This window comes from Bifidobacterium angulatum DSM 20098 = JCM 7096 (assembly GCF_001025155.1).
In the GTDB taxonomy this organism is placed as follows: Bacteria; Actinomycetota; Actinomycetes; order Actinomycetales; family Bifidobacteriaceae; genus Bifidobacterium; species Bifidobacterium angulatum.
The window spans coordinates 692,058-749,728 of record NZ_AP012322.1 but is presented as its reverse complement, the minus strand read 5'-3'; the positions used below and the strand labels follow the sequence as shown (position 1 = coordinate 749,728).

Genomic DNA, 57,671 nt, shown 5'->3' with positions numbered 1-57,671 from the left:
TGTTGCTGGGGATCAGGTTCTTCTGAGGTTCGGAATTGTACGCAGTGATGATATTGCTGTCAGAGCTGGAGCTGCTGGAACCGCAGCCACTCAGCATCATCGCGGCGGCACACACCACAGCTGCGACAGTCAATGCCTTGTTCTTCATATATTTCTCCTATTTGATGGGCCGCTTTAACGGCACCCGTGAATATCAAAGGGGCGGATGCGGCATCACACGGACGCCTGGCATCAAGCCCCTTTGACATGTGCTCACCATTGTGGCCCACGTCGCAGACAGCCGTGCGCAAGCCCGCCATTCCCGTGCGAAGTCCACATACTTCGCACGGCAGCATCCGCAGGTTTGCGCCATAAGCGTAAAACCTGCGACTCTTACATGGCTTATGCGCGTTATGCGCGAGGAAACGCCTGACGATACCGCGCGGCAAGCTGTTCAATGGACACATGCGTATACCGCTGTGTCGTCTTCAGCGAGGAATGCCCCAGCATCTCCTGCACTTCACGCAGATCCGCTCCCCCATCCAGCAGATGCGTAGCAGCCGAGTGTCGTAAAGCGTGCGGGCCGACATCCGGCACACCGGCCCTCCGCGCCGCGTCATGCACCACGCGCCGTGCCATGCGCTGATCCAGTCTCCGTCCGCGCATGCCGAGAAACAGCGCCCGCATGGCGTCATCAGCGTCACCATCCGTACGCTGCATGCCCGAACACGATTCCAGCACGCTTGGCCGCCCATGCTTCAACCATGCTTCCACGGCATGCGCCGCCGGCAGGCCGAACGGCACCACCCGCTGCTTATTACCCTTGCCCGTCACCTTGACGGTACGGTTGGAGAAATCGACATCGGCTATATCAAGTCCCACCAGCTCGGCGACGCGAATGCCCGTGGCATAAAGCAACTCGAGTATCGCCGCATCACGCAACGCCTTCGGGTCGTCGGGACTTTGCGCCGCGGTCTCGTCCTCCCGGTCCATAAGCCGCTCGGCCTGATCCTCGGACAGCACCGTGGGCAGGGTGTCGGCGATCTTCGGCGTCTTCAGCGCGCTAGCCGGATTCGTGCGGATAATGCCATGCTCGTAGCCCCAGGAGAAGAAGCATCGCACCGCTACCACGCCTCGCGCCATGCTGCTGCGCGCGTGGGACGGGGAACGTTGGCCCATCCAACCGCGCAAATCGTCGATGGTGATTTCGTCGAGGGCTTCGATGCCCTGCGATTCCAGATACGTCAAGCAGTCGAGCACATCGGTACGGTAGGACTTCAACGTGTTCCCGCTCAACCCCCGGTTCGCCCCCAAATAGGTTTCGAATTCCCGGATATGCTTTTCGAACGTGCAATCGGCCATATCACGCCACACTACCCGAATACTTCCCCTTGTATAGACTTGACTTGACATAGGTAAGGCATTCGTCACCATGGGATGACCGAGAAAAGCGAGGGATCATGGCCAGACACGGCAGGCAACATATCGAACAGCATGAATCAGATGGCAACGCCGTAGTGGCGAGCGCGATCGATCTGGTCAAGACCTACGGTGCCGACGACGCCCAGGTCCGGGCGCTCGACCATCTCAGCGTCGATTTCGCCCGTGGTGAAATGACCGCGATCATGGGTCCGTCCGGTTCCGGCAAATCCACGCTGATGCATTGCATGGCCGGCCTCGACCAGCCGACTTCGGGCAAGGTCATGGTCGAAGGTCTTGAGGTCTCCTCGATGAACCAGCGTCAACTCACCCGGTTCCGCCGCGAGCAGATCGGGTTCATCTTCCAGTCGTTCAATCTGGTGCCGACGTTGTCGGCCGAGGAGAACATCCTGCTGCCGTTGCAGATCGCGAAGAAACCCATCGACCGCGCATGGTTCGACAAGGTGGTGAGTGTGGTCGGACTGCAGCAAAGACTTTCCCACCGTCCGAGCCAGCTTTCCGGCGGTCAACAGCAGCGTGTGGCCTGTGCCCGCGCGATCATGGCCCGGCCGAGCGTGATCTTCGCGGACGAGCCGACCGGCAATCTCGATTCGCGCACCAGCCGTGAGGTGTTGGGCTTTCTCAAGCATTCCGTACACGAATACGGGCAGACCATTGTGATGGTGACGCATGATCCGCGCGCCGCCTCGTATGCGGATCGCGTGCTGGTGCTTGCGGATGGCCGTATCACGCAGGATCTCAGGCATCCCACCTATCAGGAGATCCTGAAGGTGTTCGCCTCGGACGACGACATGAATACCGATGCCATGGATTACGGCGCCGAGGATTCCAAGAGCGCGGACGGCAGGGAGAATGCGCGGATCGCAGGAACGCAGGTCGAGACGCATGACGCCGATGCCCACGAGTCCAATATCGAACCGACCAGTAACGTCGATGTGCCGGCCCTGGTCTCCCCCAAGCTGTCCATTCCCAAGGCGGAGCCCTTCGACGCCCGCATCGGCGGAAACGGGGCCGCCGCATGATCCGCGTAGGTTTGCGCGACGCACGCGCCCATTTCTCACGATTCCTTCTGTCGATCATCGCCATCGCCCTTGGCGTCTCGTTCGTGGTCGGATCGTTCTGTTTCCGTGAAATGCTGAACAATCAGGTCGACGAGATGATGGCGACCAATGCCGACCATGATGTGTACGTGCGCGGCAGCGAGGAACAACATGATGACGAAACCATGTCGACGGATTCGGATTCCGACACCTCCACCGCAACGTACAACATGATCGACACCTCCCTGACGACCACCATCAGCAAGGTGAATGGCGTAAAGGATGCCACCGCCGACACGTCCGTCAGCGGCGTACTCACGCTGGTGGGCAAGGACGGCAATGCGGTTTCCAGCGGCATGTCCGGCATCACCGTCGCCATCAACGGCAAGGCATGGCGTTCGGCGCATCTCGAACACGGCGACTGGCCGAAGAACCGGCATGAGATCGCCCTCCACACGTTCGCGCTCGAACAGTCGGGGCTTGGCATCGGCGATACCACGACGCTCGTCTACCCCTCCGGCCCGGAGGACGTAAAGATCGTGGGATCGTTTTCCACCGATTCCTCGCAGGCCGGCGCCCTGCTCATCGCAGTGCCCGGCAATGTGGTCAAAGACCTCTACGAGCAGAACAGCGGCCAGAGCGGGCAGACGCAGAACATCGGCGTCTACGGCTCCGCCAACGGCGGCTCGCCGCTTACCGCCGCCCAGCAGCAGGAACTCGCCGATCGCATCAACAAGGCGCTCCCCCGCTCATCCAAGGCCCATGCGATCACCGGCGACCAGATGCGTGACGAAAGCTCCAAAAGCAGCAAGGAGATGCTGGGATTCATCCAGCCGTTGATTCTGATCTTCGCAGTGATCGCACTGTTCGTCGGATCGTTCATCATCGCCAACACCTTCTCGATGATCGTACGTGAATCCATGCGCGGATACGCGCTGCTCCGATCGATCGGCGCTTCCAGCGGGCAGGTGTTCCTTACGGTGATCATCCAGGCGCTGATTCTGGGTCTGGTCGGGTCGGTCGCCGGCATCGCGCTCGGCTGGGGCATGGTCAAAGGCATCGCGGCCCTGCTGGCGCAACTGGGCACACCGATGACGGGATCGGTTACACCGACCCCCAACGATATGCTTGTCGGACTTGTGGTCGGCATCGTGGTCGCGGTGATCGGCGCTGTGCTGCCGGCTCGCAGAGCCGCGTTGGCACCGCCGATCCAGGCGATGAACGAAACCGTCAACCCGGAGCCTTCCGTCGCCCCGCGTGCCATCGCCGGCGGCATCATCACGCTGATCGGCGCGCTCTCATGGATACTGTGCTGGCGTATCGGCGCGGCAGACGGCAAGGAGCCGACATCCGTTGCTGCGGTGAATGCGCTGGCCGATGCGCTCGGCACCGGCTGGATGCTCGGCATCGGCGCGGCATGCGTGGTCATCGGCGTGATCATGGTCGGCCCCGCGTTGGTGGAAACGGCGAGCGTGGTGCTCGGCTGGATTCCGTCGCTGCTGTTCCCTGTTGCCGGCCGTCTGGCGATGCGCAACCTGTCGCGCCAGAAGCGCCGCACGTCCAATACCGCCGCCGCGCTATTCGTGGGCGTGGCCATCGTCAGTTGCCTTGGCGTGGTCGCCTCGTCCGTGAACGCATCCGTGGCCGGCATTATCGACAGCGGTTTGAAAACCGACTACATCGTCTCGTCGACCAACGGGCAGATCCCCGATAAGGCCGTCAACGACATCAAAGGCATCAAGGATGTGAAATCCGTGTCGGTGAGCCGCATGATGATGAATGCCAAGTTCGATGGCGAAACGGCTTTGGCGTTCGCCGAACAGCCCACCGTGTTCTCCGACGTGATGGATCCCGTGGCCGCGCAGGGCAATGCCGACAAGGCGTTGCGCCGCGGCGAACTGGTCGTAGGCGAAAAGCTCGCTAAGGATCGGGATTGGAAGATCGGCGACAAGGTCACCGTCACCTGCAAACGCGTGGTGGTTGATCAGGAGGCCACGGCGAAGGCCCAGGCCGATTATCAGGCGCAGGTGCAGGCCAAGGTGCAATCGTTGCAGACCGAAGCGCAGACCCTGCTTGCCGCCGGCGACCAGGCCGGTGCCAAGGCCAAGGCCGATGAGGCCCAACAGGCGGTGGCCGACGCGCAGAATGTCGACCCGGCCACACTGGTCAAGACCAAGGATGAGCCGACCAAGGCCGTCAGGCGTATCGGCGCGATCATCTCCAATTCCGTGTATCGCACGGCGGTGTTCATGAACGACGAACAGGCGGAGAATCTGACGAACAAGGAGGCGCTGTTCACCATCATGGTGTTCGTCACCGCACGGCACGGCTCCGATGTAGCCGGACTGCGCGGCAAGATCCTCAAGCAGACGAAGCCCTACTATGTGCTGACGGTGCAGGATCACGACGAATACAAGTCCACGGTGAGCTCGCTGGTCGATCAGATGCTGATCGTGCTATACGCGCTGCTGGCATTGTCGATCATCATCGCGATCTTCGGCATCGTGAACACGTTGGCCCTAAGCGTTTCGGAACGCACACGTGAGATCGGCCTGTTGCGCGCCATCGGCACATCCAAGGCGAAGATCCGTGGCATGCTGGCCATAGAGGCGGCGCTGATCTCCGTCCTCGGCACCGTTATCGGCCTGGTGGTGGGAACCGCTGCCGGCGTGGTGATCCAACAGACCTATAAGGCAAGTGGTATGGAGCAGCTGGCGATTCCTTGGGGACAACTCGGCGTGTTCCTGCTACTGTCGATAGGTATAGGCGTTCTCGCCTCGCTGCCTCCTTCGCGCCGTGCGTTGAAGGCACCCGTGCTGGACGCCGTCGCTTCGGAGTAAGGAGGCTCCCTATGGCTTTACCTCGCGAAATCCCTACCGGCGCACGCATCGTGGTGCGTGTGATCGAGGGGGTGGATCCTACGGATGGTCGAACCAAATTCCGCGATTACGTGGGGCATGTGGAATCATGGAACGGTTATACGCTCGATCTGATGCGTGATGCCGCTGCCAATGGTTCGCGCCCGGCGCAACGCGTCCGAATCGAGGCGGACACCATCGCCCGTCTGAAACCGGTTCCCGAACGGCCGCATGCGGTGCGGGAGAAGAAGTAGCATCCAACCAATACTTGATGGGGCCGGCTCCTTGACTATCAGGGAGCCGGCCCCATCAGGTTTGTGTTCGCAACGGAACACGTTCCGCGACTCTGCCGTCACATCGCGTGGATACGGAACCGTACCCGATGCGCATCAATGAAACCGGTGATGGCCTCGCCACGGCATGCGGATTCCAGCAATGCCCGCTGCCAGTCCTGTTCGGGAATGGCCAGTTCGCCTTCGGGGAATTCGCGGGCGCTCTTGTAGTCGCGGAACGGCTGGCCTTCGGCGAAGAACTCGCCCATCGCGCTCTCGTCGCCGTCACGCAACGCATCAGCCACCGCAGTCAGACGCGACGCCATGCTGCGCAACAGCTGCTCGACATTGACCCGGTCCTCCTCCACCATGGCGCGGGTACGATTGGGGTCGGTGAGCGCCACACGCGTCATATCACGCCACGACCCAGCCGCGAGCGCCGCGGCGATATTGCGATCGTGATTATCGACCAGCTCGTTGATCAGCGAAGTGGCCACCACATGCGGCATATGGCTGATCAGTCCGGCCGCACGATCATGCGTGTCGCTGTCCAGCACGATCAAACGGTTGCCGCAGTCGTTGACGATAAGCTCGGCGATGGTGAGAAAACGCCGGTATGCCGTGGTCGGCCTGACGGTGATCGCCCATAATGCGCCGTCGTACAGATGCGGATCGGCGGCCGCCCATCCAGACAGTTCGTTGCCGGCCATGGGGTGCGCGCCCACATAGCACTCCCCCAGTCCGGCCTGTTCGACCTGGCTGAGTACCATGCCTTTGACACTGCCGACATCGGTGAGCGTGATCCCCGGATGCTCGTCCAGCAGAGGCTTAAGCTCGCCTAGAATCCGCGGCATGGCTTTCAGCGGGTTGCACAGCACCAGCGCCTGCGGCTCGAACACGACAAGCTCCGCCAGGGTATTCACACAATGGATGCCTTCGGCTTGTGCCGCAGCATACGGGTGTGGCCGGTGATTCCAGGCCGTCACCTCCACGCCGTTGGCGTTGAGTCTGCGCGCCAGCGATCCGCCGATCAATCCCAGTCCGATGATGCCGACCTTCTCTACCACAGCAATTCCCTTCTCGCGTTCTGTGCCGTCTGCCAATCCGATGTCGAAGCCGAGGAGTCCAACCGAACACCGCCTTCGGGCAGCATCCACGAGTCGACCGGAGGATTCGGCCGCTCCCTGCGCGGGTAGACGGCGATGGTTTTCGCCCAGTCGCCATGCTCGGCCACTTCCACCAGCATACGGCGGAATCGCGGTTCCCAAGGCGCGGCATCCAAGGTGATGATGAAGCTGTATGTGCCGTCATGGCCTTTGATGGGCCGGGAGATGAGACTGGTCATGTTCAATCCGCAATCACGTAGCACATCAAGCAGATTGGCCACCACACCAGGTCCCGTGGCAAGCGGTATGAAGGTGATCACGGTTTCGAATTCGCGTTCGCGAGTGCGGGCCACATAGTCCAGCACGTCACCACGCGGTGCGATGACGAGAAAATCGGTATGCGCCCCATCGAAATCCTCCACATGCTCCTCGAGGATTTCCAACCCGTACAGATCGCCGCAGATATGCGGACCGAGAGCCACATTGCCCGGCTTGAGGTCACGGCACGCGGCCGCATTCGACGAAGCCTGTGCGGGGTGCAGACGATGCCGTTCGATGAACCGTTTGCACTGCGCGAGCCCGTGCGGATGGGCACTGACGGAAGCGCCGTCGATGCCGATTTGCGATGTTCCCGGCGTGACGAAGGCGTCGAATGAAACATTGATGCCGACTCGGGCAAGACCGGCGGCATCATGGGCGTCGATCAGGGCGTCGAGATTGGGCATCACATACCCTTCAACGTTGTTCTCCCATGCGATCACGCCCCAGGATTCGCCGGATTGCACCGATGCCATGATGCTCGTCACGTCCGGCGCGGCCACGAGCTCCGGCTCGTCGATGCCATACTGCGTTTTCAGGCAATGCCCGGCTTCGATGGCCGCCTGATGGGTAAAGGTGCCTTCCGGCCCAAGATAGGTCAGCTTCATATGCGTCATACGCACCACCGTAGCGTGTGCCCGCCCGGCATGCCGGCATTGTTCCGTTTTGGTTCCGGCGACGTCCTGGCCGGGTCGTCTTCCACATGCGCTTCGACGGCACCCATGCTATGCCCGCGACGTATGCCGCGAGGCCACCGTGTATTCCTTGCGCGCCGGCATCGTGAACCATGATCGTGGCAGGAACAGCATGACGACCTGCACAACGACCAACCCGTACAGCCATATGTAGCCTACGTTTTGACTGAAGAACGGCACTTCTCCGGAAAAACCGACCGGCGTAAGAGCGCTGCCGTTTACGCCGCAGATGGCGATACCCCACGCCATGGTGGAGGATGCGATCAGATGCGCGCCGATGCCGACGGCACCCATGCGCGAGCGTGCGCACCAGGTGGAGATGACGAGAATGAGGAAGGCGATCACCAGACCGTAGGGAATGTTCATGGATGCGCCCATGCGATGCGCAAGCGTGCCGATGCCTGCGCTTGCCGCACCGGCCAGCAGGGTGATGAGCATCTGCACGAATGGGCGTTGACGATGCGACCATGGTTTGAGGGACTCGTTGTTCTTGCGACTCATACTCATAATGTGTGACTCTACCGTGCCTTTCTGGGAACGTAAAAGCCCCCTTCCCCTATGGAAGAAGGAGGCTTATGCCCGTAGCGGAACGATTGTGGCCCCGGCGCTGTTCTGGCGAGCCGTTAAACGGGAGACCCATTGGGCCTCCCGTAGGCGAAACGAGCGGGTTTCAGGCCCGCGAAGCGTCAGAACAACGCCATGGACTCACTTATTATTCTGAGCGTTGTTCTGGCGACGCTGCTTGGCGCGCCACTTGTACCAATCCTCACGGTTGAGGATGATCTTGCGCACGCGGATGGATTCCGGGGTGACTTCCACGCACTCGTCCTCGTTGGCGAAGTCCAGGGACTCCTCGAGGCTCATCTTGATCGGCGGGGTCAGGGTTTCCAGCACGTCGGCGGTGGCGGAACGCATGTTGGTCATATGCTTGGCCAGTGTGATGTTCACGTCCAGCTCGTCGGGCTTGTTGTTCACGCCCACGACCTGGCCTTCGTACACCGGGGACTGCGGATCGACGAAGAAGTTGCCGCGTGCCTGCAAACGCTGCATGGCGTACGGGGTGGCGACGCCCTGACGGTCGGACACCATGGAGCCGTTCTGGCGGATGGAGATGGGGCCGGCCCACGGTGCATAGCCTGCGGAGATGGACGAGGAGATGCCGGTGCCGCGGGTTGCGGACAGCAGTGCGGTGCGGAAGCCGATCAGGCCGCGGGACGGCACGGTGAACTGCAGGCGGACCCAGCCGGAGCCATGGTTGGTCATGTTGTCCATGCGGCCCTTGCGATCGGCCATAAGCTGGGTGACGGCGCCCATGTACTCTTCCGGCACGTCGATGGTGGTGTTTTCCATAGGCTCGTTGATCGTGCCGTCGATGGTCTTGGTAACCACCTGCGGGCGGCCTACGGTCAGCTCGTAGCCTTCACGGCGCATCTGCTCGGCGAGCACGGCCAGGGCGAGTTCGCCACGGCCCTGGACCTCCCAGGCGTCCGGACGGTCGGTCGGCAGCACCTTGATGGACACGTTGCCGATGAGCTCGCGGTCCAGACGATCCTTGATCATGCGGGCGGTGAGCTTGTGGTCCTTGCCTTCGGTGCCGGCCAGCGGGGAGTCGTTGATGCCGAAGGTCATGGAGATGGCCGGATCGTCGACGTGGATAAGCGGCAGCGGCTTCGGGTTGCTGGGGTCGACGATGGTTTCGCCGATCATGATGTCGTTCACGCCGGCAACGGCGACGATGTCGCCGGGGCCTGCGGATTCGACCGGGATGCGCTCCAGGCCCTGCGTGCGCAGCAGCTCGGAGACGCGGAAGTTCTCGATGGAGCCGTCCACGCGGCTCAGGCCGTAGGTCTTGCCCTTCTCCAGGGTGCCGTTGTAGATGCGGACCAGGCCGAGTCGGCCGAGGAAGTCGGAGGAGTCGATGTTGGCGACATGGGCCTGCAGCGGCTCGCCCTCTTCGTATTCCGGAGCCGGAATGGTGGAGATGATGGTCTCGAACAGCGGCTCGAGGTTGTCGTTGTCCGGCAGGCCGCCGTCCTCGGGCTGGTTGGTGGAGGCGTAACCGGCCTTGGCCGCGCAGTAGATGACCGGCATTTCGAGCAGCTGATCGAGGTCGAGCTCGATGCCTTCGTGCTGCACGTCGTCGGCCAGGCCGAGCAGCAGGTCGGAGGTTTCGCCGACGACTTCGGAGATGCGGGCGTCGGGGCGATCGACCTTGTTCACGCACAGGATGACCGGCAGCTTGGCTTCCAGGGCCTTGCGCAGCACGAAGCGGGTCTGCGGCAGCGGGCCTTCGGAGGCGTCGACCAGCAGCACCACGCCGTCGACCATGGAGATGCCGCGCTCGACTTCACCGCCGAAATCGGCGTGGCCGGGGGTGTCGATGATGTTGAGGGTGATGCCGTCCGGGCAGCCGTACTTGGCGGCCATCGGGCCGGTGTATTCCACTGCGGTGTTCTTGGCGAGAATGGTGATGCCCTTCTCGCGTTCCAGATCGTTGGAATCCATCACACGATCCGGCACTTCCTCACGCTCGTTGAACACGTGGGACTGCTGAAGCATGGCATTGACCAGCGTGGTCTTGCCGTGATCGACGTGTGCCACAATAGCTACATTTCGAATATCGCCGCGAACCGCCATCGAAACCTCTCTTAGTAATTGCTGTTCTGTTGCGTAATGCGTAATGTTCGGTACGTGATTGGTTATCTATCTGCACTTACACATAAACCGAGCCAATACTAGCGAGGTAATGCGACAGCGTCCGTGCGGACTACTTGGTTCCGGGCTTTGTGCGCCGTTCGCGCCCCGCATGTTCGAGGGAGGTTCCGATTGACCGATCGTGTTGAGGATGGCCGTCATGGCGTACGGCTCCGGATGGCGGCGAGCGTCGATTTCGATGGCGATGACGACTTGCTGCTGCTCGGCTTCCATGGGTTCGGCAATGACGAGCATGAGATGATCCGCATCATCGACGCGTTGTATGCGGGTACGGGACGTGAAGCGAACTACATATCGTTCCGCGGCACGTATGACAGGCCGTTCATCGGTAACAGCTACTGGTATCCGGATGGTTGCGGGGTGGCGGAACGTCGGCGCGAATGCACTCGCGTGGGCGAGGCGGTGGTGAAGCTGCTGCGCTCCCCTGTCTACGACCGCTTCCGCAAGGTACTGATCGGTTTCTCCCAAGGCGGGTACCTGTCGTATCGCATGGTGTTGGAGCACCCTGATGTGTTCGATGCCGCGGTGCTTATGAGTCCTTCGTTCAAGGGCGAAGAGGATGCGAAGACCATAGAGGGCTCCACCTGGTTCGCATTGTGTTATGGGGATGGGGATCATACGATTCCCGCAAGCGACCAGCGTAATGCGCGTGAGGTGCTCGCGCGTACCGGCAGACTGTTCCACCACGTATGCCCGGGGTTGGGCCACGGTATCAATGACGAGGAAATCGCGGCGTTGCATTCGTGGCTATTCGGCGCCGATCGGGCATAGAACAGCGTCGTAATGCCGCGACAGCATACCTGAATGCAAGTTGACCGCCGAATGACCCCCATCGTTCGGCGGGCAACTTACGGACATCGACGATCGCCGGCAACTCACCGAGCGTCCGTGGACCCGGCAGAAGGCGTGGCGAACGTGTGGGTGAGCGAATGGCAGGATTCCTCAATGGCTGCCGCCACACGGTTGATCTGATCGGGTTGAAGCGGCTCGCGGAAGGTCATGCGCAACGCCGATTTCGCTACGGACTCGTCGAATCCCATGGCCAGCAGCGTGCCGGGCGCCTCGTGGCGGCCAAGCGCGCATGCCGAACCCGACGAACAGGCGATGCCGTGCGCGTCCAGATCCACCAGTAGCGCCTCGCCGGCCAAACCGGGAAACAGGAACGACGCATGCCCCGGAAGCCTGCGCTCCGCATCCCCGGTCAGCATGGCCTTCGGCTCGACGCGCAGCACGGCGTCGATCAGCCTGTCACGCGACGAGACCAGCGCCCGATACTGGCTTGCCATCCGCTCGTTCGACTCACGCAAAGCGATGGCGAGCGCCACCGCCCCGGCCACGTTCTGCGTGCCCGATCGCAGTCCGCGTTCCTGCCCGCCACCGGAAAGCAGCGGCTCGATCGGTACACGTCCACGCAACAGCAGTGCGCCGAGCCCTTTGGGAGTGCCGAATTTATGCCCGGATATGCTCAGCGCGTCCACGTTCCAGTCACGCATGCGGATGGGAATCTGCCCGGCCGCCTGCACGGCGTCGACATGGACGGGCACGCCGTGCCGGTGTGCGATGCGCACGATCTCGTCGGCGGGTTCGATGGTGCCGACCTCGTTGTTGGCGAGCATGACGGAAACCAGCAATGTGCGGTTGGTCAGGTCGATGGAGGATCCGCTGTCGGTATGACGGTCGGCCTCGTCGCCCGGTGCAAGTTCCAGATCGCCTTGCGCCAGCTCGCGTTCCAGCGCGGCCGTATCGATATGCGCCTGACCGTCCACCGGAATGCGCACGACCTCCACGCCGAACCATTGTTCCAGCCATTGCGCCGATTGCGCGACGGCCGGATGTTCGATTGCGGAGATGATGACGCGCGGGCGCACCGATTCCCCGTACTTCTCGCGCAATGCCCGCATGCGGGCCATGGCGATGCCTTTGACGGCAAGATTGTCGGATTCCGTGCCTCCTGAGGTGAAGATCACATCATCCGGACGCGCACCCAGGTTGGCCGCCAGCGAGGCTCGTGCCGCGTCAAGCGCCCGCGCAGCGGTTTTGCCGGGCTGGTGCACGCTCAGCGGGTTCGCGTACGCGTCGGTCAAAAACGGCATCATCGCTTCGATGACGCTGCGCCGCACCGGTTCGGTGGAGGCGGCGTCCAAGTACAGCTCGCCCTGTGTTTTCCCCGTGCTCATCACGCCCAGTCCAATCCCAAGTCGATGCTGCGCACGCTGTGCGTCAAGGCGCCTACGGAGATCACGTCCACGCCCGTGGCCGCGACCGAGGGAACCCGTTCCAATGTCATGGTGCCGCTGGCCTCCACGATCGCACGCCCGCCGATCAGATCCACTCCCCTGCGGGTGTCGTCCAGGGAGAAATTGTCGAGCATGATGGTGTCCGCACCGCCTGCGAGCGCCTGCGGAATCTGGTCGAGCCGATCGACCTCCACCTCGATATGCGTCGTGTGCCCCACCTGCTCGCGGATGTGCCGGATCGCACCGGACAGGTCGATGCCCTGCTCGGCGAGCGCGGCCACGTGATTGTCCTTGACCATCACCGCGTCGGAAAGCCCGTAACGGTGGTTGTGCCCGCCGCCGCAGACGACCGCGTATTTTTCGAATGCACGCAGTCCGGGAGTGGTTTTGCGCGTATCGACGATACGGGTACGTGCGTAGGCGTACGGAGCACGGTAGCCGGGCAGCTGTTCCGCCTGCGCCACGGCGCCCACAAACGCAGAGGTCATGGTGGCGATGCCGCTCATGCGCTGGGTGAAGTTCAGGGCGACGCGTTCCGCGGTAAGCAGGTCACGTACCGGCCCGCGCACGGTGGCAAGCGCCTGGCCAGACTCGAAACGTTCCCCGTCCGCGATATGCGGCGTGACTTCGATGGTTGGATTCTGCGCGGCGAATGCCGCGGCGAACACGTCGACGCCGCTCATCACGCCCTGTTCACGGGCGGTGAGCCGAGCCTCGCCCTGCGCCTGCGCGGGAATCGTGGTTTCGCAGGTGATGTCGCCGTTGGGCGCATCCTCGGCGAGCGCGGCTTCCACGGCGTTGCGGATGACCTGACGGGTCAGCATGGCGTTCCTTTCATACGGTAGGCGATGGAATGGGCGATGGTCGGATTGTGCTCGGCATAGTCGCTGCGCGTATGCGCACCGCGCGACTCGCACCGGTTCAGCGCGGCAATGGCCTCGACGTACCCGACGGTAAGCAGATTACGGTTCTCCATCCGGGTGACCAGATCCGCATATGCGGTCGGCTCGGCATTCACAGCCGTATCATTCGCTACAGCACCATTCGCCATGGCAAGCGCATCGGACAGGTTGCCGACCGCGGCGTTCAACCCGTCATGTTCGCGGATCACGCCCACATGCTCCCACATCTCGCGCTCGATGCGCTCGCGGCCCCATACGCTCGCGGCATCGGCCGCACCCGCCGCGCCCGGCATATCGAGTTCCATGGGGTTCTGGGCGACCGGCAGGCCGATGATCTCGCTGTCGGTAAAGGATTCCGGCTGCCATACGGTGCCGTTCTCGTCGCGTACTGCGGCCAGACCGGCACGTCTGCCATAGACGAGCCCTTCGAGCAATGAGTTGGAGGCGAGCCTGTTCGCCCCCTGCACGCCGGTGCGGGCGCATTCGCCGGCCGCATACAGACCGGGGATGCTGGTGCGTCCGAACAGGTCGGTACGGATGCCGCCCATCCAGTAGTGCGCGGCCGGGGCCACGGGGATCGGCTCCTTACTCCAGTCGAAGCCGAGGGAGCGCGTGTAGGCGTCGATGGTCGGGAAGCGGCGGCGTAGGAATGCCGCCAGATCCGGGGTTTCCTTGGCCATGGGCGAGACGTCGAGCATGACCGGCCTGCCGCCCTGCGCCTGCATGATGCGGAAGTTGGCTCGGGCCACCACGTCACGCGGCGCGAGTTCGGCCTTGGGATCGATGTCGGTCATGAAGCGGTGGCCGTGTTCGTCGAGCAATATCGCGCCTTCGCCGCGCACGGCTTCGGAGACGAGGAAGTGTTCGCCGATGGCCATGGCGGTGGGGTGGAACTGATAGAACTCCAAATCGGCCACCTGGGCTCCGACACGTAATGCGGCGGCCAGTCCGTCGCCGGTGGCCACGGCCGGATTGGTGGTGTATGGGTAGAGTCTTCCGGCGCCACCTGTGGCGAGGATGACACGCGTGGCATCGATTGCATGCGTTTCGGCGTTGCCGTCAACATCACGCTCCACCAGCCGCACGCCGGCGATATGGCCGTCACGCACGATCAGATCGCTGAGAAACGCATGTTCGAGCACGTGGATGCGCGGGTTGTCACGCACCATGGCGCTCACATCCACTTCGAGCACCTTACCGGTGGCGTCTCCCCCGGCGTGCACCACTCGGGAACGGCAGTGCGCGGCTTCGAGCCCACGCAGCACCGATCCGTCGTCGCCACGGTCCACATGCCACCCGGCGGCGATGAGTTCGTGCACGCGGCGTGCGCCCTCGTCAGTGAGCACATCCACGGCTGTCCGGTCGCACAGACCATGACCGGCCGCCATGGTGTCGGCGGTGTGCAACTGCGGGTCGTCGTCGCTGAAGATGGCGCATGCCACACCGCCCTGGGCGTGGTAGGTGTTGGATTCCACGAGTTCGTCCTTGCATACGAGCAGCACGTCGTCGGCCGCTTCGCGGTCCAATCCGGTAACCTGCGCACGCCCGTAGGAGGCGAGCCCCTCCGCCCCCACGCGCCGATCCCCCGCTGCGGCGAGCGCCGCGGACAGTCCAGCGATGCCGGCTCCGATCACGACGATCACGGGTGCACCTCCAGCATGCGCTGCAGGGCGATCTTGGCGTCGCGCGCGGTGTTCTCGTCCACGGTGATGCGGTTGACGATATTGCCCTGTTCGATGTTCTCCAGCGCCCAGGCGAGGTAGGCCGGGTGGATGCGGTACATGGTGGAGCAAGGGCAGACCACCGGGTCGAGGCAGAACACGGTTTTGTCGGGGTATTGCGCGGCAAGACGGTTCACCAGGTTGATTTCGGTGCCTACGGCGATGGCGGAGCCGGCGGGCGCGTTGACGATTTCCTTGACGATGTAGGCGGTGGAGCCGGTACCGTCGGCGGCGTCGACCACGTCCATCGCGCATTCGGGGTGCACGATGACCTTCACGCCGGGGTATGCCTTGCGGGCGCGGTCGATCTGTTCGACGGTGAAACGCTGGTGCACGGAGCAGAAGCCCTTCCACAGAATCATCTTGGCACCCGCGTATACGGACGGGTCCGCCGCGCCGCCTGCCGGCTTGAACGGATCCCACAGCGGCATCTCCTCCAACGGGATGCCCATGGCGCGCGCGGTGTTGCGGCCCAGATGCTGGTCGGGGAAGAACAGGACGCGCTTGCCGCGGGCGAAGGCCCATTCGAGTACGGCGTGCGCGTTGGAGGAAGTGCACACGATGCCGCCGTTGCGCCCGCAGAACGCCTTCAGCGCGGCGGAGGAATTCATGTAGGTGACGGGCACAATCTGCTGGCGGCCGTCCGAGTCGGGCTTGGTGCCGCAGATCTCGCCGAGCTGGCTCCAGCAGTCCTCGACCTGGTCGATGTTGGCCATATCGGCCATGGAGCAGCCTGCGGACAGGTTCGGCAGGGTCACGCTCTGTTCAGGCGTGGAGAGGATGTCGGCGGTTTCGGCCATGAAGTGCACGCCGCAGAAGACGATGTGGTCGGCGTCGGGGCGTTCGGTGGCGTTCTTGGCGAGTTGGAAGGAGTCGCCTACGAAGTCGGCGTGGCCGATGATCTCATCGCGCTGGTAGAAGTGGCCTAGAATCAGCAGTTTCTTGCCCAGGCGGGCTTTGGCCGCCGTGATGCGCTCCTGCAGTTCCTCGTCGGAGGCGTTGCGGTATTCCTCGGGCAGCACCTGCTGGCGTGGCGCGTTGTTCGGCAGCTGGTCGAACATGGATGCGCCCGGCCCGTAGCTTGGTTTGGTGGTGTCGAAATGCCACGGATCCTGGGTGAGTCCCGCGTCGCAGGTGCTTTGTGCGCCGAGCTTGGCGATGATCTCGTCGACGGACGGTGCGGTGAGTGGTGCAGTCATGCTGCGTTCCTTTCATTGTGGTTGTTCACGATGTTGACGGCATGGGTGTTCAGGTGCCCGGATGCCGAAGTGCGGTATTGCGCTATGCGCATGATGCGCGTATGGCGGACGGTCACGACGTTGTCAGCGCCGACAGCGCGTCATCGTGTTGTTGTGATGATTGTCCCGGCATTTCCGTGGGCGGAAGGAGGAAAGCGTTGTTCGCCGTATCGCCGCGCCGATAGCGGTATACGGCGGCCGGACGGCTGCGTCCCACATGGCGTTTGCGCCCGGTGTCTTCCAAGTGCCCCGAGGCGAGCATCTTCCTGCGGAAGTTCGCCAGGTCGAGCGGCTGACCGCCTACGGCCTCGTATACGTCGTGCAGTTGGGCCAGGGTGAATTCCTCGCCTACGAGTTTGGTGGCGATGTCCGGGTACTCGAGTTTGCTGCGCGAGCGCCACAGGGCGTAGTCGATGATGCGACGATGGTCGAAGGCCAGCTCGGGCAGTTCGTCCGCGGGGAACCATTTGACGTTGTCCACTTCGGCGAAGTCCTTGGTCTCGGCCTCGCCCACAAGCGCCCAGTACACGATGGAGACCATGGGCAGCCCTCCGCTGGAACGGGCCGGATCGCCGAAGGTGTACAGCTGCTCCAGGTATTTCGGGTGCAGTTCGGTGGTGGATTCCAGAGCCTTGAACGCCGATTCCTCCAAGGAGTGCCCCACGCGCAGATCGCCGCCGGGCAGCGCCCACGCGCCCATGAAGGGCTGTTTGACGCGGCGCACCAGCGGCAGCCATAGGCGGCTGCGCCCACTGACTGCGCTGTCTTCATGCGGCCCAAGCGCCAGGATGACCACGGAGACGCCTATCTGCGGCTGCGCCAGCCGCCTCTCCGAAACGTTGCCGATACCCATCATCGTTCCTTTCGCAGCGGGGTCGTTCCCCGCCGCGAACACAGCGTACCACCATTTATAGTCACACTGACCATAAATAGTGTCGTTATGGCTGAACAGACTGCACCGACCGGCCCCAGCCACATCAGGCCAAAATGAAGGCCGGCCATCGGACACTCCGACAACCGGCCTTCGCCTTCGCGTTCATGGAACCGCTCGTGCGGTCAGGCGACGATCCCTTCCGCCACCAGCTCGCGCGCCACCTCTCGGTACTCCTTGCTGGTCTTGTGCCCAGGCGAGTAGAACGTGATCGGTGCCGCGGCCACGGTGGAATCCGGCAGTTTGATGGAACGGGAGATCACCGTGTGGAAGACCTTCTCCTGGAATGCCTCGTAGATGCGCTGCATGACCTCCTCGCAGTGCAGGGTCTTGGTGAACATGGTCACCAGCACGCCGTATACCTCAAGGCTCGGGTTGATGCGGCTCTGCACTTTTTTGATGGATTGCATGAGCAGCGCCACACCGCGCAGGGCGAAGAACTCGGCAGCGACGGGGATGATGACGCCATCCGCCGCAGTCAATGCGTTCACGGTGAGCAAACCGAGCGATGGCTGGCAGTCGATGATGATGACGTCGTATTCGTCCTTCAACGGGCGCAGCACGCTGGCGAGCACCTGTTCGCGCCCGACCTCGGTGACCAGCTGCACTTCCGCAGCGGACAGGTCGATATTGGCGGGAATGACGTCGAGATTCTCGAAGTTCGTATGCTGCACGACATCGTGCGGGTCGACGTCAGGATCGAACAGCGCGGTGTAGATCGTGTTCTCCACAGTGTTGGCATTGATACCCAAGCCAACGGTTGCAGCGCCCTGAGGGTCGAAATCGACGATCAGGCAACGGCGTCCGTATTGGCTCAACGCACCGGCGATATTGATGGAACTGGTGGTTTTGCCGACGCCGCCCTTCTGATTGCACATGGCAATAACCCGTGCCGGGCCGTGGTGTTCCAGCGGCTCAGGAGCGGGAAAAGTTTCATAATCGCGTCCAAGCAAATCCGTAGGCATACTCCCCACTCTATCAAACCTCCACCAAACGTCGGGGAAATCACGCGCCCCTTGACACAACATCACGCCGCATATGGTATTTCCGTGTGATTCACGCGCACTCGCCGGCGGTTCGCCGTAACCGCGGCATCGTTGTCATGCCGGTTTGCCGACGATCAGCGGGCACGCGGATGCGCGGTAAGATACGTTTCGATCAGATTCTCCGGGCTCACATGCGTATAGATCTGCGTGGTGGTGACGCTTGCATGCCCCAGCAGCTCCTGCACGGTGCGCACGTCGGCACCACCCTGGATAAGATGCGTGGCAAAGGAGTGCCGCAGGGTGTGCGGATGCAGGGGCTTGCCGATATGGGCTCGCTTGCCTGCCTGGTTCACCACCTCCCACACCGATTGCCTTGACATACGCTGGCCACGCTTGTTGAGGAACACCGCGCTACGCTCGGGGGCCTTGCTCTTCGCGCATCCCTCCAACAGCGAACGCCCCTCGTCCAGGTAGCGCGTCATAGCAGCACAGGCGTACTCCCCCACTGGAACCAACCGTTGCTTCGACCCCTTGCCCAGCAGCCGCGCCACGCGTTCGTTCAGATCGATATCGTTCAGATCCGTACCCACCGCCTCCGACACGCGGCACCCGGTGGCATACATGAACTCCAGCAGCGCCTTGTCGCGCATCAGCACCGCATGGGGAACATCCATCACGCAACCGGGTGCGGGAACGGGAGCACAGTCCAGCAACCGCGCCACTTCGTCCACGGTGAGCACGTCGGGCAGTGTGCTTGCCCCCTTCGGTGCCTTGACCGCGGCCGATACGTCGTCGGCCACGGCATGCTGGGCAAGGGCGAAACGGTGGAACTCATGGATGGAGGCGAGATTGCGGGCCTTGGAACGCGCGCTCGCGCCATGGGAGTCCAGATGCGCGATGTATTCCTCCACGTGGTTGCGGGATATGCTGGCGGGTTCCGTAATCCCCGCTTCCCTCAGCCAAACGCAGTACCGGTCAAGATCGGACGTGTATGCCGTAACCGTCGCCTTCGACAGGCCGCGTTCCACATCGATGTGGGCGATGAACTGCGTTTCCAGGCGTGTAAGGGCATCGGTCTGACTCATGCCGACCATTGTATGCCGGTCCATGCCGGCAAAGGCGGATCGGCGCAGACGCCGAGCATACGCCATGCGTGCACAACGCCTATGAAAACAAGAAACCCCGCCGATGTGGCGGGGTTTGCAAAACCTGTACGGCTTATACGGCTCAGGCGTTGACCGGAGCGTTCACGTCGGCCGGCAGAGCCTTCTTGGCTTCGGCGACGATGGCCTTGAAGGTCTCCGGGTCGCTCACGGCGAGCTCGGCAAGGGCGCGACGATCCAGTTCGATGCCGGCAAGGTGCAGGCCCTGGATGAAGCGGTTGTAGGTGATGCCCTCAGCGCGGACGGCGGCGTTGATGCGCTGGATCCACAGCTTGCGGAAATCACCCTTGCGAGCCTTGCGGTCGCGGAAGTTGTAGTTAAAGGAGTGGAGCAGCTGTTCCTTGGCCTTGCGATACAGGCGGGAACGCTGGCCACGGTAGCCGGAAGCCCTTTCGAGAACGACGCGACGCTTCTTGTGAGCATTTACTGCGCGCTTCACACGTGCCATATGTTTTCCTTCGCTTTCTTAAAGATTCGTAAAAGGGTTATTTCACTTGCTCAGCATGCGGTTGAGCTTCTTGGACTGCGGGCCCGCGAGAACCTGATCGGCCTTCAGTGCACGACGCTTGCGAGCGGACTTGTGCTCAAGGTTGTGGCGCATGGCGCTGCCGGCCTGCATCAGCTTGCCCGTGCCGGTACGGCGGACGCGCTTGGAAGCGGCGGAATTACTTTTCATCTTCGGCATTGCTGCCCTCCTTGTTGATGTGCTTCTTGCTGGAAGTCTTAGAAATCGAGGCCTGCGCTTCGGCTGCGGCCTGGGCCTGAGCCTCCTGCTTGGCAGCGAGACGTGCCGCCTGACGAGCCTGACGTTCGGCGCGGGATTCTGCGCCGCGACGACGCTGCTCGGACTGGGTGTGCACCTTCTTGCCCTTAGGCGCCAGCACCATGATGATGTTGCGGCCTTCCTGCTTCGGCTGGGACTCGATGGTACCGTACTCCTCCACCTCTGCGGCGAGACGCTGCAGCAGCTCGACGCCGCCGATCGGACGGGACTGTTCACGGCCACGCAGCATGATGGTGACCTTGACCTTGTCACCGCCGTTGAGGAAGCGGGTGACATGCCCCTTCTTCACATCGAAGTCATGGTCATCGATCTTCAGACGGAAACGGATTTCCTTGACTTCTGCGGTGTTCTGATTGCGGCGTGCCTCACGAGCCTTGATCTTCTCGTTGTACTTGTACTTGCCGTAATCGATGAGCTTGGCAACCGGAGGCTTTGCATTGGGCGCCACCTCGACGAGATCGAGGTTCGCTTCCTTCGCAAGGTTCAGTGCGACCGAGGTCGCGATAACGCCCACCTGTTCGCCCTTAGGACCGATCAGGCGCACCTGCGAGACGCGAATCTCGTCATTAATGCGTGGTTCGTCGCTGATGATGACTCCAATCCTCTGTATTTCCTTCACGAGGCTCACTTGGAATACTTCAGCGTTCGGTTTCACGGCATGCCATCGACGTTCTAACGCTAGAACGCATTGGCACTCTCATTCCCCAATCTCGCGCATTGCACGGGAGGAATCGCCTTGAACCCGAAACCCTGAAAGGTTCCCAGGTGGGGTTGCCCCGCTTTCTTGATTTCTCAAGCCAAGGGTTCAGTGTACCACTGGGCTTGACAAACAGGCGCCCGCGTGTCTTGTACGATCGGGCGCCTGCTACGCCTTACTTTTTGCTACTTCTCGTCGCTTCTGCCTGCATCAGATTTGTCCCAGCAGCTCATGCCGCCGGCGCCGCCGCTATCGCGGAACGCGATGCAGTGCTTCTCGCCATCCGGGGTGTCCACGATCACATACCGGTAGCTGGAACTGTCGCTGCCGCCATAGCCGTTGCTGCCGGTATGCCATTTGCCGTCCTTGAGATCCAATGCATTACCTGTGTTCGCATTGTCGCGCTTACCGCCTTTGATCTCGATGCTGCATCCGCCCAACGGCAGACAGACCATCACCGCCAAGGCAGCAGCCACGACACACTTGAACCCACGTGTTCCAGTCATCATGCCCATGTGCCTATCGCACCCTATGCGATCGCGATAACATCCGGCTTGGAACCATCGTGTACGAAGTACACGTCGTACCAGGTCAGGAACGAGTACACGGTCCAGATCTTGCGGCGGTCGTCGGTTTTGCCGGCGTAATTGTCGTCGATCATCCGGAGCAAAGCATCCTGATCGAAGAACTTGCTCACATAATCACGCTCGAACACGGAACGCACGTACTTGTAGAACTTCTCCTCGCGCAGCCACTTCTTGATCGGCACGGGGAATCCCAGCTTCTCGCGGTCGTACCATTCCTTCGGCAGGTGGCGGCCGGCGGCCTGGCGGAACGCGTACTTGGTGTTCTCATCGGTGATCAGGTATTTGGTCGGCACCTGCTCGGCCACCGCCATCAGCTCCTTGTCGAGCAGCGGCACGCGCAGCTCCAGGGAATGGGCCATGGTCATCTTGTCGGCCTTGAGCAGAATGTCGCCCGGCATCCACTGGTGCATGTCGAGATACTGTTTCTTCTTCAGTTCGCTCAGGCCCTTGCCTTCCACACGCGCATAGGTCTTGTCGACGATGCTCTGCACGCTAGGCGCATTACGGTATTCGGGGTTGAGCAATTTGTCGGACTCGGATTCCTCGAACACGCGCGCCTGGCCGATGAAGCTCTCCTCCGCAGGCGCCAGATTCGCATACATATGCCATGCGCCATGGAAGGTCTTGCCCTTGCACCACTGCGCGATGGCATGGCGGGCACCTGCGGGCAGATGACCGAGCCAACGCGTCAGCACCTTGATCGGCTTGAACTTGGTGTGCACGCCGTAATCGATATATCCGGCGAACAGTTCGTCGGCGCCCTCGCCGCTGAGCACGACTTTGACGTCCTTCGCCGCCAATGCCGACAGGAAATACAGCGGCACGCAGCTCGGGTTGGAATCCGGCTCATCCAAATGCCACTGGATGCGCGGAAATGCAGCGAACGCCTCCTCGTCGGTCAACGCCTCGGCGGTGTTGTTCAGGTCGATGAGTTTGGCAAGTTCTCCGGCCTGCTGGGATTCGTTGTACGTCCCCTTGCCGAAGCCGATGGAATACGTGTGCTCGGGGCGTGCGACCGCGGCCACATAGCTCGAATCCACGCCGCTGGACAGGAACGAGCCGACCTCCACGTCGGCGATCTGGTGGGCCTTGACCGAATCGCATACCGTGCGGTCGATGGTGTCCACCAGCGGATCGAGCTTGGTGGAGGATTCGCGGAAATGCTCGTCGTAGTATTCGTGAATGCTCATCTTGCCGTCGCGGTAGGTGAAATAATGGCCTTCCGGCAGCTTGAACACACCCTTGAAGAAGGTCTCGCCGATGGCCGGGTATTGGAAGGTCATGTACGGCTTGAGCGCCTTCTCGTTGAGCTCCTTGACGAAGTCAGGGTGCTGCAGCAGGCTCTTGATCTCCGAAGCATACATGAACGTGCCGTTCATCTTGGCATAGTAGAAGGGCTTGATGCCGAAATGATCGCGGGCGCCGAACAGTTCGCGCTTGTTCCTGTCCCAGATCACGAAGGTGAACATGCCTCGAATCTTCTGCAGCAGTTCCACGCCCCACTCCTCATAGCCATGCAGCAGCACCTCGGTGTCGCTTTTGGTGGTGAAGGTGTGGCCGGCCTCGATAAGCTGTTCGCGAAGCGGCTGATAGTTGTAGATCTCACCGTTGAAGGTGATGACCAGAGAACCGTCCTCGTTATAGATCGGCTGCTTGCCGCCACCCAGATCGATGATGCTCAGTCGGCGGTGCCCCAGCGCCGCATGCTCGTCGATGTAATGCCCCTCGCTGTCCGGTCCACGATGCGCGATGATATCGGTCATGCGCTTAAGCACCGGGCACTTGGTATCGATGGGCATATCGTTGACGAATCCAGCGATTCCACACATAAAGGCTGTCTGTCCCTTTCTTCTTGGAAAAACCATGCACCACAGTAGCAAGATGTTTGTATCGAATATGTGGCGAATCGACCGACGTTGCGGAAAGCGTTTTCCGCCAGGACCAGCCGGGCCGGGCGCACGATTAGACTATGGGGGCATGACTGACAAAACGACATCATGTGTGATCTTCGGAGCCGGCGAATACTACGACGAAACGCCGAGGATTCCCCACGGCGCCTTTGTCGTGGCAGCAGACGGGGGGCTTGATCACACGCGCCAGCTGGGGATCGACGCGAACGTGATCGTAGGCGATTTCGATTCGCTGCAAGGCAGACCGCCGCAGCTAGGCGACCATACCATCGCGCTGCCGCCCGAGAAGGACGACCCGGATATGCTCTCCGCATTGAAAATCGGGTGGCTTCACGGGGCCAGAACATTCCATATCTATGGTGCGCTCGGCGGAAGGATCGACCACACAATCTCGAACATCCAGCTTATGGCGCTGCTTGCACGCCATGGCGGCACCGGTTTCCTGCATGGCGACGGCACGACCATCACCGCCATCTGCGACGGCGAGCTTTCCTTCCCCGCCAACGAGGTAAAACCCGGGCGCATGGTATCCGTGTTCTCGCATTCCGACATCTCGACCGGGGTAAGCGAGCCAGGACTCAAATACCAGCTGGTCGACGCCACCATGAGCAATATCCATGTCAATGGTGTCAGCAACGAGTTCCTTGATGGCCAGCCCGCCAAAATCATCGTCAGGCACGGCACACTCATCGTCACGTTCCCCGCCGAGGCACCGCTGCCCACCGTGACGCGACTGCATGAATTCACCGGCGACCTGGGGGCGCTCAACACCGAGGTGTCGGCCGTGCTGCACACCGGCCACGAGAACGCACAACGCCTTTGACGGCATATCCGCCCCTTCCGCCGAGGGCTGCGCATGCCGCCAAGCACAAGGGCTGGGCACGCTCACATGGGCGGTGTCCGATATAAGTACAAATGATTTCGTTTTCATTGCCCTTAGTACAGGTAAGGCACTACAGTGGGAAACGTTGGTAAAACCATGGCTCGGCATGCATAACACCATGCTTGGCCTTCCCAAAGGGAGAATTACATGACAGTTAAGATTGGTATCAACGGCTTCGGTCGTATCGGTCGTCTCGCCTTCCGCCGCATCTTCGAGCTGCAGGCTCGCGGTGGCCAGGCCGGCGACATCGAAGTTGCCGCCATCAACGATCTGACCACCCCGGCAACTCTCGCCTACCTGCTGAAGTACGACAGCACCCACGGCACCTTCCGTCATGACGACGGTACGCCGGTCGACGTCAAGGCCACCGAGGATTCCATCATCGTCGACGGCAAGGAATACAAGGTCTACGCCGAGAAGGACGCCAACAACATCCCGTGGGTCAAGAACGACGGTGTCGAGTACGTGCTCGAGTGCACCGGCTTCTACACCTCCGCCGAGAAGTCCCAGGCTCACATCAACGCCGGCGCCAAGAAGGTCCTGATCTCCGCCCCGGCCAAGGACGACGTCACCCCGACCGTCGTGTTCGGCGTGAACCATGACATCCTGAAGGCTTCCGACGTGATCGTCTCCGCCGGTTCCTGCACCACCAACTCCATGGCCGCCATGGTCAAGCTGCTGGACGAGCAGTTCGGCATCAAGGCTGGCTTCATGACCACCATCCACGCCTACACCGGCACCCAGATGCTGCTGGACGGCCCGCGTGGCACCAAGACCGGCCGCAACCTGCGCGCCGCCGCCATCAACACCATCGCTCACTCCACCGGCGCCGCCAAGGCCATCGGCAAGGTCGTTCCGTCCGTGAACGGCAAGCTGCAGGGCCATGCCCAGCGCATCCAGGTTCCGGACGGCTCCGTCACCGAGCTGACCACCGTCCTGAACAAGGAGACCACCGCCGACGAGATCAACGAGGCCTTCAAGGCTGCCTTCGCTGATTGCGAGTACTACGGCTACAACGACGAGGGCATCGTGTCCTCCGACATCCTGGGCGACACCCACGGTGGCGTGTTCGATCCGACCCAGACCGACGTCAACACCGTTGACGGCGTGACCATGGCTCGCACCGTCTCCTTCTACGACAACGAGTACGGCTTCACCTCCAACATGATCCGTACCCTGCTGTACTTCGCTGAGATCTCCGAGTGAATAGGCGCGGAGTGATCCGCACTAGTTCATAACGAACTCATCGACAGACCCTCGCCGTATGGCGGGGGTCTTTTTTATGGTCACTCCCCACGGTTGTCCGATTCCCGAGAATCGGTCAACCAGCCTTCCCATCATCACCGCCCGATGTCCGATTCGCCCGAATCGGACAAGCAAAGGATTCCCCTCACGTTACGGATGCCCAATTCCATCGAAACTGTCGTGGCAGGTTCTATGATGGGCGCCATGAGCAAGAAAAAACACGAGAAGGGCGCAGGCTCGACCCCGGCGACCGTGCAACTGGAAAAGGCCGGCATCGCATTCACAACCTACGAATACGAGCATTCCAACGACCACATGGATGACGGGTACGGCGTCGAGGCCGCAAAGAAACTCGGATTCGACGAGCATCAGGTGTTCAAAACTCTGATGGCCGATACCGGTTCCGAACGCGTGGTGGGCGTGGTGCCGGTAAGCGGGCATATGGATCTGAAGGCGCTGGCAGCGGCGGTCGGCGCGAAAAAAGCCGCCATGGCCGACCCGAAGGTCGCCATGCGCGAATCGGGATATGTGGTCGGCGGCATCTCCCCGCTCGGGCAGCGCACGAAGCATAAGACCGTATTGGACGATAGCGCTCTGCAATTCGATGAGATCCTGTTGTCGGGTGGCAAACGAGGATTCTCCGTAGGGCTGAACCCGCACGATCTGCTGAAGGTACTGGATGGCATCGCCGCGCCAATCGGCACATGGTGACGAAAAGCGGCACCACCTTCGTACTGCCGACATATGTGGCTAGGCTCGGGCGATGCCCCGGTCTGGCCACATTGCGATTCGGTAGCGTAGCCAAATCCGGATGGGAAGCGGAAGTGGCTGCGAAGGGGAATGCTTAGCGCAGCCGAATCCGGATGGGAACCGAAAACAGCTACGGTAAGGGAATGCTCAGCGCAGCCAAACGCGGGTGGGATATGGAAATAGCCACGGCGGGGGCCGATTAGCGCGAGGTCTGGCGGCGCAGTTCGGCGGGCAGCACGAAATGCATGTTCTCCTTGACGGTTTCCACGGATTCCATACCCGTATACCCCATGCCACGCAGCGCATCGATCACGTCCTGCACATACATCTCCGGCACGGATGCCCCCGAGGAAACCCCCACTGCCTCCACGCCTTCGAACCATGCCGGGTCGAGTTCGCTGGCATCGTCCACACGATGCGCCTTACCGCATGCCCCCGTCTTCGCCGGAGCATCCGCGGCGCTGAACCGGGCGTCGAGCCCTTCCTGCCCCACTTCCATCAATCGCACGGAATTCGAGGAGTTGGCCGAGCCTACGATCACCACGCAATCGGATTGTTCGGCAACCAGTTTGACCGCCGCCTGGCGATTCGATGTCGCATAGCAGATATCCGAGCTGGGCGGCATTTCAATCCAGGGGAACCTCGCGCGCAACGCCGCGATGGTGTCGGCGGTCTCATCCACGCTTAACGTGGTCTGCGTCAGCAACACCAGTTTGGTTTCCGGCTGGAAGTCGAGTTTGGCCACATCGCCCTCATGCTCGATCAGATGCACATGCTCCGGGCTCTCCCCCACCACGCCAACGGCTTCGTCATGGCCAAGATGCCCGATATAGACGATCTCGTACCCCTCGCGCACGAAGCGCAGCACCTCGCGATGCACCTTGCCCACCAGCGGGCAGGTGGCGTCGATCACGTTCAGACCGCGCCGTTTCGCCTCGTTCTTGACCAATGGGGAGACGCCGTGCGCGGAGAACACCACCGGCGTATGCGCCCGAGCGGCTTCGTCGGGAATCTCATCAAGCTCCTCGACGAACACCGCACCCTGCGAGGCAAGCTCCTCGACCACATGACGGTTGTGTACGATCTGCCGACGCACATACACCGGCGGCAGACCATGACTGTCGTGACTGTCGCCGGAACCGGCGGATTTCACAATGGTCTGCACCGTAAGTATCGCCCTATCCACGCCAGCGCAAAACCCACGCGGATCGGCCAGAATAATGCGTTTGCCCATATCGCCTGCCTCCCTTTGCACAGCACAATCCCACCCAAGCATAGCCGACCGGCCGCGACTGCGCATGCCCATGCGCTATTGAACAGCCAAAGGAGCAGCGGCGCCGAATCCGAGTTTTACTAGAAATGCATATGCATGCTCCCAACGCGCTACACTAGAGGTATAATATTATGTGTTAGCGGTAACAACCGTTGTACATCAACACTATGGGAGTGTGAATTATGGCAAAGAACCTTTCCCCTCGTACCGGCCAGCAGTACTCGATCGCATGCGGCGATTGGAAGGCCGTCGTCACCGAACTCGGCGGAACGCTGCGCGAGCTCACCTACCGTGGCCGCAACGTCATCGTCCCGCTCGGTCCCGATGATCCCGTCACCTGCTGCCAGGGGCAGATGCTGATTCCGTTCCCGAACCGTATCGAGGCAGGCACCTACACCTTCGAAGGCGTCACCTACGAACTGCCCATCGACGAGCATGAGCGCAACAACGCCATCCACGGCTACGGCTACCGCTCGTTCTGGAAGCTCGAAGCGCTCACCGAGACCTCCGTCACCCAGTCCTGGCGCGCGCCGTACCTGCTGGGCTACCCGTTCGACGTCACCGTCACCGCAACACACGAACTGACCGATGAGGGTATGACCGTCACCATCAGCGCGACCAACAACGGCGACATCAACGCCCCGTGGGCCGTGGCGCTCCACCCGTGGCTGGACAACGGCTTCAACGGCTACGGCGATGAGATCGACGGCCATAACGCACAGTGCATCCTGCAGGTCCCCGCCAAGACGCATGTGACCGTCAACGAAAACCTCATCCCGACCGGCACCGAACCGGTGGACGGCACCAAGTATGATCTGCGCAAGCCGACCCTGCTGACCAACCAGCCCTTCGACGACGCATGGACCGACGTGGAGCATGATGCGGACGGCAAGACCACCGCCACCTTCACCCGCCCCGACGGATTGACCGTCACCGTCGGCGGCGACGAGACGATCACCTCCTTCCAGGTGTGCACCGGCACCGGCTTCCCCGCGGAAAAGCACCCGGCTGGCACCGCCGTGGAACCGCAGACCGCCTACGCAAACGCCTTCAACACCGGCAACGAGCTCATCACCATCAAGCCCGGCGAGACCAGCACCACCAAGATCTTCCTGGGAGCGGAACTGGCCTGATACACCACGCCACGCCAAACCGTGCCGCTCGGAACGTGCCGGTCGGTCGATCTGATCGCCGATCCGACCGGCACGGCGATCGACTGGATAATGAAACGGTTATTTGCCAAGGTCTATCGGTCATGGCATAATGCCTAAGGCTTATTTTTATTACTGAAAAGGAGTCCAATCATGGGCATGCGTGGACGTAAGCGCAAGGATCGTCGTAAGAAGGCCGCCAACCACGGCAAGCGCCCGAACGCCTGATCCTGTCGAAAAGACGTAGAGACCCTCCCGAATCATACGGTTCGGGAGGGTCTCGTTTTTTCTACAGCCGTATCCGCCAAGCAGACATGCAAGCCCATTCAGCCATGCCGGCCGCGCGAATCATGCTGGATCGCAGATCCATGGCGAATCGCACCGCCTCATGGCAGATCGGACGGCGCATGGAGCACCGGGGATGCGTTACCTGTCTTCTTCCTCGCAGCAACGATCAAGCGTGGCCTTCAGACGGGCCATCAGGCAGGCGGGCGCGGCCTGCGGCCTCAGATAGCTGCGCAGCGCGTCGATCATCGCCCGCTCATGCGCATCACAGCACACCCTAGGATCGAAATACTCGCCGGAGGCGAAATAGTCGCCGCCGCTGGCGGTGATATGCACCTCCGTATGGCTCACCACACCATCCGCACCGGCACGGGTGATGGAGATATGCCGTTCGATGGCAGGCAGACGTCTGCCCCCCTGGGCTTCACTTTGCTGAGGCGATTCACAACAACAACACATGGTTCTCTCTCCTACTCCTTCGTATTATCGTTGTCTATCTGCGGTTTGCCGGCGTTCTTCGCTGGGGGCAGGGCTTTGCGTGCAGAGGCACCGGCAAGATAGCCCCGTTCCCTCGCATATGTGGCCAGCTCATGTTTCAGCTGCGTGCGGGCACGGTTCAAACGGCTCATCACCGTACCGATTTTCACCCCCTGCTCCTCGGCCACCTGGTTGTATGACTTACCGTCGATCGCGGCATCGATGAACACCTGGCGACGCTCGGGCGACAGCTTGGCGAGCGCCGCCATGATCTCTTCGGGCGCGAATGCGTCAAGATATTCCTCCTCGGCGGATTTCAACCCGTCGGACGAATGCCCGGACGCGGAATAGATGTCCCAGTCGTCGTATTCGCCGGAGGAATCGTTGGCACGCTGCGGACGGCGCTTGGCTTTGGCGTATTGGTTGAAGAAGGCGTTACGTTCAATGGTGGTCATCCATGCTTCGAAGTTCGTTCCGGGTTTGAAGGACTCGAACGCCTTGAACCCCTTCTCGAACGTATCCTGTACCAGATCCTGCGCGTCATCGGGGTTGTTGGTCAGCTTCATCGCCTGACGATACAGCGCATCGACCGCAGGCATGGCAAGCCGTTCAAAGCGCTCTCGCTTCTGCGTCAGGGTTTCGCCGTCAGTATTCGTCACGAAATCCATTGTAATCCTCAGTTTTCTGTCAGGTTCCGCCATCACAATAAAGGGCGGAAAGACTCTGCAAAAGGACACCTATGACTTTGACGCTTAACTCCGCCGCCGCTGTTCTCTCTGAGCATAATCTGCTCAGAGAGATAATCAATGGAGACAGCTGGCAGCTTGACACCGCGCATATCGACGGCGTCGACACCCCCTTCACGAACCTCACCTATGACACCAGAACCGTCGCCCCCAACACCCTGCTGGTATGCAAGGGACGGTTCAGGCCGGAATTCCTCGACGGCACCGAAGAGCGCGGCCTGGCCGCCTATGTTGCGGAAAGCGACCTTTCCTCCCACACCACCAAACCCGGTCTGATCGTCAACGACGCACGCAAGGCATTAAGCCTGCTTGCCGCCGCGTTCTACGACCACCCGGAGCGGGACCTCACCGTAATCGGCATCACCGGCACCAAAGGCAAAACCACCACCGCCTATTTCACCCAGTCCATCCTCAATACGTACAGTGCCGGACGCTGCGCCCTGTTCTCCTCGGTCGACAACTGCCTTGACGGCCACACCTATGCCGAATCGGACCTCACCACGCCCGAATCGCTCGACGCGTTCCGCATGATGCGCCAGGCCGTGGATAACGGCATGAAATACCTGGTCATGGAGGTCAGCTCCCAGGCCTACAAGGTCAACCGCGTATACGGCCTCACCTTCGACGTGGCCGCATTCCTCAACATCTCGCCGGACCACATCAGCCCGATCGAACACCCCACGCTTGAGGACTACCTGTATTGCAAGCGCCAGATCATCGCCAACAGCCGCACGCTGGTGCTCGGCTCGGAGTGCAGGCATATCGGGCTGCTGCGCGAGGACGCCGCCGTGCATCAGGTGCCGGTCAGCGAATTCGGCGTGCTCGACGCCATGCCCCGGGACGGAGCCGACGACCAGACCTGCGCATGGCCTGCGGACGGCACGCACCGCGCCTACCGGATGCGCCTGGACGGCAACGACCTGGGCGAATTCAGCCTTGATCTCGATGGGGATTTCAATTACAAGAACGCCCTGGCCGCGATCGCCATCGCCCATGCCGCCGGCGTGCCCGCCGATTGCGAGGCGTTGCGCGCATTGGAGCACACCAAGGTGCCGGGGCGCATGATGCAGTACCGCGATGAACGCACCAGCACCATCGCCATCGTCGATTACGCGCACAATTACGATTCCGTGGTCAAGCTGCTCGATTACGTGTCGACCCGCTACGGCGAGCGAAACCCGCGCATCACCCTGGTCGCCGGATCGGCCGGCAACAAGGCGATCGACCGGCGTGAGGGCATCGTCAAGGCCGCACAGGACCGTATCAGCCGTTTCGTGTTCACCGCGGAAGACACCGACACCGAACCGTATGAGGACATCTGCCGCGATATGGCCGATCATGTTACCAACAGCCATGTGACGTCCGATACGATCATCGACCGTACGCAGGCGATCGCCTCGGCATTGCATGAGGCGCAGGAGGACAAGGATCGCACCGATGTGGTGCTGGTCATCGGCAAAGGGCATGAACGTTGGATCAAGGACCTCAACAGGCATGTGCCCTACGAAGGTGATGATTGTGTAGTGGAGCGGCTGTTGCAATAACCGCTGGGGTACGATGGTGGGGATTCTGTTTCCGAAGGAAAGTCGAAGCGATTCCCCTATGGCATTCACGAACGTATCGTTCACCCTGTTCAGTGCGGTCGAGCTGCTGAAGCGGCATCATCTACTCCGCGAGATCATCACACCCGACCGCTGGACCCTTGATGTGGCGGATCTGCCCGGAGCAAACACCCCGATCCCCACCATCACCTACGACACGCGCAAGGTGTCGCAGGGGACGATGCTGTTCGTCAAGGGACGGTTCAAGCCGGAATTCCTCGATGGCATCGACACCAAGGGACTGTACGCCTACGTGGCCGAAGAGGATCATTCCGACCGCACCCATGCCATCGGCGTTATCGTCAACGACGTGCATAAGGCCATGAGCCTGCTTTCCGCTTCGTTCTATGGCTTGCCGCAACACGAGCTGACCGTGGTGGGCATCACCGGCACCAAGGGCAAAACCACCACCGCGTTCCTTGCCCAAGCCATTCTCAACGAGTACTCCCAAGGCAGGTGCGCGTTGTTCTCCTCGGTGAATCTTTGCCTTGACGGACACACCATGCTGCCATCCAAACTCACCACGCCCGAGTCGCTCGATTCGTTCCGCATGATGCGCCAGGCCGTGGATAACGGCATGAAATACCTGGTCATGGAGGTCAGCTCCCAGGCCTACAAGGTCAACCGCGTATACGGCCTCACCTTCGACGTGGCCGCATTCCTCAACATCTCGCCGGACCACATCAGCCCGATCGAACACCCCACGTTCGAGGATTATTTCCATTGCAAGCGCCAGATCATCGCCAACAGCCGCGCACTGGTGCTCGGCGCCGATTGCGACCACCATGATCTGCTACGCGAAGACGCCAAGGCGGCCGGCATCGACGTCACCGAATTCGCCATGGGGGGCGACGCACAGGTCGTCACACGGCTTGACCCGAACAACAAGGAAGGCTTCATCGCCACCATCAGCGACGGCGAGCGCAGCGTCACGCTGGAGCCCATGGCGTTGGACATGACCGGCGAGTTCAATATCGTCAATGCCGCGGCGGCCATCGCCATCGCGCACAGAGCGGGCGTGCCGGCAAGCAGTCAGGCCATGCACGCCGTGCAGAACGTGCAGGTGCCCGGTCGCATGGAGCGCATCAGGGGCGGCGACAATCTGCTGGTCTATGTCGATTTCGCGCACAACTATATTTCCGTCAAATCGCTGGTCGATGAGATCGAACGCGTCTACGGCGAGCGCAATCCGCGCATCACCCTGGTATCCGGAACGACGGGCGGCAAGGCGATCGACCGGCGCGAGGGCATCGTCAAGGGTGCGCTCGGACGCGTGGAATCCTTCATCTTCACGCTTGACGACCCCAATTTCGAAGATCCGACCGATATCGCACGGCAGATGCAATCGTATGTGACCGACCCCGCGGCGCAGACGCAGATCGTCATGCCCCGTGAGGATGCCGTCGCCAAGGCCATCGCCGACGCCCGCGAGCATAACGACCGGTTCAACGTCGTGTTGGTCATCGGCAAGGGCGATGAGACGCGTAACATCATCAACGGCAAGCCGGTGCCGTACGAGGGCGATAGCGTCGTCGTGCGCCGCGTGCTGGGCGAATAATCGATGCGACCGCACGACATGGGCAAGAACAATGGGCAAGAACATAGGTAAGGTGACATTCATGACAAGATTCCAACCGATTCTGCTTGGCAGCGATATCAACGTGTACGGCATGGCCAGGGCGTTCCACGAGGAGTACGGCATCGTCTCCGACGCATACGCGTATTTCCAGCTCAGCCCTACGAAATTCAGCAAGATCGTCAATGTGCATATTGTCGACGATTTCAACAATTTCGTGACCTTCCGCGATTTCATGCTCGACCTGGGCAAACGCATGAAGGCCGAGGACCCGGATCGCGTGCTGCTGCTCATCCCCTGCGGCGATGTGTATGCGAATCTGCTCAGCCAGTGCGGCGACGATCTGCGCAAGTATTTCGTCTACAACACGCTGGATATCAACCTGTCGCGCCGTCTGGCGTACAAATCCACGTTCTATCAGATCTGCGAGCAGTACGATCTTCCCCACCCGAAGACGAAGACCGTCACCGCCGATGAGGTCAAGGCCGGCGAATACCGGAATCTACCGTTCAGCTACCCGGTGGCCATGAAGCCCGCCAATTCCGTGGAATGGCTGAACATCGACTTCGAAGGCCGCCGCAAAGCCTATATCTTCAACGATCCGGCCGAACTGGAGACGATCATCAAGCGCGCCTATGCCGCAGGCTATACCTCGGAAATGGTGATTCAGGACTTCATTCCGGGCGACGATTCGCGCATGCGCGTGCTCAACGCGTATGTGGATCAGCATCACCGCGTGCGCATGATGTTCCTCGGCCACCCGCTGCTGGAGGACCCCTCCCCCGTCGCCGCCGGCAACTACGCGGCCATTCTGCCCGACTACAACGAGGGCGTGTTCCGCCGTATCAAGGCGTTCCTTGAGGATATCGGCTATGAGGGCGTGGCGAACTTCGATATGAAGTACGACGAGCGCGACGGCGAATACAAGCTGTTCGAGATCAATCTGCGCCAGGGGCGTTCCAGCTATTTCGTGACGTTGAACGGTTTCAACCTGGCCAAGTACTTCGTCGACGACCTGGTGGAGGACACCCCGTTCGACGGCAACACGCTGTTCGGCCGCGGCTCCAAGCTGTGGCTCGAGATCCCGAAGTCGATCTTCCTGGATTATGTGGCCGAAGGCCCCGACAAGGAGGCCGGTCGCAGGATGCTCGCCTCCGGCGACTGGGGCACCACGCTGGAGTATTCCAAGGATATGAACCCGTTGCGCTGGGCCATGATCCGCCACATGTTCTCTATCTACAAGAAGAGCTACGCCAAATACTTCACCAAGAAGGGCGAATTGAAGTGAAACGACCGTTCTTTGCCGTTTTGGGCGGCATGGGCACGCTGGCCACGGAAAGCTATATCCGCCTGGTCAACGCCGCCACGCATGCGCATAGCGATCAGGAGTACCTGGACTATGTGGTGTTCAACGACGCATCCGTTCCCGACCGTACCGCGTTCATCGTCGGCGAGTCGGATGACGACCCGTTCCCCGTCATCGCGGACGATATCGACAAGGCTTCCGCGATGGGCGCAAGCTTCATCGTGCTGACCTGCAATACCGCGCATTATTTCCACGACCGCTTCCAGGCGCTTACCGACGTGCCGATCCTGCATATGCCGCGCGAAGCCGTGAAGCGTCTGTCGCAGCTGTACCCGGCAGGCCGTACCACGCGCGTCGGCTTCCTTGGCACGGTGGGGTCGCGCGCTTCGGGCGTGTACAAGCATGCCGTCGAGGAAGCCGGCTATACCTTCGTGGAGCCGGACGACGCGTTGCAGGCCCGCATCACCTCGCTGATCTACGACGATGTGAAAGGCAGCGGCGAGTTGAATCTCAACCGGTATGAATCCGTGCTGCGCGACATGCTCGACCCTGCCGGACCATGCGCCTGCGATGCGCTGATCCTCGGGTGCACCGAGCTGAGCGTGCTCAACGAGGCGTTCCCACTGCCCCAGTTGCCCGTCATCGACGCGCAGGCCGTGCTGGTGGACGTGACCGTGGAGCGTGCCAAGGCGCTGCGCAGCTAGCCTGGCAGCCGTCCACACGCCACACGCACGCATCGCATAGGCAAAAGGAAGACCGGGCGCGCACAGCATACCGCTGTTCGCGCCCGGTCTTCGCGTATCCGCCTTCCGCGGCTATCGCCCGTCTACGCTTCCACGCTTCACTCTTCGGCCGACTGCTCGCCGTCAACACCTTCCACACCGTTGTCTACGGTGTCTTCGGCATCATTGCGCTCGTCCGGTTCGACGGTGGCCTGGTGGATGCTCATGGCCTTCTCCATAACAGGGCTGGCATGTTCCTTCAGCATGGCACGCGCGTCGCCGGCGGTGACGAAGCTGCCGCAGATCAGCACGCCATGGCCGTACCCCACGCCCAGCTCATCATCGGCATCGACCAGATTGACGGCGGTCTGGATGGCATCCGGCAGATTCGGCTCCTTGATCACACGATCGGCACCGAACACGTCGATGGCGATCTTCTCCAGCTCGTCGGCCGGCATCACGCGATCACGCCATGAGTTCTCGGTCACCACGATCTGGCTGAGCACCGGTTCGAGAACACCCAGGTACTGTTCGACCTGCTTGTCGGCCATCATGGCCACCACGCCGACCAACTGTTCGAAGCTGTAGTTCTCTTCGATCGCTGCCCTCAACGATTCCGCGGCATTGATGTTATGCCCGCCGTCGAGGATGATGGTCGGCGAGGTGCGAATCTGTTCGATACGGCCCGGAATCTTGACGCCGCTCAACGCCTCGGCCACCAGATCGCCATCCAATGCGCCCGACGTGGGGATCACGGCCTCGCATGCGGCGAGCGCGGCGAGCGCGTTATGCGCCTGATGTTCGCCGAATTTGGCGATGGGCACTTCGGTGTAGGTGCCCAGCGGCGTGTTCAGCGTGGCCACCTGGCCGCCGACAGCCGGCAGACGATCGCTTACCGTCATCTCATAGCCGTCACGTACCAGTGTGGCGTGATTGCGTTCCGCGGCCTCCTCGATGATCGGCATGACATCGTCCTCATGCGGCTGGCGGCCGATCACCGCCGTGCAACCGGGCTTGATGATGCCGACTTTCTCCTCGGCGATCTGTTCGACGGTGTCTCCCAGCCATTTCATATGGTCCATATCGATCGGCCCGATGATGGCCGCGTCGGCGTTCAGCACGTTCGTGGCGTCCCACGCGCCGCCCATGCCGACCTCCACGATCGCCACATCGACCGGCGCGTCGGCGAATTTCCAGATCGCCATGGCGGTGAGCACTTCGAAGAAGCTCATGCGGGGCTTGCCCTGCTGCTCCATCTTGGCGTCCACCAGCGCGACATAATCCTTGATCTGGTCCCATGCGTCGATGAAATCGTCGTCGCTGAGCTCCTGGCCGTCGATGGCGATGCGCTCGTTCACCTTCTCCAGGTGCGGAGAGGTGTACAGGCCGGTACGCAGGCCATATGCACGGCAGATGGCCTCGGCCATGCGCGCCGTGGATCCCTTGCCGTTGGTGCCGGTGACGTGGATCACGCGGAAGGACTGCTCCGGATGCCCCAGCACGTCCAGCATGAGATTCATGCGGTCAAGGTCAAGGTTGGTGGTGTTGTGCTCCGGCGGGCGGCTCATGATATCGCGTTCCACGTCGTGAATGGATTCGCTGTTTCTGTTCGGATGCTCGAAAGACATGACTTCCTCTCAATACGTACAAACCTTTCATATTCTATTGCACTTTACGAGCCGAGTGGCATTGCGTTCCGGACTGAATGCGGCCGCCTTGGAAAACACCCCGTATGCCGCTGCGTGGTGGACTACGATGGGACGGTAGTGCCGCTGGGCCTTTCGAAAACAAGGCCCGTGCGCGGCGCGGGCAGCACAACATCACAATTCCAAGGATGACCAAGGAGCGAGTATGGGTGAAGTGATCACCGAAAAGGACAAGGAATACGAGGCGCAGGAGCGTGCCGCCGCGCCGGGCGACGATCAGGCCATGGCCGACCGTGTGAACAATCGGTCGCTGCGCCCGAATTCCGACGCGTTCCGCGAGTTCATGAAGTCCGGCTGGGCCGACGAGGATCCGGATATCAAGCCGTTGGAATCCTCCAAGTTCACCCCCGCCCGCCGTGCGACGCTCGGCAAGGCCTTCGCCGGCGAGCGCCTGGTGATTCCGGCCGGCCAGCCGAAGGTGCGCAACAACGACTGCGACTACATGTTCCGCCCGGACAGCACGTTCGCGTATTACACGGGTCTTGGAACCGACTATGAGGCGGGCGCCGTGCTGGTGCTCAACCCCGTCGACCCGGATTCACCCGAGGCGAAGGCCGGAGCGACCCATGTGCCGGAACTGTTCGTGGCACCGCGCGCCGACAATTCCACCGCCGATTTCTTCATGAACGCGCATTACGGCGAATACTGGGTGGGCCCGCGCGCCGGCCTGGTGGAGATGCAGGCGATGACCGGCATCGAAACGCATGACATCGCGCAGCTGGCCGATGCGCTGAGCAAGGATGTCGGCACCGAGGCCGGCGCCGTGCGCGTGCGCGTTGTAAGCGAGACCGACCCGCAGATCACCGCGCTGGTGAACGAGGTGCGCAAGGCCAACGGGTTCGCCGATCCCGATGCCAATGCGGCGGATGACGACAAGCTGCGCGAGTTCACCTCCGAGGCCCGCATGTGCAAGGATTCCTATGAGGTGGGCGAGATGCGCAAGACCATCAGCGCCACCAAGGCGGGCTTCGACCGTCTGCTGGCCACGCTGCCGGAGGCGCTTGACAAGCCGCGCAGCGAACGTGTTCTGGAAGGCGCGTTCAATTCCGTGTCCCGCGAACTGGGTAATACAGTCGGCTACGATTCGATCGTCGCCTCCGGCCCGCACGCCCCGATCCTGCATTGGATGCGCAATACCGGCGTGGTGAGGAACGGCGACTTGCTGCTGGTGGACGCCGGCGTGGAGGTCGATTCCCTGTATACCGCCGACATCACCCGCACCTTCCCGACGAACGGCAGGTTCACCGATCTGCAGAAGCGTCTGTACCAGGCCGTGCTTGATTCCCAGCAGGCCGGTTTCGAAGCCGCGAAGGTGGGCGCCACGTATAGCGACATCCATCACGCCTGCATGCGCGTGATCGCCGAGAGGCTGCACGAGTGGGGTCTGCTACCGGTGAGCGTGGAGGAATCGCTCTCCCCCGAAGGCCAGCAGCATCGCCGTTGGCTCGCCTGCGGCGTGGCCCACCATCTGGGCCTGGATGTGCATGATTGCGCGCAGGCACGCTTCGAGTCGTATCAGGGTGCCGAAATCCGCCCGGGCATGATCTTCACCATCGAGCCCGGCCTGTACTTCCGTGCGGACGATCTGCTGATTCCGCCGGAGTACCGTGGCATCGGCATTCGTATCGAGGATGATGTGCTCATGACCGAGCATGGCCCGGAATGGCTGTCCGCCGGCATTCCGAAGCAGATCGACGATGTCGAGGAATGGATGGCCGATATGGCCGCCAAGGGTCGCAAGGCCTGATATGACCACGCCGCAGTTCATTCTCGACCTACGCAGGAAGATAGACCACGCTGAGCCGTCAAACGTACAGCCCAGCGGGCTGTGCGTAGGCGAAGTGAGCAGCTACGCTGCGAAGGATCGTGGACCGGAAAGGAACGCACTATGACCACGCCGCAGTTCATTCTCGACCTACGCAGGAAAATAGACCACGATCTATTGTGGCTCATGGGCGTGTCCGGCTATGTGCAGGACGCCCAGGGCCGCGTGTTGCTGGGCAGACGCTCCGATACCGGCGAATGGGCCATGGTGTACGGCATTAACGAGCCTGGCGAGGAGCCTGCCGACACCGTGGCCCGCGAGGTCAAGGAGGAGACCGGCGTCGACGTGATCGTCACCGATCTGGTGTCGGTGAAATCGTCGCGGAAGATCCTCACCTATGCGAACGGCGACAACACCATGTACATGGATCACCTGTTCCTGTGCAGGCCCGATCCGAACGGCAACACGGAACCGTTCGTGGGCGACGACGAAAGCCTTGAGGTGGGATGGTTCTCCCCTGATGCGCTGCCCGAGCCGCTGGCCGCCACTACGGTGGAGCGCATGGGTTACGTGCATGACTATCTCAGGCATAAGGCGGACGGAGACGCTCACGCCCAGTTCGCCTTCCGTGGCGTGATCCGCTGATTGACGGTTGCGCCGCCCCGCATGTAGTACGGGCGGCACAACCGCAGCATGGTTATTGGCCAAACAATAATGGCCTGATATATGCCACAACGGCGCTTCCGATGGAATGACCATCGGAAGCGCCGTTGTGGTATTCGGCTTGCTGTTACGCGGCCGATCCGCCTACCGCTGGGCGGCAAGCAGGTCATGCAGCTTGGCGCGGTGCTCGCGCTGCTTGACCGGGTCGGGCAGCGGCAGCGAGGCCAGCAGCTTCTGCGTGTAGGGGTTCTGCGGGCGTTCGATGATGTCGTCCGCATCGCCGTGCTCCACGATCTTGCCCTTGTGCATCACCATGATGCGGTCGGCAAGCATGTCCACCACGGCCAGGTCGTGCGTGATGAACAGGCAGGCGAAACCGATTTCGGCCTGCAGTCTCTTGAACAGTTCAAGCACCTTGGCCTGCACCGACACGTCCAATGCGGAAGTCGGCTCATCGGCGATGAGCAAACTCGGCTTCAGCGCCAATCCTCGCGCCAGGGAGGCGCGCTGGCGCTGGCCGCCGGAAAGCTCATGCGGGTAACGGTCCATGTACACGCGCGGCAGCTGCACCATTTCCAGCAAATCGCCCACATAGTTCTTCGCCTCGGCTACGGAACCGAACTTGTGGTGCACCAGCAGGGGTTCCGCCACGTTCTCGGCGATGGTCATCAGCGGGTCGAACGAGGATCCCGGGTCCTGGAACACGAATCCGATGTCGGCGCGCTTGGCCTTGAAATCGCGCTCCTTCACGCCGTTCATCTCCACGCCCAGCACGTTGAGCGAACCGCCGGTGACCTTCTGCAGGCCGGCGATGGCACGGCCCGTGGTCGACTTGCCGGAACCGGATTCGCCCACCAGTCCGAGCACTTCGGAACGGTGGATCTCGAAGTCGATGCCGTCCACAGCCTTGAAGTCGGGCTGCATAAGGTGACCGGGGTAGGTGATGCTCAGATTCCGCGCCTTGACGGCGAGCGGTTCGTCATGCCAGTCGGTTTTGCGTTCGATCGGATTGCCTTTGCGGTCCCGCACCACGAGATGCTGCCCGATGCGCGGCACGGCGGCCAACAGACGCTGCGTGTACTCGTGCTGCGGCTTGTAGAAGATCTGTTCCACGGGCCCTTGCTCGACCACGTGGCCGCGGTACATCACCACGACCTCGTCGGCGATATCGGCGACCACGCCCATGTTGTGGGTGATGATGAGCACCGATGCGCCGAATTCGTCACGTGCCAGACGCAGCAGGTCGAGGATTTCGGCCTGGACCGTCACGTCCAGCGCGGTGGTCGGCTCATCGGCCAGGATCAGACCGGGGTTCAGCACCAACGCCATGGCGATGACGATGCGCTGCTTCTGACCGCCGGAGAACTGATGCGGATAATAGTCCACACGGGTTTCGGCGTCCGGGATGCCGACCTTCTTCAGAATGTCGATGGCCTTGGCGCGAAGCTCCTTCTTGTCCTTCATACCGTGGGCGCGCAGGCCTTCCTCGATCTGCCAGCCGATGGTATACACCGGATTGAGCACCGAGTTCGGCTCCTGGAATACCATGGCCGCCTGGCTGCCGCGCATCGTGCGCAGCTGCTCTCCGGACAGCGACAGCACGTCGAGCGTGCCGGTATCCTCACGGTTCGACAGGTATATCGCGCCGGAAGTGGTGGCGGTTTCGGGCAGCAGCTTGATGATGGAACGCGCGGTCACGGATTTGCCGGAACCGGATTCGCCGACCACGCCGACCACGGTCTTGCGCGGAATGGTGAAGTTCACATCCTCGACTGCCTTGATCGAGCCGGCATCCGTCATGAAGGAGACCGACAGGTCCTTGATATTGGCGAGATCGCCCTGCTGGGCATTGTGCTGCGTGTGTTGCGCCTGTTGTGTCATGGCGTTCACTCCTCTCCCCTGTTGCCCGTATCGCCTTCGCCGGTCCATTCCGAAGCACGGAACGCCTCGTCAAGGTCGGTGACGGTCGCCACCGGCTTTGCCGCGATCGGGTTGCCGGCCGCGTCCAGTTCGGCGATGACCTCGTTGCGTGCGGAAATGTTTTCCTTCTTGTCGACGGAGGTGTCTTCGATCGAGCCGACGACCTCGCCCGCGGACTTGCGTGCGCGCAGGCGCGGATCGGCAAGATCGTTGAGCGATTCGCCGACCAGCGTGATGCCGAGCACGACAAGCACGATGGCCAGGCCCGGGAACACGGCGGTCCACCAGATGCCTGCCGTCACGTCGGACACGGAACGGTTGAGATCGTAGCCCCATTCGGCGGCCGCGGTCGGTTCGATGCCGAAGCCCAGGAAGCCCAGGCCGGCCAGCGTCAGGATGGCTTCGGACGAGTTCAGCGTCAGGATCACAGGCAGGGTTCGTGTGGAGTTCTTGAACAGATGCTTGGTCATGATGCGCCATGTGGAGGCGCCCACCACACGGGCGGATTCGATGTACGCGGATTCCTTGATGCGGATCACTTCGGCGCGGATTGTACGGAAATACTGCGGAATGTACACCACGGTGATGGAGATGCCCGAAGCGAGGATGCCGCTCCACAGCCCCGACTGGCCGTGGGAGATCATGATGGCCATAAGGATGGCGAGCAGCAGCGACGGGAAGGAGTAGATGGCGTCGGCGATCATCACCAGCACGCGATCAACCCAGCCGCCGAAGTAGCCGGATACCAGGCCGAGCAGCACGCCGGCGAAGATGGACAGCAGCACGGCCACGATGATGGCGATGATGGCGGTTCTGGTACCCCAGACCACACGGCTGAACACGTCGAAGCCGCCGGCCGTGGTGCCCCAGATGTGCTTGGCCGAAGGTGCCGCCTGCGCGGGGAACGAGCCGCTGGCGTCCTTGATCTGCGCATGCCCGTAAGGGGCGATGACCGGCGCGAACAGCGCGACGATCAGGAAGAACGCGCACAGCACCAGACCAGTGACGAGCATGCCCTTCTGCCAGCCGACCGCGACACGCAGCTGTTTGACGATCGGCAGCTTCGCCCAGGCCGACTTTCTGCGCAGCCGGAGATTCCCGAGGCGTTCGTCGCCGGAGATGGCGGTTTTGGTTGCATTTGCCTGAGCCATGTCAGTACCTCACTCTCGGGTCGATGAGCGCGGCGATCACGTCGACGATGAAGTTGACGACGGCCACGATGATGGCGATGAGGATCACGATGCCCTGCACGGCCACGAAGTCACGCGCCTTGAGGTACTGCGACAGCATGAAGCCCAGCCCCTTCCATTCGAAGGTGGTTTCCGTGAGCACCGCGCCGGCGAGCATCATGGCGATCTGCATGCCCATCACGGTGATGATCGGGATAAGCGCCGGACGCCACGCATGCTTGTTGAGCAGACGCTTCTCGGACACGCCACGGGATCGCGCGGCCTCCACATACCCGGAGTTGAAGGTGGAAATCACGTTGGTGCGTACCAAGCGGATGAACACGCCTGCGGTCAGCAGGCCCAGGGCCAAGGCCGGCAGTACCGCGTGGCGCAGCACGTCGGCGAGCACGTTCATGTCGCCGAGCTGCAGCGCATCGATGATGTAGAAGCCCGTGGGGGAAACCAGTCGGGAGAACTGCATCTCGGTGGCCAGCGAGGAACGACCGGAGGCGGGCAACGCATTAAGCCAGATGGCGAAGATGAGCTTCAAGATCAGGCCAAGGAAGAACACCGGGGTGGCGTAGCACAGGATGGCGAAGGTACGGATGCCGGCGTCGGCGGCATGGTCGCGCCTGCGGGCGGCGACTCGACCCAGCCCGATGCCGACGACAAGCGCCACGATAAGCGCCAGGAACGCCAGTTCGAAGGTGGCGGAGCCATAGCGCGCCAGAATGGAGACGACCGGCTGGTTGTCGGTCATGGTGGTGCCGAGATCGCCGTGCAGCAGATTGCCCAGATACTCGAAGTATTGCACGATAAGCGGCTTGTCGTAGCCGGCCGCGTGAATGCGCGCCTGCAGCTCCTGCGGGGTGAGTCGGCCGCCGAGCGCGGCGGAGATGGGGTCGCCGGTGGCGCGCATCACGAAGAACACCACGGTGACGAGAATGAAAACGGTTGGGATGATAAGCAGGAACCTGGTCAGGACGAAACGGAAGAATCCGCCTGACAATCGGTTCTTTTTGGCTTCTTTCGGCTTGCCTGCCTGGTCGGCAGTTGCCGGAGCTGCTGTAGCTGACACGCTCAAGCTCCTTTATGTAGGGCCAATATTGGATTGTGCGATGTGTTGATGCGATTACGACAATGCTGGGAGACGGGCAGAGGCTGTTCGTCTCCCAGCATTCGCTTCGCTGGCAGCGGGCTGTGGCGCAGAACCCTGCGGGGACACCACGGCATCCGCTTGGAATATGGCTTCGCCCGGCTTGACCGGGCGAAGCCGTTCGATCACTTGGTGATGGAGGCGTAGCGGAAGCGGAAAGATGCGTCGAGCACAACGCCCTTCACGCTGGTGCCGGTCACGGCGGTCTGCGCACCCTGCAGCAGCGGGATGGTGGACAGGTCGTCGGTTTCCTTCTCCTGAATCTCCTTCAGGAGGTTCTCGCGGACGGACTCGTCCTTCTCGCCGGCCTGCTTGACGATCAGATCGTTGATCTCCTTGTTGGAGTAGCCGTTGTTGACGAAGTTGCCGTCACGGAAGAACGGGGACAGATAGTTGTCCGGGTCGGAGTAGTCCGGGAACCAGCCGAGCTGGTAGACCGGGTAGGAGCCGTCGGAATCCTCGGTGACCACACGGTCCTTGTTGAACTGGGTCCATTCGGTGGACTGCAGATCGACCTTGAACAGGCCGCTGGATTCCAGCTGGGACTTGATGGCGGCGTACTCGTCGGCGGAGCTGGAGCCGTAGTGATCCGGGTTGTACTGCAGCTTGAGGTCGACCGGGGTCTTCACGCCGGCGTCGGAGAGAACCTTCTTGGCCTTGTCGGTGCTGGGCTTGCCGTTGCCGTCGCCATAGGCGCTCTTCAGGGTGTCGGAGTGGGAGGTCAGGCCGTCCGGGATGAAGGAGTACATCGGGGTGTAGGTGTTCTTGTAGACCTTGGAGGCCAGCTCGTCGCGGTCGATGAGGTTGGCGACGGCCTGGCGCACGGCCTTGGCCTTGGCTGCGTTCGGTTCGCTGGTCTTCTCGCCGTAGGGCTGGATCCTGAAGTTGAAGGTGAGGAAGCGCTCTTCGCCGCCCGGGCCGGTGACGACCTTGACCTTCTTGTCCTTGGACAGGTCGGAGATGTCGGTCGGGGTCAGGGAACGGTAGGCCACGTCGATCTGCCCCTGCTGCACGGCCATCTTCAGGTTGGACGCGTCGGCATAGTACTTGACCTGCACGGCATCGTTCTTGGCCGGGGTCAGACCCTTGTAGGAGTCGTTCTTGGCATAGGCCAGGGCCTCGTTGAGCTTGAAGGAGGTCAGCTTGTACGGACCGGCGAAGGCGTTGTCCTTGACGATGGTGTCGGCGTCGGTCAGCTTGCTGTCGGAGAAGGACTCCTCATCGACGATCGGGCCTGCCGGGGAGGACAGCACCTGCTTGAGGGTGACGTCGTACGGCACGGAATCGGTGAACACCACGGTGGTGTCGTCCTTGGCCTTGACGTCGGTGATGTTGGCGAGCAGCGATGACGGACCGTTCTCGTCGTTGATCTTCTTGACGCGGTCGAAGGAGAACTTCACATCGGAGGAGGTCAGGTCGTGGCCGTTGGCGAATTTCAGACCGGACTTCAGCTTGACGGTGAACTGGGTGCCGTCGGAGTTCCAGGTGCCGTCGTCGGCGGCGATATCGGCGCTCAGCTCGGAAGTGTTGTAGTCCTGTGCGTACAGGAACGGGAATACCTGAATCTGCGCGGCGTAGGAGCCGTTGTCGTAGGAGCCTGCCGGATCAAGGCTGGTGATCTTGTCGGTAGTGCCGATGGTGATGGCATTGCCTGCCGTGGCATCGTCCTTTACGCCGCCGCATGCGGCAAGCGATGCGATGGCGGCCACGGATACGGCGGCAGCCATAATCTTCTTAGCATTCATGAGGGATACCTCTCTCTATCTCCCGCGCCGCCCTAAATGGCGCAGGCTGTGGGCTAACGTAACCACCTAATGTTTCTTTGCCGTTTCACCTGAAGAGAACGCCTGCCGGGAATCGGCCGGATTATAAGGCATTGCAACGTTTTGACGCGATATGCCATCATTGACGAAGCGTCCACAATATGAAACGACGCCATCGGAGCGGCATTGCCGCCGCCGACCAGCGACACGCCATGCGGGTATGGCTTGCATCTTTGTATTAACTGCGTTAATATCTTAATCAAGTTCAGATTCAAGGATGAGAGAACAGACTCAAGGAGGTGTCAGCCATGGCAAGCCCCACCATCAACGCAGCATCACAGGCAGGAATCGCCGAAACCAACCGCTCCCGCATCATGCGACACCTCTACCGCAACGGCGTCAGCTCACGCGCGCAAATCGCCACAGCCCTCGGCCTCACCCCAGCAGCCATCACCAAAAATCACCGCACAACTCATCGAAGCGCACGCCATCGAAGAAACCGGCGACCTCGACGGCAAGAAAAACCGTCGCTCCATCGGCCTGGCACTCGACACAGCACACTTCCACGTCATCGGCGTCAAATTCGCACGCTCCCTCGTACAAATCGGCGTCTTCGACCTCACCGGCAACCAATCCAGCCTCACCACACTCCCCTACGTATCAAACGACACCATCGGCGAAACCATCGCCACCGTGCACAGCACCATCGAACAGCTCCTGCACGAAGACCCCACCATCGTGGCCATCGGCATGGCCGTCCCCGGCCCCTACCTGCGCAACAACGGCCACACCGCCGTCGTATCCTCCATGCAAGGCTGGCGCGCCATCAACTTCATCGACGAATTCGCCAACAGCTTCACCGTCCCCGTCTTCATCGAACAAGACGCCCGCGCAGGCGTACTCGCCAACTCCCTCTTCGACCCCAACAGCAACGGCGAACCCAACCTCGCCTACTACCTCGTCGGCGAAGGCGTAGGCCTCGGCGTCATCGACCACGGACGCATCATCAACGGCGCCCTCGGCACCGCCACCGAAATCGGCCACGTCTCCATCGACGTCAACGGCAAACCCTGCGACTGCGGCAACATCGGCTGTCTGGAATGCTACTGCTCCACCCCAGCCATCCACCAAATGCTCATCGACAACGGCACCATCGTCAACGGCGCAGACAGTATGAGCCACACCGAAGCATGCCGCGCACTCTTCGCACTCGCACACCACGGCGACGAAGCAGCACTCGCCATGATCCGCACCATCGGCACCTACATCGGCTACGGCTGCCTCATCATCTTCAACACATTCAACCCGCACACCATCGTCATCGGAGACATTGTCTCCGAAGCAGGCCAACCCCTACTCGACGAAATCAAACGAACCGTCAGGCAACGAGCCATACCGGAAATCTACGAATCCACCACCATACGGCTCACCACCATGCCCACGGATGCCACAGTCCTAGGCGCAGCGGCCGTGGCAATCAACTACCTGCTCGACCACCCATCAGATTTTTTCAGCTTCAACTAGCGAAAAACACCACAATCCACCACAACGGAAGGAACCCATCATGACCAAGCCAATCGTGCTCTCCCTCGGCGAACTGCTCTGGGACATGCTCCCCACCGGCAAGCGCGCAGGCGGCGCCCCCGTCAACTTCGCCTACCACGCCATGAAGAACGGCGCCGAAGGCTACTCCATCAGCGCCGTCGGCGAAGACGAACTCGGCGACGAACTGCTGGCCGAAACCGCCAAGGCAGGCATCCACGCCGTCATCCAACGCAACGCATGGCCCACCTCCACCGTCGAAGTCGAACTGCGCAACGGCATCCCGGAGTACACCATCATCAAGGGCGTTGCATGGGACCACATCCTCTACACCCGTCAGCTCATCGACATCGTGCAGCAGGCCGACGCCATCTGCTACGGCACCCTGGCCCTGCGCTCCCCCGAATCCCACGCCACCATCACCGAACTGCTCAAGCACGCCAAGCCCGAAGCAATGAAGTTCTTCGACATCAACCTGCGCGGCGACCACTACTCCAAGGAACTCATCGAAGAACTGCTCGGCTACGCCACCGTATTCAAGATCAACGACGAAGAGCTCCTGCTCCTGCGCGACATGTTCGACATCCGCGGCACCTCCGGTGAAGACGCATGCCACTGGTTCATGGACAAGTTCGACCTCGACTACGTGATCCTGACCGCCGGCGCCGCCTACTCCACCATCATCTCCAAGAAGGGCGAAACCTCCACCGTCGACACCGCGCGCGTGGAAGTAGTCGACACCGTTGGCGCAGGCGACTCCTTCTCCGGCACGTTCACCGCACGCATCCTGCAGGGCGATTCCCTGGTCGAAGCGCACCGCAAGGCCGTGAACACCTCCGCCTTCGTATGCACCCAGAACGGCGCATGGCCGGAGTACCCGGAGCAGATCCCGGATTACCTCGCCGCAGCCGGCAAGTAATCCCCCACTTCCTTTCTTTTTCATCACCTCTTTCCGCGAAAACGCCCGTTGCAACTTCCGCAGCGGGCGTTTTCGTATCATGGGCTTTGTATTCCGGTATTCCCCGGTATTCCCCGGTATGACCAGACGTCCGTATGACATGTTCGACACACTCAAGGCCGTTCGGCCAAGCCTACGGTCTCACATGCCATACGGACGTCTTTGCTTCCCCACAAAAGCATCTATCGCTTCACGGCTCAGCAGCCAAGCCTACGGTCGGATCATCATACGGAAGCCCCTGTTCCTCCTACACAATCGACAGATTGAGGAACCCCAAACCACCGACGCTCAGAACACCGTCAGCGTCTACAGTTTGAGAAGAACCCAAACTACCGACGCTGAGAGGGGTGCCAGCGTCGGTAGTTTGCAAGGAGCTGAACTAGGCGGTGGGAAGGCAGCTTGGGCCGAACAGGATCTTGATCTCGGCGAACAAACTGGTGTCACGCTTCACCCGGAACCGGTCGCCGAACGTCATCACCTCGGCGTTGCCTTTGGCATCCATAACCGCAAGCTTCACCTCGCAATACCCCGGATGATTCGTCAGCACATGCCCCAGCTGCATCATATGCCGCCGATCCAGCGCAGCCTGCGGCAGGGTAATGATCACCGGCCGTTCGTCCGCCGCCTCCAACGTAGGCACCTGCATTTCGGTGGCGCGCATGCTCACCGTCTCGTCGCGCAGTTCCACCATGCCCCGGATCTGCACCACCTGATCGACGGTAAGCTCGGCGGCCGCCGCCTCATACACCTTGCCGAAGAACATGCACTGAATCGAGCTTTCCAGATCCTCGACGGTCACAATCGCCCACGCATTGCCACGCTTGGACACGCGGCGGTCCACGTTGGTGACCAGACCGGCGATGGTCACCTGCTGGCCCTCGCCCATGGTCTTGGCCCTGTCGATCAGATGCGCGATCGACATCTCACGCAACCCGGCAAGCACAGCCGTCATACCGGACAGCGGATGGTCGGACACATACAGGCCCAGCATCTCGCGTTCGAAATTCAGCTTGGTCTTCTTATCCCACTCCTCCACATCGGGCACGGTGACGGAAGCGTCGCCCATCACATCCTGTTCGTCGGCATCATCCATGTCGCTGAACAGATCAAACTGGCCTTCGGCCTCCTTGCGCTTCAAACCCACCACCGATTCGATAGCGGTTTCGTGAATCTGATACAGCGCACGACGATTCGGATCAATCGAATCGAACGCGCCGGCCTTGATCAGCGATTCCACCAAACGACGGTTCAACGCGCTGAGCGGCACACGACGCACGAAGTCCATGAAGTTCACGAACTTGCCGCGCTTGCCCTCACGCTCGGCGATGATGTCGGCCACGGCCTTATCACCCACGTTGCGGATGGCGCCCAAACCGAAGCGCACCACGTCGCCCACAGCGGAGTAGGCGTACACGGATTCATTCACATCCGGCGACAGCACCTGGATGCCCATGCGCCTAGCCTCGCCCAAGTACAACGCGGTCTTGTCCTTGTTGTCCTTGGTGCCCTGCAGCAACGCGGCCATGAACTCGACCGGGTAATGCGTCTTCAGATACGCCGTCCAATACGAGATCAAACCGTATGCGGCGGAATGCGCCTTGTTGAACGCATAGCCGGAGAACGGCACGAGCACATCCCACACGGCCTGCGCGGCCTCTTCGGAATACCCGTGCTCCTTCATGCCCTGGAAGAACGGGATCTTCTCCTTGGCCAGCACCTCCGGCTTCTTCTTGCCCATGGCTCGGCGCAGCACGTCTGCCTTGCCCAGCGAATAGCCCGCCAGGATTCGCGCCGCCGACTGCACCTGCTCCTGGTACACGATCAGACCGTACGTCTCGTCGAGCACCTGCTTGAGCGGCTCCTCCAGCTCCGGGTGGATCGGCTCGATCTTCTGCAATCCGTTCTTACGCTTCGCATAGTTGTTATGCGAATCCATATCCATCGGGCCCGGGCGGTACAACGCGATCAGTGCGGAAATATCGTTGAAGTTATCGGGCTTCAACGATTTGAGCAGCGCACGCATGCCGTCGGAATCAAGCTGGAACACGCCCAGAGTGTCGCCACGCGCCAACAGCTGGTAGGTTTCCTTGTCGTCCAGCGGAATCTTGGTGTAGTCCACCGGGTCCTTGCCGTTGGCCACGATGTTCTTCAACGTGTCCTGGATGACCGTCAAGTTGGACAGGCCAAGGAAATCCATCTTGACCAGACCCAGCGTTTCGCACGTATGGTATTCGAACGTGGTGGTGACGGTGTTATCCACGCGCTGCAGCAGCGGCGAAGTATCGGTGATCGGCTCGCTACCCATGATGGTGGCGCAGGCGTGCACACCGGTCTGGCGGATCAGCCCCTCGATGGTCTTCGCCTTGTCGATGATCTTGTGCGCGTCCGGATCGGACTCATACAGTTCGCGGAACTCACGCGCCTCGGCATAATGCTTCGACGTGGGATCGAAGATCTCCTTCAGGCTCGCGTCCTTGCCGTTCTTGCTCGGCGGCAGCGCCTTGGTGACCTTGTCGCCCATGGCAAAGTCGTAGCCCATGATGCGTGCGGAATCCTTCAACGCCTGCTTGGTTTTGATCACACCGTAGATCACGCACTGCGCCACCTTGTCGCGGCCGTACTTCTCACCGCAGTAGTCGATGACGTGCAGACGCCCCTCCGGGTCGAAATCGACATCGATATCAGGCAGCGACACACGTTCCGGGTTCAGGAAGCGTTCGAAGATCAGACCATGCTTCAACGGGTCGAGTTCGGTGATGCCCATGGCATAGGCCACCATCGAACCTGCCGCGGAGCCACGCCCCGGCCCCACCATGATGCCGTGGTCCTTCACCCACTGGATGTAGTCGGCCACCACCAGGAAGTAGCCGCAGAACTGCATCTGGCAGATCACACCGCACTCGTAGTCGGCCTGCTTGGACACCTCCTCCGGCACATTGTTGTCGTACCGGCGTTCCAGGCCTTCCTCCACCTTCTTCAGGAAGAGCGACGCCTCATCCCAGCCTTCGGGGCAGTCGAACTGCGGCATGAACGCGCCGTCCTCGTGATCGTCGAACATCACGTTGCACCGTTCGGCAATTTCCAGCGTGTTGTCGCATGCCCCCGGGAATTCCTTGAAGATCTCGCGCATCTCCTCGGCGGGCTTCAGGTAGTAGCCCGTGCCGTCGAATTTGAAACGGTTAGGATCGTCCAGATGACTGCCGGAGTTGATGCACAACATGGCGTCCTGCGCCTCCGCATCCTCGGCGTGCACGTAGTGGGAATCGTTCGTGGCCAGCAGCGGTGCATCGAGCTTCTTGGCGATTTCGAGCAGACCGGGGATATTGCGGTTTTCGATGGTCAGCCCATGGTCCATGATCTCGATGAAGAAATTGTCTTTGCCGAAAATGTCCTGCAATTCGCCTGCCGCACGCAGTGCCTCGTCAAACTGGCCCAGCGCAAGCCTGGTCTGGATGATGCCAGACGGGCAGCCGGACCCGCAGATCACACCCTTGGAATAGGTGGAAAGCACCTCTTTATCCATACGCGGGTAGCGTTGCACGCGGCCTTCAAGGTTGGCTACGGAACTGGCTTTGATGAGGTTCACCAAGCCCTCGTCGTTCTCCGCCCACAACGTCAGGTGGGTGATCAGACCGCCGCCGGACACGTCGTCGCGCCGCTGGGCTTCGGTGCCCCAATGCACGCGGCTTTTATCCTGACGGGCGGTTTCCGGCGTCACATACGCTTCGATGCCGATAATCGGCTTGACGCCAACTTTGACGCAGTTGGTATACATCTCGTAGGCGCCATGCATGTTGCCGTGATCGGTGATGCCAACTGCCGGCATACTGAGATCGGCCGCGTATTTCGCCAATTCGGGGATTTTCGACGCGCCGTCCAGCAGCGAATAATGCGTGTGATTGTGCAGATGTACGAAGTTTCCCGAATCAGACATACTCTCTAATGTACCGCATGCATTGATTTACATGCACTGATTTACATGCACTGATTGAATGCACAACCGATTGGACTGGCGTCCAACGGCAACTCTTTTCTCAATCTGCCGACGCTCACACGTCTCTCACCGTCGGCAGATTGAGGAACACCTAAACTACCGACACTGAGAGGAGGCTGAGCATCGGCGGTTTGGGGAAGATGCCCGTGCTATACGAGCCGTATCAGCAGATTCAGCGGACTCTGCGACCGTGCGTCAGCGGGCAGGGGCTTCGCCATTATCGGCGTGCCGCGCCCGCATGGCGTCCAGCGCATGCGCAAGATCGGCCGGGTACGAGCTGGTCACCGTGGTCCACACATGTGTGCGTGGATGGCGGAATTCCAGCTGCATGGCGTGCAGCCACTGGCGTTCGATGTTCAGATCCTCGGCAAGCACCGGGTTCGCGCCATACATGTGGTCGCCCACCAGCGGATGCCCGATGGACGAAAAATGCACGCGGATCTGATGCGTGCGCCCTGTTTCCAAATTTACTTTGACCAGGGTGGCCTCGCTGCCGAAGCGCTCCATCACATCCCAATGCGTGATGGCCGGCTTGCCGGCAGGCGTAACGCAGAACCGGAAATCGGAGACCTTCGCACGCCCGATCGGCGCTTCGATGGTCGCCCTGTCTTCTTTGAGATTGCCTTGCACGAGCGCATGGTAGGTTTTGACCACCTCATGCTCGGCGAACTGCCGGCGCATCTCCACATAGGCCAGATCGGATTTGCATACCAGCATCAACCCAGATGTACCCACGTCAAGCCGGGAGACAATGCCCTGCCTGCCTGCGGCACCATACGCGGTGATATGCACGCCGCGATCGAGCAGGCTGCCCAGCACGGTCGGACCCGTCCAGCCTACGGATGCGTGCGCGGCCACGCCGACCGGCTTGTCGACCACGACCACGTCGTCGTCCTCGTACACGATCGCCATATCGTTGGCGATGGGTTCCGGCTCCTTGCGTTCCTCGACCAGGTCGATCTCCACGGTCTCCCCCGCCTGAAGCGTAGTGGATTTGGTGATCTCGCGATCGAGCACACGCACCTGACCGGTGTCGATCAGCGTGGCGGCCTTGGACCGTGAAACACCAAGCATCTTGGAGACGGCCACATCGAAACGTGCGCCGACAAGCGCATCTGGAGCTGGAACCACACGACTCATTGAGCCTTACTTCCCTGTTCGCTTGATTCGAGTTCGGACGGTGCAGACGATGCTGCTGACGCCGATGCCGACGCTTCCGCGGAGGCGACGGATTCGGCCGACTGCGCTTCGTCGGAAAACGGCACGTTCACCAGAATCATCGCTACAATGGCCACGCCGGCGATGGTGAGGAAAATATCGGCAACATTGCCCACGGACCATCCGTAATCGATGAAATCCACGACCTTGCCGTTCAAGAACCCATCCGCATAGCTCACGCGATCGACGAGATTGCCGAGCGCTCCCGCAAAAGCGCAACCGAGCGTCGCGGCCCATGCCTTGGACGTGGTACGCAGGCCGAGCACCACGATGACCACGCAAGCCACCATGGCGAGTATGGAAATCACCCAGGTGAAGTTCGATCCCAGGCCCAGCGAAGCGCCCGGATTACGCACCAGTGTGAACGACAGCAGACCGTCGATGACTCGCATCGACTGGCCGCCTGACAATGCGGACAATGCCCACAGCTTGCTGATCTGATCAAGCAGCAGGGCCACCGCCGCCACGCACACAAAGACGGCCACGCACACGCGTGGCCGTCCCGCTAGAGTCTTGCCACTCACTGGCCAGGCTGCTCGATCTTGTCGTAGTTGTTGCTATCGGACACCTGCTGCTGCAGGTTGTTCAGGAAGTCGGTCAGGCGAGCACGATACTCGGTCTCGAACTGCTTGAGCCCCTGAATGTTGCCTTCGATGACCTTGGACTGGTGGGTGAGGTTGTCACGCACCTGCTGAGCGTATTCGTCGGCTGCGGTACGAGTCTGCTGATCGTACTCGGAGGCACGCTTCTGAACCTGGGCCTCGTATTCGTCGGCTGCGGTACGAGTCTGCTGATCGTACTCGGAGGCACGCCTCTGAACCTGGGCCTCGTATTCGTCGGCCTCGTTGTGCTTGCCGCTCAGGTAGGTGTCGGCATCCTGACGGGTCTTCTCGGAATAGGCGTCGGCCTCGGCGCGCGTGGTCTGCGAATAGGCGTCGGCATCGTTGCGGGTCTTCGCGCTGTAGGCGTCGGCCTCGGCATGGGTGCGCTTGTTGTATTCGTCGGCCTCGCCATGCGAATGGTTGGAGTACTCGTTGGCCTTGGCGATCAATGCGTCATACTCACGCTGGCTTTCCTCGGCCAGCTCCTGAGCCTTGGCCTTGCCCTTGTCGACATACTGATCATGCAGCTGCATGGCCAGGGAGAGCATTGCCGTGGCGCGTTCGGCCTCGTTGCCACCGCTTGCGGCGGCGCCGGCGATCTTCTGCAGGGAGCCGGTTTCAGTGCTCGGCTCGACCTTGGACAGCTGTTCGCGCAGCTGTTCTTCGCGCTTCTGGGATTCCTGAAGCTTCTTGGCGAGATCCCCGGCCTGAGCCTGAAGCTGCTGGCCCTGGGCCTGAAGCTGCTGGTTGTTGGCCTGGAACTGCTCCAGCTGGCCGCGCAGCTGTTCGCTCTGGGCGCGGAACTGATCGCGCTCCTGCTGGACCGCTGCGATCTGCTGGGCCACGGCGTCCTGATTGCCGGAAGCCTGTGCCGCCTGTGCGGTGAGCTGGTCGATCTGGGCGTTCAGCTGATCGACCTGGCCCTTCAGCTGCTCATTGCTGGAGGCAAGCGTGCGGTTCGCCTCTTCGGTTTCGGAGAGCTTTGCGGTGGCCTCGTTCAGCTTGGCGGTCAGAACATCGTTGTCGTTGTTGGAGGACGCAGCCGCAGCGACGCTCTTCAGTTCGGTATTCTCGTTCTGCAGCTGCTGCACCTGTGCAGTAAGATCGGAGATCTTCGTGTTCAGCGACGAGACTTCCGGGCCAAGAGCCTGGGTGGACTGGCCGCCAGCGACAGCCTGCTTACCAAGAGCCTCAATGGTCTCGGTGACCTGATCAAGGAACTCGTCGACCTCGTCAGCGTTATACCCTTCCTTGAAGCGCACGAGCTGGAAACGATGTTCCCTGATGTCCTTCGGCGTCAACAGAACCATAAAATTACACCTCGATTCAAGGCCGTGTATGCCTCGGTTACGTTGATAACATTTTCGACCTTACCACGTAACACGGTCTCATGTGGGCAGAACGGCGATTATTCAAGCCTTTTGGCTTGTCTTGACCTGTCGTTGGCCTGTCAGATCAGCACTCGTAGCACGACGAGCAGGAAGTACAGCACCATAAAGCTGACATCCAATCCGATGGCACCCATGCGGATCGGCGGAATGTAGCGCCTCAGCCATCGCAGCGGAGGCTCGGTCGCCATGTACACGGCGTTGATGAGCTCAGCCACGAATCCTCTTGGATACCAGCGTGGGAAGAGTATCGAGGCCCAGTCCAGCAGCATACGGATGAACAGCACCGCAAGGTACGCGTCGATTGCAAAGTTGATGATGCGCAACAACAGATAAATCAGCATAAACCCACCGTATCAAGGAATGCGGGCATTACGCCCGGAACGTACTGGCCGGCCGTTTGCGCAACGGCCGCATATGATTCGGGCGCCCGGAACAGCCATGGCTCCGGACGCCCCTATCGATTCCGTGTGTGTTTCGCGGCCTATCCGCACCACGGCGTCGATGCAGTCAGGCGATAGCCTGCCGGTTCAGCTGGCGAACAGGCTTCGTGCGGAATCCGCGGAAGACGCCTCCTCGACCTTGATGTTCACCTGGGCTGGGCTCAGCAGGAACACGCGCGGGGTCACACGCTCCATGGAGCCGTGCACGCCGAACACCACGCCGGCGGAGAAGTCCACGATACGGTAGGCGATCGGTTCTGCTACACCGGTCAGGTTGAGCACCACGGGGATGCCGTCGCGGATGGCGCGGCCCACCATCTGCGCATCCTCATAGGTCTTTGGATGGATGGTGGTGATACGGCTCATCTTGCCGGGGAAAGGAGTGGTTCGGGACGAGGTCGACTGCTGGGATGCCGGCGCAGCAGCAGGCATCGGCGTCACGGAGTGGTCGGAGTCGAACGTGCCTTCGGCTGCCGGCGCGGGCGCCTCCTCCACTGCGAAATCATCATCGTCCGCCACATCGGACATGCCGAGGTAGGACATCGCGTTCTTCATAAACCCTGCCATACAAGGTTCCTTTCCTTAAATTTTTCAGGCCTTCGTCAGCGAAGAAAATCCGGAATATCCAAATCGTCGCCCAGGTCGGCAGAATACGAAGGATTCTGGGGCTGCGGGGTTTCGCCCGGCGCTGGAGCAAACGTGAACGGGGACTGCTGAGGGGCGGCCTGTTGCGGAGCCGCCTGCTGGGGTGCCGCCTGGGCCGGTTCGGCTGCGGGAGCGGACTGCGCGGCAGGAGCAGGTTCGGCCTTGGGTTCAGCCGCAGGTGCCGTTGCGGGAGCGGACTGCGCCGCCTGTGCGGCACGTTCCTCGGCGGTGGGCTTGTTGGAGTCGAAGCCTGCCGCGATAACGGTGATGCGCACTTCGTCGCCATAGGCGTCGTCGAGGGCAAGACCCCAGATGATCTGCGCTTCGGGGTGAATGGCCTTGCGCACGAGCTCCACGGCAGCGGAGGCCTCCTGCAGGCCGATATCGGTCGGGCCGGCAACGTTGATCAGTGCACCGTGGGCGCCTTCGATGCTTTCCTCCAGCAGCGGCGAGCTGATGGCCAGCTCGGCGGCCTGGGTGGCGCGATCCTCGCCCCGCGCGGAACCGATGCCGAACAGTGCGGTGCCGGCGCCACGCAGAATGGCGGTGACATCGGAGAAATCAACGTGAATGTAGGAGTTGGAGGTAATGAGGTCGGTAATGCCCTGCACGCCGGACAGCAGTGCGCCGTCGGCGGTCTTGAACGCATCCATGATGGTGATGGAGCGGTCGGACAGTTCAAGCAGGCGATCGTTCGGAATGACGATGAGCGCGTCGACTTCCTGACGCAGGTTCTCGATGCCGAATTTGGCGGAGGCGGCACGCTGCGGGCCTTCGAAGGAGAACGGACGGGTGACCACGGCGATGGTGAGGGCCCCCTGCTGGTGAGCCGCACGGGCGACGATCGGGCTTGCGCCGGTACCGGTGCCGCCGCCCTCACCGCAGGTGACGAACACCATATCGGCGCCCTTCAGCGCCTCTTCGATATCGGACTGATGGTCCTGTGCGGCCTTGGCGCCCTTCTCCGGGTCGGCGCCTGCGCCGAGCCCACGGCTGGTCTGGTCGGACAGGGAGATCTTGACGTCGGCGTCCGAGCGAAGCAGATCCTTGGCATCGGTGTTGATAGCCACAAATTCAACGTTTTGCAGACCTTCAGCGATCATGCGGTTTACGGCGTTACCACCTGCACCACCGACACCGACAAC

48 protein-coding genes and 2 pseudogenes (2 of these 50 cut by a window edge) are annotated in these 57,671 nt (G+C 61.4%); 17 read left to right on the top strand and 33 right to left on the bottom strand.

The features are described from left to right. Both BBAG_RS03025 and BBAG_RS03020 read right to left on the bottom strand, forming a co-directional pair. On the bottom strand, nucleotides 1-148 hold the 5' end (the start) of the coding sequence (locus tag BBAG_RS03025) for a peptide ABC transporter substrate-binding protein (protein ID WP_003825948.1). The gene continues 1,496 nt to the left of window position 1, outside the view; 148 of the gene's 1,644 nt are visible here — the first part of the coding sequence; the start codon lies at nucleotides 146-148; its stop codon lies beyond the left edge, outside the window. Nucleotides 149-390: 242 nt separating this feature from the next. Further along, nucleotides 391-1,341 (bottom strand): tyrosine recombinase XerC, encoded by a 951-nt coding sequence (locus BBAG_RS03020; protein ID WP_003825947.1) that lies wholly within the window; start codon nucleotides 1,339-1,341, stop codon nucleotides 391-393. 98 nt (nucleotides 1,342-1,439) lie between these two features. On the opposite strand from BBAG_RS03020, the pseudogene BBAG_RS03015 reads away from it, so the two are divergent. From BBAG_RS03015 to BBAG_RS03005, 3 genes and pseudogenes are all read left to right on the top strand, one after another. After that, nucleotides 1,440-2,231 (top strand): annotated as a pseudogene (locus BBAG_RS03015) (ABC transporter ATP-binding protein); the annotation flags it as partial. A gap of 206 nt (nucleotides 2,232-2,437) precedes the next feature. Further along, complete coding sequence (locus tag BBAG_RS03010; RefSeq protein WP_003825945.1) at nucleotides 2,438-5,299, top strand: ABC transporter permease; 2,862 nt, start codon at nucleotides 2,438-2,440, stop codon at nucleotides 5,297-5,299. 11 nt (nucleotides 5,300-5,310) lie between these two features. Beyond that, nucleotides 5,311-5,571 carry a DUF6725 family protein gene (locus tag BBAG_RS03005; RefSeq protein WP_003825944.1) on the top strand — a complete coding sequence of 87 codons (261 nt, stop codon included), beginning with the start codon at nucleotides 5,311-5,313 and terminating at the stop codon, nucleotides 5,569-5,571. Nucleotides 5,572-5,669: 98 nt separating this feature from the next. Here the strand turns inward: BBAG_RS03005 and BBAG_RS03000 are convergent, their stop codons facing one another. From BBAG_RS03000 to typA, 4 genes are all read right to left on the bottom strand, one after another. Further along, a complete protein-coding gene (locus BBAG_RS03000; protein ID WP_003825943.1) occupies nucleotides 5,670-6,656 on the bottom strand; it encodes a prephenate dehydrogenase in 987 nt (328 codons plus the stop codon). Next, the gene (locus BBAG_RS02995) at nucleotides 6,650-7,630 is read right to left on the bottom strand and encodes a prephenate dehydratase (protein WP_003825942.1); all 981 of its coding nucleotides are present in this window, start codon (nucleotides 7,628-7,630) and stop codon (nucleotides 6,650-6,652) included. Before BBAG_RS02995 ends, BBAG_RS03000 begins: the two co-directional genes overlap by 7 nt. Before the next feature lie 108 nt (nucleotides 7,631-7,738). Then, nucleotides 7,739-8,209: a hypothetical protein gene (locus BBAG_RS02990; RefSeq protein ID WP_047750074.1), complete on the bottom strand. Its 471-nt coding sequence runs from the start codon at nucleotides 8,207-8,209 to the stop codon at nucleotides 7,739-7,741. 204 nt (nucleotides 8,210-8,413) lie between these two features. Continuing rightward, nucleotides 8,414-10,345: a translational GTPase TypA gene (typA, locus tag BBAG_RS02985; RefSeq protein WP_003825939.1), complete on the bottom strand. Its 1,932-nt coding sequence runs from the start codon at nucleotides 10,343-10,345 to the stop codon at nucleotides 8,414-8,416. 234 nt (nucleotides 10,346-10,579) lie between these two features. Between typA and BBAG_RS02980 the strand changes: the two genes are divergently transcribed. Further along, nucleotides 10,580-11,194, top strand: a complete 615-nt coding sequence (locus BBAG_RS02980; RefSeq protein ID WP_003825936.1) for an alpha/beta hydrolase — start codon at nucleotides 10,580-10,582, stop codon at nucleotides 11,192-11,194. 104 nt (nucleotides 11,195-11,298) lie between these two features. Here BBAG_RS02980 and BBAG_RS02975 read toward each other — a convergent pair whose 3' ends face one another. The 12 genes from BBAG_RS02975 to asnB all read right to left on the bottom strand — a co-directional run bounded on the left by BBAG_RS02975 (nucleotide 11,299) and on the right by asnB (nucleotide 23,498). Further along, a complete protein-coding gene (locus BBAG_RS02975) occupies nucleotides 11,299-12,600 on the bottom strand; it encodes a cysteine desulfurase family protein (RefSeq protein WP_003825934.1) in 1,302 nt (433 codons plus the stop codon). After that, a complete protein-coding gene (gene nadC / locus BBAG_RS02970; protein WP_003825931.1) occupies nucleotides 12,600-13,484 on the bottom strand; it encodes a carboxylating nicotinate-nucleotide diphosphorylase in 885 nt (294 codons plus the stop codon). Before nadC ends, BBAG_RS02975 begins: the two co-directional genes overlap by 1 nt. Beyond that, complete coding sequence (locus BBAG_RS02965) at nucleotides 13,478-15,205, bottom strand: L-aspartate oxidase (protein WP_003825930.1); 1,728 nt, start codon at nucleotides 15,203-15,205, stop codon at nucleotides 13,478-13,480. The genes nadC and BBAG_RS02965 overlap by 7 nt, the downstream gene beginning before the upstream one ends. Continuing rightward, entirely contained in the window at nucleotides 15,202-16,482 is a 1,281-nt protein-coding gene (gene nadA, locus BBAG_RS02960; protein WP_003825929.1) for a quinolinate synthase NadA, read from the bottom strand. The genes BBAG_RS02965 and nadA overlap by 4 nt, the downstream gene beginning before the upstream one ends. Before the next feature lie 112 nt (nucleotides 16,483-16,594). Next, the gene (locus tag BBAG_RS02955; protein ID WP_033508222.1) at nucleotides 16,595-17,374 is read right to left on the bottom strand and encodes an NUDIX hydrolase; all 780 of its coding nucleotides are present in this window, start codon (nucleotides 17,372-17,374) and stop codon (nucleotides 16,595-16,597) included. A 203-nt stretch (nucleotides 17,375-17,577) separates the two neighbouring features. Further along, a complete protein-coding gene (locus tag BBAG_RS02950; protein ID WP_033508224.1) occupies nucleotides 17,578-18,417 on the bottom strand; it encodes a ParA family protein in 840 nt (279 codons plus the stop codon). A 155-nt stretch (nucleotides 18,418-18,572) separates the two neighbouring features. Beyond that, the gene (gene xerD / locus BBAG_RS02945; RefSeq protein ID WP_033508359.1) at nucleotides 18,573-19,523 is read right to left on the bottom strand and encodes a site-specific tyrosine recombinase XerD; all 951 of its coding nucleotides are present in this window, start codon (nucleotides 19,521-19,523) and stop codon (nucleotides 18,573-18,575) included. Between the two features lie 142 nt (nucleotides 19,524-19,665). Next, complete coding sequence (rplT, locus tag BBAG_RS02940; RefSeq protein WP_003825919.1) at nucleotides 19,666-20,049, bottom strand: 50S ribosomal protein L20; 384 nt, start codon at nucleotides 20,047-20,049, stop codon at nucleotides 19,666-19,668. A 42-nt stretch (nucleotides 20,050-20,091) separates the two neighbouring features. Further along, a complete protein-coding gene (gene rpmI, locus BBAG_RS02935) occupies nucleotides 20,092-20,286 on the bottom strand; it encodes a 50S ribosomal protein L35 (RefSeq protein ID WP_033508226.1) in 195 nt (64 codons plus the stop codon). After that, nucleotides 20,267-21,004 (bottom strand): translation initiation factor IF-3, encoded by a 738-nt coding sequence (gene infC, locus BBAG_RS02930; protein ID WP_407921659.1) that lies wholly within the window; start codon nucleotides 21,002-21,004, stop codon nucleotides 20,267-20,269. The genes rpmI and infC overlap by 20 nt, the downstream gene beginning before the upstream one ends. A gap of 263 nt (nucleotides 21,005-21,267) precedes the next feature. Next, nucleotides 21,268-21,591 (bottom strand): hypothetical protein, encoded by a 324-nt coding sequence (locus tag BBAG_RS02925; RefSeq protein WP_033508228.1) that lies wholly within the window; start codon nucleotides 21,589-21,591, stop codon nucleotides 21,268-21,270. A gap of 20 nt (nucleotides 21,592-21,611) precedes the next feature. After that, nucleotides 21,612-23,498 (bottom strand): asparagine synthase (glutamine-hydrolyzing), encoded by a 1,887-nt coding sequence (asnB, locus tag BBAG_RS02920; protein WP_003825913.1) that lies wholly within the window; start codon nucleotides 23,496-23,498, stop codon nucleotides 21,612-21,614. A gap of 148 nt (nucleotides 23,499-23,646) precedes the next feature. Here asnB and BBAG_RS02915 point away from each other — a divergent pair, with 148 nt between their 5' ends. From BBAG_RS02915 to ybaK, 3 genes are all read left to right on the top strand, one after another. Then, entirely contained in the window at nucleotides 23,647-24,402 is a 756-nt protein-coding gene (locus tag BBAG_RS02915) for a thiamine diphosphokinase (protein ID WP_003825911.1), read from the top strand. 207 nt (nucleotides 24,403-24,609) lie between these two features. After that, on the top strand, nucleotides 24,610-25,668 hold the full coding sequence (gene gap, locus BBAG_RS02910) for a type I glyceraldehyde-3-phosphate dehydrogenase (RefSeq protein WP_003825910.1): 1,059 nt from the start codon (nucleotides 24,610-24,612) through the stop codon (nucleotides 25,666-25,668). Nucleotides 25,669-25,911: 243 nt separating this feature from the next. Further along, nucleotides 25,912-26,418: a Cys-tRNA(Pro) deacylase gene (ybaK, locus tag BBAG_RS02905; RefSeq protein WP_033508363.1), complete on the top strand. Its 507-nt coding sequence runs from the start codon at nucleotides 25,912-25,914 to the stop codon at nucleotides 26,416-26,418. Between the two features lie 238 nt (nucleotides 26,419-26,656). Here ybaK and BBAG_RS02900 read toward each other — a convergent pair whose 3' ends face one another. Beyond that, nucleotides 26,657-27,691, bottom strand: coding sequence for a 4-hydroxy-3-methylbut-2-enyl diphosphate reductase (locus BBAG_RS02900; RefSeq protein WP_033508230.1), 1,035 nt, complete (start codon nucleotides 27,689-27,691; stop codon nucleotides 26,657-26,659). A gap of 221 nt (nucleotides 27,692-27,912) precedes the next feature. Here BBAG_RS02900 and BBAG_RS02895 point away from each other — a divergent pair, with 221 nt between their 5' ends. Further along, complete coding sequence (locus BBAG_RS02895) at nucleotides 27,913-28,863, top strand: aldose 1-epimerase family protein (protein ID WP_003825903.1); 951 nt, start codon at nucleotides 27,913-27,915, stop codon at nucleotides 28,861-28,863. A gap of 171 nt (nucleotides 28,864-29,034) precedes the next feature. Further along, a complete protein-coding gene (locus tag BBAG_RS08810; RefSeq protein WP_003817083.1) occupies nucleotides 29,035-29,109 on the top strand; it encodes a 50S ribosomal protein bL37 in 75 nt (24 codons plus the stop codon). Between the two features lie 198 nt (nucleotides 29,110-29,307). Here the strand turns inward: BBAG_RS08810 and BBAG_RS02890 are convergent, their stop codons facing one another. Both BBAG_RS02890 and BBAG_RS02885 read right to left on the bottom strand, forming a co-directional pair. After that, nucleotides 29,308-29,625, bottom strand: a complete 318-nt coding sequence (locus BBAG_RS02890) for a hypothetical protein (protein WP_152595281.1) — start codon at nucleotides 29,623-29,625, stop codon at nucleotides 29,308-29,310. Nucleotides 29,626-29,636: 11 nt separating this feature from the next. Beyond that, a complete protein-coding gene (locus BBAG_RS02885; protein ID WP_081443754.1) occupies nucleotides 29,637-30,311 on the bottom strand; it encodes a sigma-70 family RNA polymerase sigma factor in 675 nt (224 codons plus the stop codon). A gap of 71 nt (nucleotides 30,312-30,382) precedes the next feature. On the opposite strand from BBAG_RS02885, the gene BBAG_RS02880 reads away from it, so the two are divergent. From BBAG_RS02880 to BBAG_RS02865, 4 genes are all read left to right on the top strand, one after another. Next, nucleotides 30,383-31,933: a UDP-N-acetylmuramoyl-L-alanyl-D-glutamate--2,6-diaminopimelate ligase gene (locus BBAG_RS02880; RefSeq protein WP_035142236.1), complete on the top strand. Its 1,551-nt coding sequence runs from the start codon at nucleotides 30,383-30,385 to the stop codon at nucleotides 31,931-31,933. A 58-nt stretch (nucleotides 31,934-31,991) separates the two neighbouring features. Next, the gene (locus BBAG_RS02875; protein WP_035142235.1) at nucleotides 31,992-33,548 is read left to right on the top strand and encodes a UDP-N-acetylmuramoyl-L-alanyl-D-glutamate--2,6-diaminopimelate ligase; all 1,557 of its coding nucleotides are present in this window, start codon (nucleotides 31,992-31,994) and stop codon (nucleotides 33,546-33,548) included. Nucleotides 33,549-33,609: 61 nt separating this feature from the next. Continuing rightward, on the top strand, nucleotides 33,610-34,854 hold the full coding sequence (locus BBAG_RS02870; protein WP_033508677.1) for a carboxylate--amine ligase: 1,245 nt from the start codon (nucleotides 33,610-33,612) through the stop codon (nucleotides 34,852-34,854). Further along, nucleotides 34,851-35,576 carry an aspartate/glutamate racemase family protein gene (locus BBAG_RS02865; RefSeq protein WP_003825894.1) on the top strand — a complete coding sequence of 242 codons (726 nt, stop codon included), beginning with the start codon at nucleotides 34,851-34,853 and terminating at the stop codon, nucleotides 35,574-35,576. Before BBAG_RS02870 ends, BBAG_RS02865 begins: the two co-directional genes overlap by 4 nt. 137 nt (nucleotides 35,577-35,713) lie before the next feature. On the opposite strand, the gene BBAG_RS02860 is transcribed toward BBAG_RS02865, so the two are convergent. Then, nucleotides 35,714-37,222 (bottom strand): bifunctional folylpolyglutamate synthase/dihydrofolate synthase, encoded by a 1,509-nt coding sequence (locus tag BBAG_RS02860; RefSeq protein WP_003825893.1) that lies wholly within the window; start codon nucleotides 37,220-37,222, stop codon nucleotides 35,714-35,716. 223 nt (nucleotides 37,223-37,445) lie between these two features. Between BBAG_RS02860 and BBAG_RS02855 the strand changes: the two genes are divergently transcribed. Both BBAG_RS02855 and BBAG_RS02850 read left to right on the top strand, forming a co-directional pair. Further along, on the top strand, nucleotides 37,446-39,047 hold the full coding sequence (locus BBAG_RS02855) for an aminopeptidase P family protein (RefSeq protein WP_003825891.1): 1,602 nt from the start codon (nucleotides 37,446-37,448) through the stop codon (nucleotides 39,045-39,047). 141 nt (nucleotides 39,048-39,188) lie between these two features. Next, nucleotides 39,189-39,710, top strand: a complete 522-nt coding sequence (locus BBAG_RS02850) for an NUDIX hydrolase (RefSeq protein ID WP_003825887.1) — start codon at nucleotides 39,189-39,191, stop codon at nucleotides 39,708-39,710. A gap of 162 nt (nucleotides 39,711-39,872) precedes the next feature. On the opposite strand, the gene BBAG_RS02845 is transcribed toward BBAG_RS02850, so the two are convergent. From BBAG_RS02845 to BBAG_RS02830, 4 genes are all read right to left on the bottom strand, one after another. Beyond that, nucleotides 39,873-41,609 carry a dipeptide ABC transporter ATP-binding protein gene (locus BBAG_RS02845; protein WP_003825885.1) on the bottom strand — a complete coding sequence of 579 codons (1,737 nt, stop codon included), beginning with the start codon at nucleotides 41,607-41,609 and terminating at the stop codon, nucleotides 39,873-39,875. Between the two features lie 5 nt (nucleotides 41,610-41,614). Then, entirely contained in the window at nucleotides 41,615-42,799 is a 1,185-nt protein-coding gene (locus BBAG_RS02840) for an ABC transporter permease (RefSeq protein ID WP_003825884.1), read from the bottom strand. A 1-nt stretch (nucleotide 42,800) separates the two neighbouring features. Then, nucleotides 42,801-43,895: an ABC transporter permease gene (locus BBAG_RS02835; protein ID WP_003825881.1), complete on the bottom strand. Its 1,095-nt coding sequence runs from the start codon at nucleotides 43,893-43,895 to the stop codon at nucleotides 42,801-42,803. 203 nt (nucleotides 43,896-44,098) lie between these two features. Further along, on the bottom strand, nucleotides 44,099-45,718 hold the full coding sequence (locus BBAG_RS02830; protein ID WP_003825879.1) for an ABC transporter substrate-binding protein: 1,620 nt from the start codon (nucleotides 45,716-45,718) through the stop codon (nucleotides 44,099-44,101). 326 nt (nucleotides 45,719-46,044) lie between these two features. Here BBAG_RS02830 and BBAG_RS02825 point away from each other — a divergent pair. Further along, nucleotides 46,045-47,260 (top strand): annotated as a pseudogene (locus BBAG_RS02825) (ROK family protein). A 40-nt stretch (nucleotides 47,261-47,300) separates the two neighbouring features. Next, nucleotides 47,301-48,197 (top strand): carbohydrate kinase family protein, encoded by an 897-nt coding sequence (locus BBAG_RS02820; RefSeq protein ID WP_003825873.1) that lies wholly within the window; start codon nucleotides 47,301-47,303, stop codon nucleotides 48,195-48,197. A 418-nt stretch (nucleotides 48,198-48,615) separates the two neighbouring features. Here BBAG_RS02820 and dnaE read toward each other — a convergent pair whose 3' ends face one another. From dnaE to ftsZ, 7 genes are all read right to left on the bottom strand, one after another. Then, complete coding sequence (gene dnaE / locus BBAG_RS02815; protein WP_047750068.1) at nucleotides 48,616-52,170, bottom strand: DNA polymerase III subunit alpha; 3,555 nt, start codon at nucleotides 52,168-52,170, stop codon at nucleotides 48,616-48,618. Nucleotides 52,171-52,425: 255 nt separating this feature from the next. Next, a complete protein-coding gene (locus BBAG_RS02810) occupies nucleotides 52,426-53,370 on the bottom strand; it encodes an RluA family pseudouridine synthase (protein WP_003825869.1) in 945 nt (314 codons plus the stop codon). Next, complete coding sequence (locus tag BBAG_RS02805; RefSeq protein ID WP_047750066.1) at nucleotides 53,367-53,972, bottom strand: signal peptidase II; 606 nt, start codon at nucleotides 53,970-53,972, stop codon at nucleotides 53,367-53,369. The genes BBAG_RS02810 and BBAG_RS02805 overlap by 4 nt, the downstream gene beginning before the upstream one ends. After that, nucleotides 53,969-55,360, bottom strand: a complete 1,392-nt coding sequence (locus BBAG_RS02800; RefSeq protein WP_003825865.1) for a DivIVA domain-containing protein — start codon at nucleotides 55,358-55,360, stop codon at nucleotides 53,969-53,971. The genes BBAG_RS02805 and BBAG_RS02800 overlap by 4 nt, the downstream gene beginning before the upstream one ends. A 140-nt stretch (nucleotides 55,361-55,500) precedes the next feature. Then, a complete protein-coding gene (locus BBAG_RS02795) occupies nucleotides 55,501-55,782 on the bottom strand; it encodes a YggT family protein (RefSeq protein ID WP_003825863.1) in 282 nt (93 codons plus the stop codon). A gap of 186 nt (nucleotides 55,783-55,968) precedes the next feature. Continuing rightward, nucleotides 55,969-56,448, bottom strand: coding sequence for a cell division protein SepF (locus BBAG_RS02790; protein WP_003825860.1), 480 nt, complete (start codon nucleotides 56,446-56,448; stop codon nucleotides 55,969-55,971). Nucleotides 56,449-56,483: 35 nt separating this feature from the next. Continuing rightward, nucleotides 56,484-57,671, bottom strand: the 3' portion of a protein-coding gene (gene ftsZ, locus BBAG_RS02785; RefSeq protein ID WP_003825858.1) for a cell division protein FtsZ. Its footprint extends 48 nt past the window's final position; the window shows 1,188 of its 1,236 coding nt (coding positions 49-1,236); its start codon lies beyond the right edge, outside the window; its stop codon occupies nucleotides 56,484-56,486.

What these genes read in the sequence shown, in the direction of transcription:
- BBAG_RS03020 (WP_003825947.1), bottom strand. Translation starts at nt 1,341, where the DNA reads ATGGCCGATTGCACGTTCGAAAAGCATATCCGGGAATTCGAAACCTAT.
- BBAG_RS03010 (WP_003825945.1), top strand. Translation starts at nt 2,438, where the DNA reads ATGATCCGCGTAGGTTTGCGCGACGCACGCGCCCATTTCTCACGATTC.
- BBAG_RS03005 (WP_003825944.1), top strand. Translation starts at nt 5,311, where the DNA reads ATGGCTTTACCTCGCGAAATCCCTACCGGCGCACGCATCGTGGTGCGT.
- BBAG_RS02995 (WP_003825942.1), bottom strand. Translation starts at nt 7,630, where the DNA reads ATGACGCATATGAAGCTGACCTATCTTGGGCCGGAAGGCACCTTTACC.
- BBAG_RS02990 (WP_047750074.1), bottom strand. Translation starts at nt 8,209, where the DNA reads ATGAGTCGCAAGAACAACGAGTCCCTCAAACCATGGTCGCATCGTCAA.
- typA (WP_003825939.1), bottom strand. Translation starts at nt 10,345, where the DNA reads ATGGCGGTTCGCGGCGATATTCGAAATGTAGCTATTGTGGCACACGTC.
- BBAG_RS02980 (WP_003825936.1), top strand. Translation starts at nt 10,580, where the DNA reads ATGGCGGCGAGCGTCGATTTCGATGGCGATGACGACTTGCTGCTGCTC.
- BBAG_RS02975 (WP_003825934.1), bottom strand. Translation starts at nt 12,600, where the DNA reads ATGAGCACGGGGAAAACACAGGGCGAGCTGTACTTGGACGCCGCCTCC.
- nadC (WP_003825931.1), bottom strand. Translation starts at nt 13,484, where the DNA reads ATGCTGACCCGTCAGGTCATCCGCAACGCCGTGGAAGCCGCGCTCGCC.
- nadA (WP_003825929.1), bottom strand. Translation starts at nt 16,482, where the DNA reads ATGACTGCACCACTCACCGCACCGTCCGTCGACGAGATCATCGCCAAG.
- BBAG_RS02955 (WP_033508222.1), bottom strand. Translation starts at nt 17,374, where the DNA reads ATGGGTATCGGCAACGTTTCGGAGAGGCGGCTGGCGCAGCCGCAGATA.
- BBAG_RS02950 (WP_033508224.1), bottom strand. Translation starts at nt 18,417, where the DNA reads ATGCCTACGGATTTGCTTGGACGCGATTATGAAACTTTTCCCGCTCCT.
- xerD (WP_033508359.1), bottom strand. Translation starts at nt 19,523, where the DNA reads ATGAGTCAGACCGATGCCCTTACACGCCTGGAAACGCAGTTCATCGCC.
- rplT (WP_003825919.1), bottom strand. Translation starts at nt 20,049, where the DNA reads ATGGCACGTGTGAAGCGCGCAGTAAATGCTCACAAGAAGCGTCGCGTC.
- rpmI (WP_033508226.1), bottom strand. Translation starts at nt 20,286, where the DNA reads ATGCCGAAGATGAAAAGTAATTCCGCCGCTTCCAAGCGCGTCCGCCGT.
- BBAG_RS02925 (WP_033508228.1), bottom strand. Translation starts at nt 21,591, where the DNA reads ATGATGACTGGAACACGTGGGTTCAAGTGTGTCGTGGCTGCTGCCTTG.
- asnB (WP_003825913.1), bottom strand. Translation starts at nt 23,498, where the DNA reads ATGTGTGGAATCGCTGGATTCGTCAACGATATGCCCATCGATACCAAG.
- BBAG_RS02915 (WP_003825911.1), top strand. Translation starts at nt 23,647, where the DNA reads ATGACTGACAAAACGACATCATGTGTGATCTTCGGAGCCGGCGAATAC.
- gap (WP_003825910.1), top strand. Translation starts at nt 24,610, where the DNA reads ATGACAGTTAAGATTGGTATCAACGGCTTCGGTCGTATCGGTCGTCTC.
- ybaK (WP_033508363.1), top strand. Translation starts at nt 25,912, where the DNA reads ATGAGCAAGAAAAAACACGAGAAGGGCGCAGGCTCGACCCCGGCGACC.
- BBAG_RS02900 (WP_033508230.1), bottom strand. Translation starts at nt 27,691, where the DNA reads ATGGGCAAACGCATTATTCTGGCCGATCCGCGTGGGTTTTGCGCTGGC.
- BBAG_RS02895 (WP_003825903.1), top strand. Translation starts at nt 27,913, where the DNA reads ATGGCAAAGAACCTTTCCCCTCGTACCGGCCAGCAGTACTCGATCGCA.
- BBAG_RS02890 (WP_152595281.1), bottom strand. Translation starts at nt 29,625, where the DNA reads ATGTGTTGTTGTTGTGAATCGCCTCAGCAAAGTGAAGCCCAGGGGGGC.
- BBAG_RS02885 (WP_081443754.1), bottom strand. Translation starts at nt 30,311, where the DNA reads ATGGATTTCGTGACGAATACTGACGGCGAAACCCTGACGCAGAAGCGA.
- BBAG_RS02880 (WP_035142236.1), top strand. Translation starts at nt 30,383, where the DNA reads ATGACTTTGACGCTTAACTCCGCCGCCGCTGTTCTCTCTGAGCATAAT.
- BBAG_RS02875 (WP_035142235.1), top strand. Translation starts at nt 31,992, where the DNA reads ATGGCATTCACGAACGTATCGTTCACCCTGTTCAGTGCGGTCGAGCTG.
- BBAG_RS02870 (WP_033508677.1), top strand. Translation starts at nt 33,610, where the DNA reads ATGACAAGATTCCAACCGATTCTGCTTGGCAGCGATATCAACGTGTAC.
- BBAG_RS02860 (WP_003825893.1), bottom strand. Translation starts at nt 37,222, where the DNA reads ATGTCTTTCGAGCATCCGAACAGAAACAGCGAATCCATTCACGACGTG.
- BBAG_RS02855 (WP_003825891.1), top strand. Translation starts at nt 37,446, where the DNA reads ATGGGTGAAGTGATCACCGAAAAGGACAAGGAATACGAGGCGCAGGAG.
- BBAG_RS02850 (WP_003825887.1), top strand. Translation starts at nt 39,189, where the DNA reads ATGACCACGCCGCAGTTCATTCTCGACCTACGCAGGAAAATAGACCAC.
- BBAG_RS02845 (WP_003825885.1), bottom strand. Translation starts at nt 41,609, where the DNA reads ATGACACAACAGGCGCAACACACGCAGCACAATGCCCAGCAGGGCGAT.
- BBAG_RS02840 (WP_003825884.1), bottom strand. Translation starts at nt 42,799, where the DNA reads ATGGCTCAGGCAAATGCAACCAAAACCGCCATCTCCGGCGACGAACGC.
- BBAG_RS02830 (WP_003825879.1), bottom strand. Translation starts at nt 45,718, where the DNA reads ATGAATGCTAAGAAGATTATGGCTGCCGCCGTATCCGTGGCCGCCATC.
- BBAG_RS02820 (WP_003825873.1), top strand. Translation starts at nt 47,301, where the DNA reads ATGACCAAGCCAATCGTGCTCTCCCTCGGCGAACTGCTCTGGGACATG.
- dnaE (WP_047750068.1), bottom strand. Translation starts at nt 52,170, where the DNA reads ATGTCTGATTCGGGAAACTTCGTACATCTGCACAATCACACGCATTAT.
- BBAG_RS02810 (WP_003825869.1), bottom strand. Translation starts at nt 53,370, where the DNA reads ATGAGTCGTGTGGTTCCAGCTCCAGATGCGCTTGTCGGCGCACGTTTC.
- BBAG_RS02800 (WP_003825865.1), bottom strand. Translation starts at nt 55,360, where the DNA reads ATGGTTCTGTTGACGCCGAAGGACATCAGGGAACATCGTTTCCAGCTC.
- BBAG_RS02795 (WP_003825863.1), bottom strand. Translation starts at nt 55,782, where the DNA reads ATGCTGATTTATCTGTTGTTGCGCATCATCAACTTTGCAATCGACGCG.
- BBAG_RS02790 (WP_003825860.1), bottom strand. Translation starts at nt 56,448, where the DNA reads ATGGCAGGGTTTATGAAGAACGCGATGTCCTACCTCGGCATGTCCGAT.